Genomic DNA, 57,671 nt, shown 5'->3' with positions numbered 1-57,671 from the left:
AATACGTCGGACTCACGCGGGCCCAGGCCGTCGACAAGGTGCTCGCAACAGCACGAACCGAAGCTGTCACGCCGTTGCCTGAGTGGGTCTTCGAACCGGTCCCGACACGTGAAGCGCGCAAGGCGTGGACCGCCGAGCAGCGTCGCGACGAGCAGCGCTTGCGTCGGCAGCGTTACGAAACATTGCGGGCATGGTGGGTGCGCGAGATGCTGGTCACGCCGTCGCCGCTGACCGAACGCATGACGCTCTTCTGGCACAACCATTTCACGTCGGGCCAGGACAAGGTTCAGTTTCCACAACTGATGGCGCGGCAGAACCTGCTGCTGCGCCGGGAGGCGCTCGGCAACTTCGGCACGCTGCTGCACGAGGTCGCGAAAGACCCGGCGATGCTGCAGTATCTGGACGGCGCCAGCAATCGCAAGGGCAAGCCCAACGAAAATTTCGCCCGCGAAGTGATGGAGCTATTCACGCTCGGCGAAGGGCATTACACGCAGCGCGACGTTTCGGAAGCGGCGCGCGCCTACACGGGATGGAGCCTCGATCCCGACACGCAGGCGTATCTGTGGCGCGCCAGCCAGCACGACGACGGCGAGAAGACCGTGCTCGGCCAAACCGGTTCTTTCGACGGCGATCAGGTGCTCGACATTCTGCTCGCACGGCCGGAAACCGCCACGTTCGTCACGACCGGGCTGTGGCGTGAATTCGTCTCCGATACGCCGGATCCGGCGCTTATTGCGCCGATCGCGGCGCAGTTCCGCGCGAGTCATTACGAGGTTAAGGTGGCGTTGCGCGGTCTCTTCATGAGCGACGCTTTCTGGGACGAGGGCGATCGCGGCGTGCTCGTGAAGTCGCCGGCGGAATTCGTGGTCGGCACGCTGCGCGCGTTCGACATCGGTTACGACAACACCGCGCCGTTCGCCGCCCAGATCCGCACGCTCGGCGAAAACCTGTTATACCCGCCGAACGTCAAGGGATGGCCCGGCGGTACGACATGGATCAACAGTTCGACGCTGCTCGCGCGCAAGCAATTCGTCGAGCAACTGTTTCGCGCCACTGAAACCGCCGGTCCGCGGCGCATGAGCGATTCGATGAACGCAAACGGCGAGGCGAGCGGCAGCGCCGCGCCGCGCGACATGCGGACGAATCCGCCGATGCAGCGCGCGACGGCGCGAGGCGCTCGGGATGCCAGGGGCGGCGTGCGCTTCGACATCGATAGGTGGCTCGCACAGTACAACACCGCGCCGACGGCGAAACCGGGGCTATCGGCCGAGCTACAACTTCAGCACGCGGTCTTGCCGCTTGCGCCGGTGAACGCGATCGACACCGATTCCACCGCGAGCGCTTATCTGGAAGCGCTGCTGATGGATCCGACGTATCAGCTCAAGTGAGCGCGAACCGCTGAAATGAACGGTCCGGCGGCGAGAGTGTGACGCGCCGTGACAATCGAACGAGGTGCAGTATGAAACGACGCAGCTTTCTCTCGATGGCCGCAACCGCCGGCGCGTCGCTCTGGCTGCCGAGCGCATTCGGCGCGCAAATGGCCGCGCCGGACGCGTCGCCCTATCGCGGCTACGGCAACCTGTTGATTCTTGTCGAGCTGAAGGGCGGCAACGATGGTTTGAACACCGTGATTCCGTTCGCCGATTCCACTTACTATCAGCTGCGCAAGAACATCGGCATCAAACGCGAGCAGGCGATTCAACTCGACGAGCGCACCGCGCTGCACCCGTCGTTGCAACCGCTGATGCCGCTTTGGCAGAGCCGGCAACTGGCGATCGTGCAAGGCGTCAGCTATGCGCAGCCGAATCTCTCGCATTTCCGCTCGATCGAGATCTGGGACACCGCGTCGCGTTCCGACCAATATCTGCGCGAGGGCTGGCTCACGCGTGCATTCGCGCGGACGCCGGTGCCCGCGGGTTTTGCCGCCGACGGCGTGGTCATCGGCAGCGCCGAAATGGGGCCGCTCGCGAATGGCGCGCGCGCCATCGCGCTCGTCAATCCGGCGCAGTTCGTGAAGGCCTCGCGCCTCGCCACGCCGGTATCGCTGCATGAGCGCAATCCCGAACTGGCGCACATTCTCGAGGTCGAGAACGACATCGTGAAAGCCGCCGACCGCCTGCGTCCCACTCAAGGCCTGGCGTCCATGAAGACCGCGTTCCCAGGCGGCGCGTTCGGCAGTTCGATCAAAGCGGCGATGCAGGTGCTCGCCGCCGCGGGCGCCCCGAAGGAAGCCGCCTTTGGCCGCACGCAGCAAGGACAGCCCGGCAACGGGCAGGGCGTCGCGGTGATCCGCCTGACGCTCAACGGTTTCGATACGCATCAGAACCAGCCGGCTCAACAGGCGGCGCTGCTCAAACAACTCGCGGAGGGATTCGCTTCGATGAAGTCGGCGCTCGTCGAACTCGGCCGTTGGGACGATACGCTGGTGATGACCTATGCCGAGTTCGGCCGCCGTCCGCGCGAGAACCACAGCAACGGCACGGACCACGGCACCGTGGCGCCGCATTTCGTCACGGGCGGACGAGTGCGGGGCGGTCTATACGGTGTACCGCCGGAACTCGGGCGGCTCGACGGCAATGGCAATTTGCCGGTCGGCGTCGATTTTCGACAGCTTTACGCGACCGTGCTCGGGTCGTGGTGGGGGCTCGACGCGTCGGCGATTCTGCAGCAGCGTTTCGAGCCGCTGCCCTTGCTGCGCGTCTGACGATGACGGGCCGCGCTTCATCGGATTCAACCCGCGGCCGTTGCAAGGTTCAAGCTATCTGGCGCGCCACGCGATCCATAGCTTGCGAATCGGCGTCAGCGCGATACGTTGATGCAGCACGTGATAGCCGTCGCGTTCGATTTCATCCAGCAGCGCCAACGCGAGCGCCGCTTGCGCGAGCAGCGTGCGCTGCGAGCGGCGCTCGCCGGTGGGCACCGCGGCGAGTGCGGCATGCAACGCATCGCCGGCGCGCTTCGTCTGGAAGCGCATCAACCCGGTGAACGCGTCGGAATACTTTCGGTTGATCAGATCGGCGGCGGTGACGTTAAAGCGCTGCATTTCGTCGATCGGAATGTAGATGCGGCCGTGGCGTGCGTCATTGCCCGTTTCGACCACCAACTGCGCGAGCAGTAGCGCCTCGCCGAGCGGAGCCGACCACGTCGACGCATGCGCGGCGTCTTTCGCCGTGGCCCGCGCCACCAGCGACGCGAAGGTGCCGCCGACGCCTTGTACATAGCGTCGCAGGTTCGGGTAGTCGAGGTAGCGCGCCTGGTCGAGGTCCATTTCGAAACCGGCAAGCAGCGCCTGCAACGCGCGGGACTCGTTCTCCACGTCCGGCAGATAGGCCGCGAGCGCCTTGGACACCGGATGCGACGGCGCGCCCGAAGCCAGCGCGGCGATTTCGTTTTGCCACCATGCGAGCTTGGTGCGGCCGATGGCGGGATCGCTTACCTCTTTCACCGTTTCCTCGAACTCGCGGCGCAGCGCGAACAGCGCGGTCAAAAGCGGCTGGCTTGTGGCGGGCCCCTGCCGAAGCGCATAGTAAGTGCTCGATCCGGGCGGTGCCGCTTTTTGCTGGCAATATTCGTCGAAATTCACTGGATTGGAATGTGGGGAAGAGCGGGCGAAGGGGGAGGCGACTGGAGCACGGCGTGCGCGCGCCAAGCCAAAAATTGTAGCATCGGCGCCCTTCATGCGGACGGCCGGCCAGATGCAGACAAGCGCGAATCAATCGGTTAGAATCTCGCGCTTACGCTTTTGGGCGCGTGTTTTTATGCGCACAGAGCATGCAGGACATCGGGCAGGGCGCACAGCGGCTTGTCCGGCTGCGAGGGTGGCGAAATTGGTAGACGCACCAGGTTTAGGTCCTGACGCCCGCAAGGGTGTAGGGGTTCGAGTCCCCTCCCTCGCACCAGGTATGTGAAGCGGATGTAGCGGAGAACCCCGTCGAGTCTTTGGACCGGCGGGGTTTTTTGTTTTTATGTGCGCTTTGCGCGACGCTCAGACGCCCGGCGGCTGTGCTTGCGTGCCCGGCAACTCAGCCTGCGCCGCGCCTTCGAGAAAACGGCGCGTCGATTCGAACGCCTGCAGCATCGGCTCCGGCCACGGCGTTTGCAGCATGACCGCCTGATGGTTTTCGAACGCCGACGACAGTAGTTTCGCCAGTTCGGGCGAGCGCAAATGACGCAGCAGCACGCTCACGGCAATCGCCGTGGCCTGGCTCGCGCCCGCGGTCTGGAGTTCCGAAGCGGTGAGGGCGGCGACCTGTTTGTTGATGTCCACTGAAAACTTCCTTGGATGAAGATGGGAGATTGAAGGGCTCGGGGGCCGGTTCCGGAATTTTGACATGCCTGGCCGGTTGCCGCGAACGTGGCAGGTTCCCGTGCTTGCGGCGTTCGAGATGGTGGCGAGGGTTTTCCGGCTGCTCGATCCGGCGAGCGATAGATGGCTGGCTATCAAGTAAGCGCAGCTGCCGTACCGATCCGATGTCATGTCGAACGCGACGCTCACGCAAGCTTCGGTATCGATACTGTCAACAGCCTGCGCACCCGGCATAATGATCCGGGCGACGCGCTGCTTACGGCGGTCGCCGTCAAACTGTTTCTGTTCGAATTGTCGCCTCTGGCGGGGAGTCGAGCGGATCGTATCGTTTATCGGCATTGGCCTGACGTGGCTGCCGATCGGCTGTCTCTCGCCGATGCCGCCCAATGCCGTGGTTCTGGAAACCGAGCAATGAAGCGTGTTTTGATCCTGACGGGCTGGTGTCTTGCGATCGCGTGCGTGTACGCGCCCGCGCAAGCGAACGCGGCCGAGCATTTTGCGCGGCATTTCGCGCTCGATCTCGAAGAGGGCGCCGCGTATTACAGCGTGACCCTGCCGGCCGCCGTCTACGCGGCCAGCCAGCGCAATGATCTCGGCGACCTGCGCGTGCTCGACGGAGCGGGCGAATCCGTGCCGTATGCGCTCGACGCGCCGCGCGAGCCTGCCCGCAAACCGCCCGCGTTGCGTCCGGCGCGCTGGTTTCCGTTGCGGACAGCCGCTCGAGGCAGCACCGGCGCGCCGCTCGGCGTCACGATCGCGTCCGACGGCTCACTGCGCGCGACCGCGGCGCCGCCCGGCCGCGCGCAACACGACACGGACCTGATCGATGCCGGACACGCGCCTCGCACAGGGCGGGTCGACGCGTTGGTCGTGCGTGTGCGGGACGACAATTACCAGGGGCGCGTCACCGTCGAATCGAGCGAGGACTTGCGCAACTGGCAACCGGCCGGCGATGCGCAACTTCTCAAGGTCAGCTACAACGGCGGCACGCTGAGCCAGGACCGTATCGAACTGGACGGCGAGCATGCGCGCTATCTGCGTTTGCACTGGCTCGACGGCTCGCCTTACGTCGAATCGATCGACATCGAAGTGCAGGCGGCCGGCGCCGCCGAGGCGCGGCGCGCGGACGCGCAGCGCATGTGGCGCGAAGGCATCGTCGCCCACGCGGGCCCGAAAGCCGGCGAGTATTTCTTCGACACGGGCGGCCCTTATCCCATCGACCGTTTGCGCCTGAATCTGCCGCAGCCTAATACGGTGGCGCCGGTCGTCGTCTATTCGCGCGCGGGTTTGGGGTCGGCCTGGCGCCAGGTTTCCAGCGCGACGCTGTATCGCCTGCATAACGAGGCGGTCGAGCAAAGCAATCCGCCGTTGGAGCTGGCGTCCGACACGGATCGTCAATGGCGCGTGGTGGTCGATACGCGCGGCGGCGGCTTGGGTAGCGGCGCGTTGACGGTCGCCGCGGGCTGGCGTCCCGCGACGCTGACCTTCGCCGCGCGCGGGGGCGCGCCGTACACGCTGGCGGTGGGCAGCGCGGCGGAGGTGTCGTCGGCGGTGAGCACGGAAGCGCTGGGAATGGGCGCCTCCTCGGTTACCGCGACAGCGCGGGTGGGCAGCGCGTTGTCCGCTGAGCAACGCGATGCGCAATCCGCGGGCAGGCATCCAGAAGCGTCGCGCCGCTATTTGTTGTGGGCGGCGTTGTTGCTGGCTGTCGGGTCGCTCGGTGCGATTGCATGGCGGCTTGCGCGCGGAGCGCGGGCTCAGGCTCAGGTGGGCGCGGCAGCCGGTAGGGGCAGTGAAGCGGCGCCCGGCGGGTCCGGCGCGGCGAGCGTTGCGCCTGGCGAGCCGAGCGCGAGCGACGCCACCGGTCACCTTGACGGCAAGGCATGAGCGCACGCCCACGAATCAGGACGAAGAGTCGCGCGGACCGCGAAGTCGCCCGACTTCGGCGCGCGCAGTGCCAGGCGGTACGCGCGGCGTTGTGCACACCGCGCCACACCTAGAGGCGCGGTGTGCGCAACGGAAGATGAGCGCCTCGCACAGCAAATGGATCGCACAGTACGGATAGCGCATAACCATTACAGCATTGCGCTACCAGGAATCAGTGCGTGCGACCGGCACCGCGCGCTCACCCGTCGTTCGCCGTCATCGTATGGATGACCTTATCCAGCGCGTAACCGAATGCGATCTTTTCCTGCTCGTCGAGACAGTCGAACAGGTCGTCGTTCCATTTACGCGCGATCGGCATCACCTTCCGATACAGCGCACGCCCCTCCGCGGTCAACGACACCAGCACGACGCGGCCGTCGTCCGCGCTCGGCTCGCGCTTCACGAGCCCCTGCCTGATCAGCGCCTCGGCTGCGCGGCTCGCCTGACTTTTGTCGAGATTGGCGTGCCGCGCCAGTTCCATGATCGAAAACGGTCCAAACGAGCCCACCGACGCAATCACGCGCGCTTCCGGCAAAGTCACGCCGAGCTTCTGCTGGTAGCGCTCGCTGATGCCGCGCTCGGCGAGCTTGTTCAGCACATGCAGACGGTACGTGAGGAACTGTTCGAGCCCGGCTTTGGCGGTGTCCTTCATGGTCTTCCCGTAATGTGTGGCGCGAGTGCTTCGGCTGACGAGAGTCGTTCGATCAGAGTGCCTTGATCGTTGCGGCGACCGTGCCCGACGGCCACTGCGGACCGTACTCAGCGCGCGCCGTACTTCAGGCGCGTCAACTGTTCGGCTTCGTCGGCGAGCAAACGCGCCGCGTCGTTGATCGCGGCCTCGAGCGTGATGGGGCCGGGCGCCGGCGAGAAGCAGCCGCTGAAGTACTCGGCAAGCCGGGGCAGTGCCGCCGAGTCGACCGCGCCGGAGAGCAGCGTGGCCGGCACGCCCGCCGCCCTTGCATGACGGCAGGCGATGAAGGGCGCCTTGCCGTGCAGCGTCTGGACGTCGGAGCGGCCCTCGCCGGTGATCAGCCAGTTCGCGCCTTCAAGCGCTGCGTCCAGGCCGATTTGCCGCGCGACGGTTTCCGCGCCGGGCTCGAACCGCGCGCCGAGCATATGCAGCGCGAAGCCGAGGCCGCCGGCCGCGCCCGCGCCTGGCTGATCGCGCGCCGATCGCCCGAGCGCCCCTTCCAGCAGATCGGCAAAATGGGCGAGGGCGGCGTCGATCGGCGCAATCTGCTCCGGCTTCACGCCCTTTTGCGGACCGAACACAGCCGTCGCGCCGTGCGCACCGGTCAGCGGATTGTCCACGTCCGACATGGCCACGAACTCGGTGTCCGCGAGTCGTGCGTCCAGTTGCGAGACATCCAGGCGCGCGACGCGCGCCAACTGTTCGGGTGAGGCGTCGAGTTCCTTGTCCTGGGCGTCGAACAGTTTCAGGCCGAGGCCGGCTAGCAAGCCCGCGCCGCCGTCGTTCGTGCTGCTGCCGCCGAGCGCGACGAAAAAGCGCCGCACGCCCGCGTCCAGCAGCGTGCGAATCGCTTCGCCCATGCCGCGCGTGCTGCGCGCCTCGACCGGCACGCCCATGCCCACGGGATCGGTAATGCCGACGACCTCGGCCGTTTCGACGATCGCGCTGCCGTCAGTCAGCAGGCCGACAAGCGCTTCGCGCACCGGACCGGCCGCGCCACGCACGCTCAGCTTGCGGCGTTCGCCGCCGCTCGTGAGCATGGCGTCGAGCGTGCCTTCGCCGCCATCGGCCATCGGACAGATGCGCACGTCGGCGTCGAGACGCGCGCGCAGGATGCCTGACGCGATCGCTTGCGCGACCTGCTCCGCGCCAAGCGAGCCTTTGAAGGAATCGGGAGCGATGACGACGACAGGCGAGGACGGCGAATTCGGCATGGTGTCTCTGAATGGTTGGAATCGTTGCGAAGGCGGGGAACAGGCGGAAACCGGAGGTGAACCCCGAGTGCGTCCGTAAGCTTATCAGCATGGGCGCGCCGACTGAATATGTCGAAAGGCATAGGCGGAATCGCCGCGGCAAGCGGTTGTCATGGCGTCTGTCGGGCTTGTTTTCGCATGGCCGCGTGGTGCCGGCGGCAAGTTGGAGCCGAAATAAAAACTGGCTCGAAACAGCGTGGAAAGCGGCCCGAACACCGAGAAAAGGGCGCGCAATCATCGAATCCCGGTTGATCGCACAAATAGTTTGCTAAAATATTCGGCTCTTTGGACCCAACCGTGCTGCCGGCGGCCTGCAAGCCCGCGGCGCAGGCGCGCAATCGACGCGAAGCGACGTCGAAAAGCGGCACGGAGAAGATAACTGATTCGCTCGAATAATTTTAGGACGATTGAAGCCATGGCTAACGTTGTTGAAAACCTCGGCAAGCTCGAACGCCGCGTAACGATTTCCCTGCCGAAGGATGCCGTGCAGAAGGAAGTGGACTCGCGTATCCGTCAACTCGCGAAGAACGTGCGCATGCCGGGTTTTCGCCCGGGCAAGGTGCCGCTCAAGATGGTGACGCAACAGTACTCGGGCCAGGTGGAAGCCGAAGTGCTGAGCGACAAGGTCGGCAAGGAATTCTTCGACATCAGCCGCGCCGAGAACCTGCGTGTGGCCGGCCAGCCGAGCTTTGCGCCGAAGTCCGACGTCGCCGAAGGCGACTACGCGTTCGACGCGACCTTCGAGGTGTACCCGGAAGTGAAGCTGGGCGACGTCGCCACGGCTGAAATCGAGCGCACCACCACCACCATCAGCGAAGCGGAAATCGACCGCACGCTGGAAATCCTGCGCAAGCAGCGCGTGCATTTCCACGCTCGCGGCGAAGCCGGCGAGCATGGCGACGGCGGCGCGGATACGGCGGCCAAGGAAGGCGATCGCGTGACGGTCGACTTCGTCGGCAAGATCGACGGTGAAGTGTTCCAGGGCGGCAGCGCGGAAGACTTCGCGTTCGTGCTGGGCGAGGGCCGCATGCTGCCGGAATTCGAAAAGGCGGCGCTGGGCTTGACCGTCGGCGCATCGAACGAATTCGACCTGAAGTTCCCAGACGACTACCACGGCAAGGAAGTGGCGGGCAAAACGGCGCAATTCACGATCACGATGAAGAAGATCGAATGGCCGCATCTGCCGGAAATCGACGCGGACTTCGCGAAGTCGCTCGGTATTGAAGACGGCGATCTGACCAAGATGCGCGCGGAGATCAAGGACAATCTGGAGCGTGAAGCCAAGCGCCGCATGCAAGCGATCGTCAAGAACCAGGTGATGGACGCGCTGCTGAAGATTTCGGAACTCGAGGTGCCGAACGCGCTGATCGAACAGGATCAGGAACGCCTCGTCGCGATGGCGCGTCAGGATCTGGAGCAACGCGGCGTGCCGAACGCCAAAGATGCGCCGATCCCGGCTGCCATGTTCAAGGAGCAGGCGGAGCGCCGCGTCAAGCTGGGCCTCGTGCTGGCCGAACTGGTCAAGGCCAACGATCTGCAAGCCAAGCCGGAGCAGATTCGTGCCGAAGTGGACGAGTTCGCGAAAAGCTATGAAGACCCGAAGGAAGTCGTCCGCTGGTATTATTCCAACCAGCAACGTCTTGCCGAAATGGAAGCGTACGTCGTTGAAGCCAACGTCGTCGATTTCGTTCTCAGCAAGGCCAAGGTGACGGACAAGGAAGTGAGCTTCGAAGAACTGGCAAGCGCAACGGCGCAAGCGTAAGCGTCGCTGCAACGGCGTGCCGGCTGTCGGAGCGACGGCCCGCACGCCGTTTTTTCGTGCTGTGAACGTGCGTTGCGTCCTGCATGATGTCTGTACTGGCGTGCGCTTCGCCTTGCACTGACCGCATGCTTGAATACGGGCTGACTCACCACAACCTGCCTAGCATCCATAGTTAGAATATTTCCAGACAAGGATCCATTGCATGACCTTTCGCGCCCAAATGCTGGACACGTTGACCTCCCAGTCGTCCCGGGATCTCGAAGCGCAGGCGCTCGGACTGGTGCCGATCGTGGTGGAAACGAGCGGCCGGGGCGAGCGCTCGTATGACATCTATTCGCGTCTGCTCAAGGAACGCATCGTGTTTCTGGTCGGTGAAGTGAACGACCAGACGGCGAACCTTGTGGTTGCCCAAATGCTGTTTCTCGAAAGCGAGAATCCGGACAAGGACATCAGCTTCTACATCAACAGTCCGGGCGGCTCGGTTTCGGCCGGCATGGCGATTTACGATACGATGCAGTTCATCAAGCCGGACGTGTCTACGTTGTGCATGGGACTCGCGGCTAGCATGGGCGCGTTCCTGCTGGCGGCGGGTGCGAAGGGCAAGCGCTTCGCGCTGCCGAATTCGCGGGTGATGATTCACCAGCCGCTGGGCGGCGCGCGTGGTCAGGCGTCGGACATCGAAATCCAGGCGCGCGAAATTCTGTATTTGAAGGAGCGGCTGAATCATCTGCTCGCGCACCACACCGGCCAGCCGGTCGAGCGTATCGCGCGCGACACCGACCGTGACAATTTCATGTCCGGCGATGACGCGCAAGCTTACGGTCTGGTCGATCAGGTGGCGCATAAGCGTCCTTGAACCGGTGCGATTTTGCTCCGAAATGGGGCAAAATCGTCATCGGACCGGTTGTGAAATAATCAAGACTCGTCCGAGCGCCTGCGGCAAACGCCGTCATCTGGCTCATTAGCCCTGCCGCGCCCAACTGCGAGGCGGGGGCAAACAGCGTATCATGTAATCGAGTGTCCGGAGGCTCACACATCTATGGCGGACAAGAAAGGTTCTAACAGCGAGAAGCTGTTGTATTGCTCGTTCTGCGGCAAGAGCCAGCATGAAGTCAAAAAACTGATTGCAGGCCCGTCGGTGTTCATCTGCGATGAATGTATCGACCTGTGCAACGAAATCATCCGCGATGAAGCTGCAGGCGCCGGCATCGAAGCGGGCTTGTCCAAGTCCGATCTGCCGAGTCCGCAGGAAATCCGTGAAATCCTCGATCAGTACGTGATCGGTCAGGAGCGCGCGAAGAAGATCCTCGCGGTGGCGGTGTACAACCACTACAAGCGCCTCAAGCATCTCGACAAGAAGGATGAGATCGAGCTGTCCAAGAGCAACATCCTGCTGATCGGCCCGACCGGTTCCGGCAAGACCCTGCTCGCGCAGACGCTCGCGCGCCTTCTGAATGTCCCGTTCGTCATTGCCGATGCCACGACGCTGACGGAAGCCGGCTACGTCGGCGAAGACGTCGAGAACATCATCCAGAAGCTGCTGCAAAACTGCAATTACGAAGTGGACAAGGCTCAGCGTGGCATTGTCTACATCGACGAAATCGACAAGATCAGCCGCAAGTCGGACAACCCGTCCATCACCCGCGACGTTTCGGGCGAAGGCGTGCAGCAGGCTTTGCTCAAACTGGTCGAGGGCACGATGGCGTCGGTGCCGCCGCAGGGCGGACGTAAGCATCCGAATCAGGACTTCATCCAGGTCGACACCACCAACATTCTGTTTATTTGCGGTGGCGCATTTGACGGACTCGAGAAGGTCATCGTCGATCGTACCGAGAAGACCGGCATCGGCTTCGGCGCAAGCGTGAAGAGCAAGCAGGACCGTGACGCGGGCGAAGTGCTGCGCGAAGTGGAGCCGGAAGATCTGATCAAGTTCGGTCTGATTCCGGAGCTGATTGGCCGCCTGCCGGTGGTCGCCACGCTCGGCAAGCTCGATGAAACGGCGCTGATGAAAATTCTGGTCGAACCCAAGAACGCACTGGTGAAGCAGTATCACAAGCTGTTCAATATGGAGCGCGTCGAGCTGGAAATTCGTCCGGCCGCGTTGCAGGCTGTCGCGCGCAAAGCGATCCGTCGCAAAACGGGCGCGCGGGGTCTTCGCTCCATCCTGGAACAGGCGTTGCTTGACGTCATGTACGATCTACCGCAGATGAAAGGTGTTAGCAAGGTTATCATCGACGACAATGTTATTGACGGTGACGGCAAACCGCTGCTGATCTACGAAGACGCGCCAAAAGTGGCGGGTTCGAACTGATCGGCTTCGGGTTCTGCAAAAAGCCGTTCATGGCGACGTGAACGGCTTTTTCGTTTATCGTGTGGTCAGGATGCTAGTTTTCACTATGGAGTCACTGAACCTTCGGAGTCACTGAACTTTTCCCACACGCGGAGGCTTGCAATATTTTCTGCCGGCCTCACCTATCGAACGAACTGATTCCACTCATGGGGAAATGAAATGTCAGGAACCCAACTCCTTCCGCCGGAACGCATTACGCTCCCGCTGCTCCCGCTGCGTGACGTAGTCGTCTTCCCGCACATGGTGATTCCGCTCTTCGTAGGCCGCCCGAAGTCGATCAAGGCTCTCGAAGCAGCGATGGAAGGCGGCAAGCACATCATGCTCGTCGCCCAAAAAACGGCTGCGAAAGATGAGCCGACCGAAAAGGACATGTACGAAGTAGGGTGTGTTGCCAACATCCTCCAAATGCTCAAGCTGCCCGACGGCACCGTCAAGGTGCTGGTCGAGGGCTTGCAGCGCGCGAAGACGCTTTCCATCGAAGAACAGGAAACGCAGTTTTCGTGCGAAGTCATGCCGCTCGAACCCGACCACGCCGACAGCGCTGAAACCGAAGCGCTGCGCCGCGCGATCGTGTCGCAGTTCGACCAGTATGTGAAGCTGAACAAGAAAATCCCGCCCGAGATCCTGACGTCGCTGTCGGGTATCGACGAGGCGGGGCGTCTGGCCGACACCATCGCGGCGCATTTGCCCCTCAAGCTCGACCAGAAGCAGCACATCCTCGAAATGTTCCCGGTGATCGAGCGCCTCGAGCATCTGCTCGCGCAACTCGAAGCCGAGATCGACATCCTGCAGGTGGAAAAGCGCATCCGTGGGCGTGTGAAGCGCCAGATGGAAAAAAGCCAGCGCGAGTACTACCTGAATGAACAGGTCAAGGCGATCCAGAAGGAACTCGGCGAAGGCGAGGAAGGTGCGGATCTCGAGGAACTCGAGAAGCGCATCACGGCTGCTCGCATGCCGAAGGAAGCCAAGAAGAAGGCCGACGCCGAACTGAAGAAGCTCAAGCTGATGTCGCCGATGTCGGCTGAGGCGACCGTCGTGCGCAACTACATCGATACGCTGATCGGCTTGCCGTGGCGCAAGAAGAGCAAGGTCAACAATGACCTCTCGAATGCGGAGCGCGTGCTCGACGAAGACCACTTCGGTCTCGAGAAAGTGAAGGAACGCATTCTCGAGTATCTCGCGGTCCAGCAACGTGTCGACAAGGTGAAAGCGCCGATCCTGTGCCTCGTTGGGCCTCCGGGTGTCGGTAAGACGTCGCTGGGTCAGTCGATCGCTCGCGCCACGAATCGCAAGTTCGTGCGTATGGCGCTCGGCGGCGTGCGCGACGAAGCCGAGATTCGCGGTCACCGTCGCACGTACATCGGTTCGATGCCCGGCAAGATTTTGCAAAGCCTGACCAAGGTCGGCGTGCGCAATCCGCTCTTCCTGCTCGACGAAGTCGACAAGATGGGCCAGGATTTCCGCGGCGATCCGTCGTCGGCCTTGCTGGAAGTGCTCGATCCGGAACAGAACCACACGTTCGCCGATCACTACGTCGAAGTCGACTTCGATCTGTCGGACGTGATGTTCGTGGCGACATCGAACTCGCTGAACATTCCGCCGCCGTTGCTTGACCGGATGGAAGTGATCCGTCTGTCGGGTTACACGGAAGACGAGAAGGTCAGCATCGCGCAACGTTATCTTTTGCCCAAGCAGAAGAAGAACAACGGCCTCAAGGAAGGCGAGGTCGATGTAACGGAAACCGCGATCCGCGACATCATTCGTTACTACACGCGTGAAGCGGGCGTGCGTTCGCTCGAGCGTGAAATTTCGAAGATCTGCCGCAAGGTCGTGAAGATGCTTCTGCTGAAGAAGGCGGAAGGCGCGGTGAAGGTCGACGGCAGCAACCTCGACACTTTCCTCGGCGTGCGCAAGTACGACTTCGGTCTGGCCGCCAAGGAAAACCAGGTTGGCCAAGTCACGGGTCTCGCGTGGACGGAAGTGGGCGGCGATCTGCTGACCATCGAAGCCGCGGTGATGCCGGGCAAGGGCAATGTGATCCGCACGGGTTCGCTCGGCGACGTGATGAAGGAATCCGTCGAAGCCGCGCGCTCGGTGGTGCGCTCGCGCTCGCGTCGTCTGGGTGTCAAGGACGAGGCGTTCGAGAAGCGGGACATTCACATCCACGTGCCGGAAGGCGCGACGCCGAAGGACGGTCCGTCCGCCGGTATCGCGATGACAACCGCGCTGGTGTCGGTGTTGACCGGTATTCCGGTGCGCGCCAACGTCGCGATGACGGGCGAAATCACGTTGCGCGGCGAAGTCCTGCCAATCGGCGGCTTGAAGGAAAAACTGCTGGCGGCGCATCGCGGCGGCATCAAGCTGGTGCTGATTCCGGAAGAAAACGTCAAGGACTTGACTGAGATTCCGGACAACGTGAAGAACGCGATCGAGATCGTGCCGGTCCGCTGGATCGACAAGGTGCTCGAGTTGGCGCTCGAACGTGTGCCGGAGGCATTGCCGGAAGAAGAGGCGAAGCCCGCTACGCCGGTTGCGGCGGAGCCCGGCAAAGACGCCGGCGCGACGGAAGTCGTGAAGCACTAAGGCAAAAGCCAGCAGCGAAAGGCTGGTTGGTGGAGCAGAAACCCGCGGACTTGTCCGCGGGTTTTTTATTGCCCAAACAGGCTGCGGCTCGGCTCATGAACGCACGCTTTCCCATCTTTTGGGCAAACGATATGTTGCGCCTGCCGACGGTTGCGTATGCATCGGTCGAACGCAAAATCCGCTTATTCGGTGAGCTTCGAGAACCGCCCGGATCAGGCTCAACCCCGCTTGACACAAGGCTTTCGGCCAATTCTAATGAGTCCGCCCGGCGTTGCCCGCCGGCCCGCGTGATGTCAGGCGCTGTAGAGCGCCGTCACGATTGCCATGAACATTCTCGGGGGTTGGAATGAATAAAACGGAATTGATCGATCACATTGCACAGCAGGCCGATATTTCGAAGGCTGCGGCAGGCCGTGCGCTCGATGCGGTGATCGGTGGGGTCAAAGGTACGTTGAAGAAGGGCGGTTCAGTGACGTTGGTCGGTTTCGGCACCTTCGCGGTCGGTAAGCGTACGGCGCGCACAGGGCGCAATCCGCGCACCGGTGACGCCATCAAGATAAAGGCAGCCAAGGTTCCCAAATTTAGGCCTGGCAAAGCCCTGAAGGATGCGCTAAACTAGCGGGCTCGCTGCTTGAGGTTTTGTAAAATCAGGCAGCCTACGGAAGTAATGAATAGCGAAGCGGGTGCTTAGCTCAGTTGGTAGAGCGGCGCCCTTACAAGGCGTAGGTCGGGAGTTCGAGCCTCTCAGCACCCACCATACCGTTTCGCGATTCGCGCCGACCAAGTCGCGATCTATCCGCTGCAGTACTCTAAAACCCGCGTGGCTATTGGCTCCGCGGGTTTTTTGTCGTCGCTGGATCTCGCGATGGTCCGTTGAATGCCGGCGCGGACCACGCCGATAGCGGAGTCGATTCCCGTCACGATGAATGATCCCGATGATGATCGTTGCATCGACCATATCGAATACTTACGGCCGCGGGCTCGACGATATGCGATCAGATCCGGCATCAGCGGGTGTGACCGGGCGTCTCCAGTCCGCAGCATCGCGCGACGTATGCTACTGCAATACGCGTGGCAAACGCCATGCATCACGCCAATCTGGAAATGACGTGGCCGCACAATGAACAAAGACTCGTGTTCCTCGCTCGATTCGCTTCTGGCTGACGTGCGTGCCTGCCGGGCATGTGCGCCGCACCTGCCGCTCGGTCCTCGCCCGATCGTGCGAGCCGGGGCCGACGCGCGCATTCTGATCGTCGGACAGGCGCCGGGCGCGCGCGTGCACGCATCGGGCATTCCGTGGGATGACGCGAGCGGCGACCGCCTTCGAAACTGGCTCGGAATCGACGCCGCCACATTTCACGACGAGTCGCGCTTCGCGATCATTCCGATGGGATTCTGTTATCCGGGACGGGGCAACGGCGGTGACAAGCCGCCGCGTCGCGAGTGTGCGCAACTCTGGCTGGACAGTCTGCTGGGAAAACTGCCGGACATTCAATTGACCTTGCTCATCGGCCAGTATGCGCAACGGCATTTTCTCGGCGCCCGCCGCAAGGCTTCGCTGACTGAAACGGTCAGGGCATGGCGCGAATACGCGCCGGCCTTCGTTCCGCTACCGCACCCGTCGCCACGCAACCAGCCGTGGTTTCAACGGCATGCGTGGTTCGAAAGCGAAGTGCTTCCGATGTTGCACGAGAGGATCGCGCAACTCATACGAACATGATCTGAGACGAGCCGGGTAATCTGTATGGACACACCTATTCGAACGGAGCAAGGAATGCCGCATTCGAACCGCGAAGGGTTGAGGATTTTCATCAAGAGGGCGTATGAGGAGGCGACGCAGGATGATGGCTATCGCGTCCTCGTGGATCGGCTCTGGCCTCGCGGCCGCAGCAAGGAGAGATTGGCGCTCGACCAATGGGCGCGCGACATCGCGCCAAGCGCCGCCTTGTGCGAATGGTTCGGACACAAGCCGGAGCGATGGGAAGTCTTCCAGCAACGCTATCGGCACGAACTCGATGCTGAAGAACTTCGAGAACGCATGCGGTCGCTCCTGGCTGATGCGAAGGGACAACCCATTACGCTCGTGTACGGCGCGAAGGACGAGGAGCATAACCAGGCCATCGTGCTGCGAGACGTCCTCGCGCATTTCGCGGCGGAATCAAACCGCTAAACCTTTCGGATCCACCACGTACGCGCGGGCGGCACGCTTGCACGCAAGCTGTAGAAAAATTCTATATCTTCGTCCGCCTCGCGCTTCCACACGACAGCGGCGACGACGAGTAGAGCAGCAGCGTTGCCGGAACCGCCCTTCGCTGACATAAATCAAGGCTGTCCAGATTCCAGACCGGACAATCAGGCAACGATTGCCGCACATGCCGTATGTGCGGATATGTTCCCGTCAACAGGAATCGATATGCCACAACCTCCAGAGAGGGGAATGCTCCCGTGAACGCGCCGCTGCCCCATGCCGGCTCCGCCCTCGACATCGAGATCTCCGAAACGCTGATTCGCCGGTTTGACAATCTGGGTCCGCGTTACACGTCCTACCCGACGGCTGACCGGTTCACGAGCGATTTCGACGAACGGTCCTACCGAACGTACCTGGGCGAACGAGCCGAGGCCGCCAGCAATCCGCCGCTGTCGATCTACGTGCACCTGCCGTTTTGCGAGTCGCTGTGTTACTTCTGCGCCTGCAACAAGATCATCACCCGCGACCACGGCAGGGCGGCGGAATATCTGCGCTATCTCGGCCGGGAGATGGATCTGGTCGTGCCGCATCTGGGCCGCGACCGCCGCACGCAGCAATTGCATCTAGGTGGAGGTACACCGACGTTTTTCAGTCTCGCGGAACTCGCGCAGCTAATGGATATGCTGCGAGGCCATTTCGATTTCGCACCGGAGGCCGAACTCGGTGTGGAAATCGACCCCCGCACCGTGGATGGCGCCACGCTGTCCGCATTGGCCGCTCTGGGATTCAACCGCACGAGCTTCGGCGTGCAGGATTTCGATCCTGCGGTCCAGCAGGCGGTGAATCGCATCCAGCCGCTCGGCATGGTGGAGAAGGCGCTGGCCGCAAGCCGCGATGCGGGCTTCCAGTCGGTGAATGTCGATCTCATCTATGGCCTGCCGCGACAGTCGCTTGCGAGTTTCAATAGCACGCTCGACCACATCATTCGTTTGTCGCCGGACCGTATCGCGCTGTACAACTATGCGCACCTGCCACAACGGTTCAAGGCGCAACGGCTGATAGTCGATAGCGAGTTGCCCTCGGCGGAAGAGCGTTTGGGCATATTCGCCCTGTCCACGCGACGGCTCCTCGAGGCCGGATATGTTTACATCGGCCTCGATCATTTTGCAAAGCCGGAAGACGAACTGAGTCGCGCGCTACAAAACAAAAGCTTGCATCGCAATTTCCAGGGCTATACCACCAGGGCGGAATGCGATCTGATTGGTTTTGGCGTATCCGCTATCGGGAAGGTCGGCAGTTCCTACAGCCAGTCGACGCGCTCCCTGCAAACGTACTATCAGCATCTGGAAGAAGGGCGATTGCCCGTTGAAAAAGGACGAGCGCTGAGCGCCGACGATCTTCTGCGCCGGGAAGTCATCATGACGCTGATGTGCAGCATGCCGCTAGACTTCGACCGGATCAATCGGGTTCACGGAATCGATTTTGCCCAGTATTTTTCGCATGAACTGGCGAGGCTGCAACCCTACGAGGAAGCCGGACTGTTGAAAACGGATGCGCATGGAATCTCGGTTACGGCAAAAGGACGTCTGTTCGTGCGCGCCATTGGAATGGTGTTTGACCGGTATCTCGGCCAGCCGACCGCGTCATCCTATTCGAAGCTGATCTAGAGAACCAGCATCGAGCGACATTGTCAGGATCGATCTCCGTAGGGAGCCAAACCATCCGGATCAATGGAGTCCATACCGCGCCACCGCTTGCAGGATCGCTTGCCCATGTTCGGTCAAGTGAACGCGCCTCGTGTTCGGCGCGATCTGTTCGAACGTGGCGAGCCGGCGTTCGAGTAGTACTTCGAGGTCGGCGTGACTCAGGTCATGGTGATCGGTTGCGCTCCCGACCAGGATGAGCGCGGCAACTTCATGCGGACTGAGCATGGGCTTCTCCTCGAAGACAAGGAATCTCATTGAAGCCGAACGTGGCAGTGTTCGACTGCGCGCATCGGCACGCCGTCGACGAGCGCCACTGGAACCCGGCCGAAACCGGGATCATCGGCTTCAATAAACGTATATTCATAGTAGTTGTTTCGATCCGATGATCGATGTGCATTTTGTCGCATGCCAATGGCCGGAGGACGCATGTCAACCGGGCTTTCCATCCACACGTGGCGAAGTCAGATAAGGCACGTATTTGAGCAGGTAAACGACCAGCGCCGCGGCCCAGCACACGCCTGCTGCGTCGACCCACGCGGCCGTTGCACTATTGGCTAACCACGGCCCAAAGACACGCAGAAGGGCGGCCGCGATCATCAGCCAGTAGCTCGCGATCTCCGCGCGGCCCGCGACGAGCATGCGCCCTGTATGACCGAGCGCCGTGCGCGTGATCATCGCGATGATCGCGCATCCCATGGCCCCGACCGTTAGCGCGTGAATCGCAAGAGAGTGCGGCACGATGCCCATTGCCGCCAGGGCGAGCATCACGAGGCCGACGGGAATCCATGCATAGGCTGCGTGAAGAATCCAGAGAATCGGCCGTGAAAGGACTCGCCACGAATGCCAGCCCGCGATTCTCGCCGCGTGGACCGCGGCGGCGATTCCGGCGCTGGCGACGATCAACGCGGAGGGCGCGGCGAAGGCATCCGCGAGCAACGCCACGATGACGGTGGGCGTGGCGAGCATTTCAACGAACTTCCAGCGTTTCGCCGTGAATCCAGGCATCGCGTTCATCGTGAACATCGGAATCACGCGTCCGGCGATGACCGTCACGAACATGATCGCGAGTCCGGTTGCCGCATACGCGGCGCGCAACGCGAGGTCCGCGCGGCCGTGCCCCAGCCACCAGTGGAAAAGTCCATTCAGCAAGCCGAGCGCGGCCAGCGCCACGGGCAGAAACAGATTGCGGCGATTGCGGGCGGCGAGCAGCACGCGCAGCAGCACGATGGCGGCAACAGGCAAGAAGGCGGTGTCGATTAGCGCGGCGAGCGGCTGCGGGCCGAACCACATCAGCACGCGGCCGCCGGCCCACAGCAGCCAAAGCCATCCGAGCGACGGCCCCCGCAGCGTATCGAGCGAGGTCCACGCGCGTACCGCCGTGAGCAGAAAGCCGACGACGATCGCGGCGACGAAGCCGAAGATCATTTCGTGGACATGCCACATCATCCCGTTCATCACGGTCGAGCGGCCCGCGACGGGATAGCCGTGCAGCGCGAGCAGCCACAGCACGACGGCGATGACGCCAAAGCCGGCTCCGCCCAGATAGAACGGCCGAAAGCCGAGCCGCAGAACCGGCAGAGTGTCGGCATCGCGCGACGCATTCAATGAAGCGGGTTCACCGATCTTCATCATGCTTCTCCAAAGATAGACCTTGCGCAGATCTTAAAGCGCGTTCCGTTCGGATTTCGTGTTCCCACGCTGAGATTGTTGACATGACTCAGGTGGACACGTCGAAGCGTCGTAGACGCTGATTTCCGCATGGCCCGGAGGCCGTCGGGAAGTCAGGAGATCGCCGCGAATTCCCGACTCACGCGCGCGTGTCTGCATGTCCCACACGCGCCGCGATCAGGCTGCCCGGGCGACCGCATAGGCTGCCGCTTGCACGCGCGAACTGAGCTTTAACTTTCGCAGGATGTGCTGCACATGGATCTTCACCGTCGCTTCGGCAATGTTCAGCGCTCGCGCGATTTCCTTATTGGTCTTGCCGCGCGTGATATAGCCAAGAATTTCGTCCTCGCGCGCGGACAGGCTATGAATCGGATCCTGCTCGGCCGATGCTTCATCCACCTTTGCTGCGCTTTGCAGCGACTGAAACGCGGTCACCAGCTTGCCGGTCATCTCGGGGCTGATCGCCGATTCGCCCGCCATCGTTCTGACGATCGCGGCGGCCATGCCGTCGCTGTCCACCGTCTTGAGCAGATAGCCGCGCGCGCCGCCGCGCAGCGCGGCAGCCAGATCGCGTTCGTCCTCGCTGACAGTCAGCATCAGCACCTGAGCCCGCGGCGCCGCTTCCCGCAATCCCGCGATTGCGTCCACGCCATTCACGCCCGGCAGATGATTGTCGAGAAGAATGACATCGGGTTGCGTCTCGGCGGCGCGTCGATAGGCTTCACCGGCATCGCCGGCCTCGGCCACCACGACGAATCGCGAATCGATCGTCAGCAGCGCAATCACGCCACGCCGGAAAAGAGAATGGTCGTCGACCACGAGAACGCGAATCTGTTTATGTTCGGTCATGCTGCCAGTCTCCTGCGTTCGGGTAGCGTCAGCACGACGCAGGTGCCCGAGCCCGGCACCGACGCAATGTCGACGTCGGCGCCGATGCGCTCGGCCCGTTCGTGCATGATGCGCAAGCCCACATGTGTTTCGTCCTGGGCGGTGGCCTCCGTCGCGAAGCCGCAGCCGTCGTCCCGGACTTCCACGCGCCACTGCGGCGTCTGCTGGACGTCCAGCCATACCTCGCGCGCGTGCGCATGCTTGCGCACGTTGGACAGCGCTTCCTGCACGACATGCAGCACCTGCACTTGCACGTCGGCGGGCAACGGAACACCCGTACCTTCGATTGACAGATGCGTAACCAGCCCCGTCTGGTGCTCGAACTTTTTCAGGGTGGTTTGCAGCGCGGGAACGATGTCCTCGGCGTTGGTGCGGGTACGAAAGTGCATCAGCAATTCCCGCACGTCGGAGAGGCTTTCGTGAATGCCGGCCTCGAGCTCACCGATCGTGCGTTCCGTGCGCGGTGCGTCGGCGTCCTTGAGCGCGCCGCGCAGCAGGGCGGTCTGGATTTTCATGAACGCGAGGCTTTGCGCGATGGAGTCGTGCATTTCCCGCGCGAGCAGGCTTCGCTCCGCGGCAACGGCGGCTTCACGTTCGAGCGCGCCGGCCCTGAGCCCTTCGATCGCGACAGCGAGATGGCTCGCCATCGTCTCCAGCAACGCGCGGTCTTCGCCACTGAGCGCGGTGGGGGCGCGGTAGAACAGATCCATCTCGCCGATCATGCGGTCCTGCAGTTGCACCGGAACGCTGATGACGGTCGTGAAGCCCGCTTGTCCGCAGTCGCGCAGCAGTCCCGTACCGTCCAGCCGGATAGGGATCACGCGCGTGTCCGCGTGGGCCACGGCCTGGCCGCAATGGCAATCGCCCGTCGGAATACACTGTTCGCGGTCGATCACGTGGCGGGGCAGGCCGTCCGACGCCACCAGCAGATAGCGCAAGTTCGCTTCGTCGGACCAGCGAATCGCCGATGCATCCGCCTTCGCGGCGCGTCTCACCTGCCTCGCGAAACCATCGGCCAGTTCATCGAGCGTCGAGGCGTGCGCCGCGAACGCGCTCGCTTCGTACAGCGCGGTCAATCGCGCATGCTGTGCGGCGAGCCGCACCGTCTTCTCCTCGACCTTGACTTCGAGATTCTGGTAGAGCTCCTGCAAGGTTTCCGTCATCTGGTTGAAGCCTTCCGAGACGGCGCCGAACTCGTCGCTCGACTCCACCGCGATCCGCGCCGACAGATCGCCCTCGCGCACGCGCGTGAGGCCGGATCTGAGCCGCTCAAGCGGATTGAAGACGAACAGATACGCCGAGTAGAGCAGCGTTACCGCACTGGCGATGGTCAGGCCGATCATGAGAACCTGCAGCAGGTTCAGGATGGTGGTCAGATAGGCGAGGCGCACTTCGATCGCGGAGACGAGCACGTCGATGTGTCCGACAAAGGCCTCGGCCTGCTTCGCGGCCTCGCTCGGGTCCGGCGCGGGCGAGGCGGTCCATGCCGCCCGTACTATTTGCCAGGTGCGCTGCACGTCGGCGAAGGCGGCCGTCGAGCCCGCATCGCGCGGCACGAGCAAGGGCCGCGATGGATCGCCGTCGCGCAACAGGGCGACGCTTTGCTCGAACTGGTCGACCTGCGTCTTCGCCAACAGCGTGTCGCCACGCGCAAGCGTCTGCGCGAGCCGCCACGTTTGCATGCGCATGCGGCCCGCTTCGTTGACGGCGGCCGCGCCGCCCTCCAGTTGCCAGCTTGCCCAGAGCGTGTAGCCGATGGAAGCGAACGCCACCAGCAGCAGCGTGCCGCCGATGATGCCGAGCTTGGCGGCGAGTGTCCGGAATCTGCTCATGTGGGTTCCTGGATCGCTCCAGACGGTTGAAACGGGCTCGCCCAGCGCCCGAAAGCTTAGGCGATATAGTCACCGGCGGTGCACCTGAAAGAACTGATCCAGATCAATTCGAAGCGTGTTCCACGGTTCCGGTATGGCGAGACGCCGCGCCGCCTTCGTCGATGCTTTTGCGAAACCCCGCGCCGGGCGATGCGCGGAGAACCGGAAAGGAAATCACGACTACCAGCGCCCCAGCAAACCGAGCGGATCGTGCGTGAGCGCAATCGACGCGATCAGCAGGTACAGGCTGATCGCGCCTCCGTAGAAGGCGCCGCGCACGACCATCGTGTGTCCGCGCTTGACGGCGAGCGAACCGGCCACGATGTATAGCAGGAGCAGCAGAAGCTTCGCGCCTAGCCACACGTCGCGCGCGGGGTTCAGGCGCAGCATGAGCCACAGCGTGACGCCCGCGGCCAGCAACAGCGAGTCGATGACATAGCTGAGGATTCGCCAGTGACTGCGCATCGGCCAGCCCCGGCCCGTCAGCACGGCCGCGCCGCGCACCGCGAAAAACGCGCCGCTGCAACCCACCAGCGAGACATGGCTGAATTTAAGCAGCGGATAGATGTCGATCAACGGCATGCCGCTCCTCCGGCGAAATGCAGAGCCGGCACAACCGCGACAGCCGCGACAGCCGGACGGATACTGAAAAGACTACTGGACGAGGGGCGTGGCCGCGGCATCGAGGTCCACGCCCGCGATAGCGGCCCGGCCCGCGAGCACGCTGACGTACTGGCGCAGCGCCGTGGCGAAGGTCTGCTGGCGCAGCGCCTGCGCGACCGCCTCGCGCACCGCCTCGAAGGCGGGCACGGCGCCGGCGTCCCGCTCCATGACCTCGACCACGTGCAGGCCGAAGCGGCTGTGCACGAGTTGCGGCAATACGCCGATGTCCGGTCGGCCGAACAGTGCTTTGGCGAACTCGGGCGCGCATTCGTCGGCGCGCAGCCATCCGAGGTCTCCGCCCGCGCCGCCGCTCGGACAGTTCGACAGATCCCGCGCCACGCGGGCGAAGCGGTCGTCGGCTGCCGCATCGTCGCAGCGCAGATCCAGCAGGCACGCTTCGGCGCGCTTGCGCAGCGCGCCGATATCGACGCCGGGCGTGACGGCGAACAACACATGACGCGCACGCACCCGCTCGCCGACGGCGTAGCGGTTTCGATGCGCGGCATGGTAGCGGCGGCAGGCGTCCTCGGTCGGTTCAGGCAATTGCAATGCGCGCTCCAGCAAGGCGTCGATCGCCTCGGAGGCGGCGACGCTGATGGCGCCGTCGGTGGGCAGCGGGTCGTCCGCGGCGAGCAGACCTGCCTCGATGGCGGACTGGCGCAGCAGTTCGATGCACGCACGCTGGCGTAAATCCTCGGCGGACAGCATGTCGCCACCGCCATGCAGCGCAATCCCATTGACGGTTGCGACGGCGGACAGATTCTCTTGCATGTTTCGATCCTCCTGCGAGTCAGATTCGGCGACGCGGCTGTTGATGACCGGCCGGCACGTTCAGGCGCCGCGAGCGCACCAGTTGATAAGGGCGCACCAGGTACGCGACCGATGCGAAGCCGCTCCACACATGGACCAGCCGGCTGAACGGGAACAGCAGGAAGATCGTCATGCCGAGCACGATATGCACCTTGAACGGCCACTCGACCGCGAGCAGGCCGCTTGCGTCGGGGCGGAACGTCACGATGCGCTGCGCCCAGTCGGCGAGCGCCAGCATGGTATGCGCATCGCCCCGGTCGGCGAACGAGTAGGGCAGCGTGAGCAGGCCGAGGCAGAGTTGCACCCAGAGAATCACGAGAATCGCCAGATCGGTCCGCCGGCTCGTGAGACGGATGCGCGGATCGAAGATGCGCCGGTGCAGCAGCACGCTCAGACCGGCGAAGCAGATGAGGCCGGCCGTCCCGCCCGAAATGATCGCCAGCAGTTGCTTGTGCTGCGCGCTGATGAACGGCTCGTAGAGGAAATGCGGCGTCAGCAGGCCCACCGTGTGCCCGAACAGCAGGAACAGGATGCCGATGTGAAACAGGTTGCTTCCCCAGCGCAATTGGCCCGCGCGCAGAAGCTGCGACGAATCGCTCTTCCACGTGTACTGATCGCGGTCGAAGCGCGCGAGACTGCCCAGCAGGAACACGGCGAGGCAAATGTACGGATAGACGCTGAAGAAGAAGGTGTGCGCGGCGATATTCATGTGGACGCTCCATGCGCGGATTGACCGGGTTGACCGGGTTGACCATGTTCCGGCTGGCGTGGCGTTCTGACGATACGCACGGGTTGCGATTCGCCGGGACTGCGTTGCCCCTCGGATGAACAGCCGCCAAAGGCGGCGGGCTCGCTCCACGTCTCATCGAGCAAGGGCTCGGCGGCCACCTCGACGAGCTTCGTCGGTTCGCCGGCCAGATCGAGCAGCGCGGCCAGCACGCAGGCGTAGGCGCTCTCGCGCCTCGTCAACGCGCTGAAGATGCTGCGCAGGATGTGCGCGATCTCCCGCAGAAAATCGGCGGCCGCTAGCGGCGGTTGCGTCGACGCGTATTCCAGCACCACGGTCAGGTGGTCCGGCAGTTCGCCGGAGGCGAGATAGAGTCCCGCTTCCTCATAGGTCTTGAGCAGATCGATCATCGCCGGGCCGCGGTCGCGCGAATCGCCGTGAACGTGCTCGAACAGGTGCAGCGCGGTGCCGCGTCCCCGGTCGAAGAGGTCGACGTAGGCGGCCTCGGCGTCGAAGCCCGTGGCGTGCAGAAGCTGATCGATCAACGCATCGAGTTCGGCGAGCCGCGCGGCACTCAGCGTGCGCTGTCCGTGCAAGGCCGCGCGCAGGTCGGGTAGATGTTCACGCAGCGCCGCGTCGGGATAGTCGAGCAGATGCGCGAGCACGCGTAGCGTCGTGGCATGCGCGGCGGAATGAAGGGCTTGAGTGGACATCGTTCAGACCTCGGCCTTGATGGGAATGGTGCGCTTCTTCTCGCTGCCGAACAGGCTCGTTTCCGTCACGCCATCGGAGCAGCCGTTGCCGAAGCTGAACCCGCAACCGCCGCGCACGTTGAAGGCGTTCTCCGCATACTCGCGGTGCGTGGTCGGAATCACGAAACGGTCTTCGTAATTGGCGATCGCCATCGTGCGGTACATGTCTTCCACTTCCTGGGTGCTGAGACCTACCTGTTGCAGCGCGGCGTGGTTTTCCCAGCCGTCCACCTGTTTGCCGCGCTGATAGGCGCGCATGGCGAGCATCCGTTCGAGCGCGCGCACCACGGGTTTCGTGTCGCCCGCGGTAAACAGGTTCGCGAGATATTTGACCGGAATGCGCAACTGGTTCACGTCGGGGATTTCGCCGTTGGCGCTCACGTGGCCCGCGTTCGCGGCAGCGGTGATCGGCGAGAGCGGCGGCACATACCAGACCATCGGCAGCGTGCGGTATTCGGGGTGCAACGGCAACGCCACCTTCCAGTCGACCGCCATCTTGTAGACCGGGCTCGCGCGCGCGGCGTCGAGCCAGTTCTCCGGTATGCCGTCCTTGCGGGCCTGTTCGATCACTTCAGGATCGTGCGGGTCGAGAAAGATGCCGAGCTGCGCCTCGTACAAGTCCTTGTCGTGCTCGACGCTCGCGGCCTGTTCGATGCGGTCCGCGTCGTACAGCAGCACGCCGAGATAGCGGATGCGTCCGACGCAGGTTTCGGAGCACACCGTCGGCTGTCCGGCCTCGATACGCGGATAGCAGAAGATGCATTTCTCGGCCTTGCCGCTCTTCCAGTTGTAGTAGATCTTCTTGTACGGACAGCCGCTCACGCACATGCGCCAGCCGCGGCACTTGTCCTGGTCGATCAGCACGATGCCGTCTTCCTCGCGCTTGTAGATCGAGCCGGACGGGCACGATGCGACGCAAGCCGGGTTCAGGCAGTGCTCGCACAGGCGCGGCAGATACATCATGAAGGTGTTTTCGAACTGGCCGTAGATGTCCTTCTGGATGTCGTCGAAATTGCGGTCCTTGCTGCGCTTGCTGAACTCGCCGCCGAGAATTTCTTCCCAGTTCGGCCCCCAGACGATCTTCTCCATGCGCTGACCGGTAATCAGGCTGCGCGGCCTGGCGGTCGGCGCCGCTTTCATTTCCGGCGCGCTCTGCAAATGGTCGTAGTCGAACGTGAAGGGCTCGTAGTAGTCGTCGATCTGCGGCAGGTTCGGATTGGCGAAGATGCGCATCAGCAGTTTCCACTTCGCGCCCTGGCGCGGCGCGATCGAACCATCGGCGTGGCGCACCCAGCCGCCGTTCCATTTGTCCTGGTTCTCCCATTCTTTCGGGTAGCCGATGCCCGGCTTCGTTTCGACATTGTTGAACCAGGCGTATTCCACGCCCGGCCGGCTCGTCCACACGTTCTTGCAGGTCACGCTGCAGGTATGACAGCCGATGCATTTGTCCAGGTTCAGCACCATGCCGATCTGTGCGCGTATTTTCATGATTTGGCTCCTTGGGACCGGCGATCGATCAGGGGTTCTCGCCCTGGGACTGATAGGCGCGTGCGAGTTTGTCGCCGCGTGGGGTATCCAGCCAGTCGACGTCTTTCATCTTGCGGACCACGACGAATTCGTCGCGGTTGGTGCCGATCGTCCCGTAGTAGTTGAACCCGTAGCTCAGTTGCGCATAGCCGCCGATCATGTGGGTGGGCTTGAGCACGATCCGGGTGACCGAGTTGTGAATGCCGCCGCGTACCCCGGTGATCTCCGAACCCGGCGTATTGATGATCTTTTCCTGTGCGTGATACATCAGCACCATGCCGGAATTGACCCGTTGGCTGACCACCGCGCGCGCCGCAATCGCGCCGTTGATGTTGAACAGCTCGACCCAGTCGTTGTCCTCGACACCGGCGCGCTTCGCGTCGTCTTCGCTGAGCCAGATCACGGGGCCGCCGCGATTCAGCGTGAGCATCAGCAGGTTGTCGCTGTAGGTGCTGTGAATGCCCCACTTCTGGTGCGGCGTGATGAAGTTCAGGACGATCTCCGGGTGACCGTTGGGCTTGACGTGATGCATGCCGCCCGTCGCCTTCAGATCCACCGGCGGACGGTAGCTCGAGAAGGCCTCGCCGAACGCGATCATCCACGGATGATCCTGGTAGAACTGCTGGCGTCCGGTCAGCGTGCGCCATGGAATCAGTTCGTGAACGTTGGTGTAGCCGGCGTTATAGCTGACCGTTTCGCTTTCGATGCCGCTCCAGGTCGGCGAACTGATAATCTTGCGGGGCTGCGCCTGCACGTCGCGATAGCGGATCTTCTCGTCCTCGCGATAGAGCGCGAGATGCTTGTGCTCGCGGCCGGTGGCTTTCGACAGCGCTTCCCAGGCTTTTACCGCCACATGACCATTCGTTTCAGGCGCAAGCTGCAGGATCACTTCGCAGGCGTCGATATCGGTGACGATGCGCGGCATGCCTTTGGTCGGGCCGTCGTCCTGGGTGAGGCCATTCAACTGGCCGAGTTGCGTCACCTCGGTTTCGGTTTTCCACGCAATGCCCTTGCCGCCGTTGCCGATCTTGTTCATCAACGGACCGAGCGCGGTGAAGCGCTTGAAGACGTTCGGGTAGTCGCGCTCCACCACGGCGATCTGCGGCGCCGTCTTGCCGGGGATGAGATCGCATTCGCCTTTCTTCCACTCCTTCACCTCGAAGGGTTGCGCGAGTTCCGCCGGCGAATCGTGCATCAACGGCGTCAGTACGACATCGCGCTCGACGCCGAGATGGCCCACGCAGACCTCGCTGAAAGTCTTCGCGAAACCCTTGTAGATTTCCCAGTCGGAACGGGCCTGCCAAACCGGATCGACCGCCGCCGAGAGCGGGTGAATGAACGGGTGCATGTCGCTCGTATTGAGGTCGTTTTTCTCGTACCAACTCGCGGTCGGCAGGACGATGTCCGAGTACAGGCAGGTCGTGCTCATGCGGAAGTCCAGCGTCACCAGAAGATCGAGCTTGCCCTCCGGCGCCTCGTCGTGCCATTCGACTTCGACGGGGCGCGCGTCGTCGCGGCCCAGGTCCTTGCCCTGCACGCCGTTTTCCGTCCCGAGCAGATGCTTGCAAAAATACTCATGGCCCTTGCCCGACGAGCCGAGCAGATTCGAGCGCCACACGAACATGTTGCGCGGCCAGTTTTGCGGCGCATCGGGATCTTCGCAGCTCATCTGCAAGCTGCCGTCGCGCAGCCCCTGCACGACATAGTCTTTCGCTTCCATGCCGTGCTCGGCCGCCTGCTTCGCCACCTGCAAGGGGTTGGTTTTCAACTGTGGTGCGCTGGGCAGCCAGCCCATGCGCTCCGCACGCACGTTGTAGTCGATCATGCTGCCGCCATAGAGACGCTTGTCCGCGAGCGGCGAAGCGATTTCCTCCATGTTCAGCTTTTCGTAGCGCCACTGGTCGGTGTGCGCGTAGAAAAAGCTCGTGCCGTTCATCTGCCTCGGCGGACGGATCCAGTCCAGCGCGAAGGCAAGCGCGGTCCAGCCGGTTTGCGGGCGCAGCTTTTCCTGGCCGACATAGTGCGCCCAGCCTCCGCCGCTCTGGCCGATGCAGCCGCACATCATCAACAGGTTGATCACGCCGCGATAGTTCATGTCGGCGTGATACCAGTGATTCATGGCCGCGCCGATGATCACCATCGAGCGGCCGTGCGTCTTGTCCGCGTTGGCGGCGAATTCGCGCGCCACGGTGACGATCTGATCGCGCGGCACGCCGGTGATCGACTCCGCCCAGGCCGGGGTGTACGCGGCATTGTCGTCGTAACTGGCCGCGCCGCTGCCGAGGCCGCGGTCGATGCCGTACTGCGCCGCTTGCAGATCGAATACGGTGGCGACCAGCGCTTCGCGCGCGTCGCCTTCCTTGCCGAGACGCAGGCGCACCGCCGGCGCCTTGACGTGATTGATCTGTCCGTCCAGTTCATTGGCGGTGAAATGCGGTGACGCAACGCCGCCGAAGTAGGGCAGGGCGATATCGACGATCTCATACGGTTGCGAGCCGTCTTCCAGCACCGAGAGCTTGAGCGTGGCCGCCTCGCCGTGACGCGCTTCCTTGTCCTCCAGATTCCACTTGCCGGCGTCCTCGCCGCCTTCGGCGCCCCAGCGAAAACCGATCGAACCGTTGGGCAGCACGGCACGCCCGTTCGTGTCGAACGCGATGGTTTTCCATTCGGGATTGTTCGATTGCCCGAGCTTGCCGTTGAAGTCGCTCGCGCGCAGATAGCGGTCCGGCACCAGGGTCTCGCGCCCGTCCGGCAACGTATGCGTCTTGAGCATCACGAGCATCGGCAGGTCGGTGTAGCGCCGCGCGTAGCCGTCGAAGTATTCGCTGCGCGTCTTGAAGTAGAACTCGTTGAGCGCGACGTGACCCATCGCCATCGCGAGCGCCGCATCGGTTCCCTGCCGCGGATGCAGCCAGAGATCGGAGAGCTTCGCCACTTCGCTGTAGTCGGGCGTCACCGCGACGGTTTTCGTGCCCTTGTAGCGGACCTCGGTGAAGAAGTGCGCATCGGGCGTGCGCGTTTGCGGAACATTGCTGCCCCACGCGATGATGTAGGACGAGTTGTACCAGTCCGCCGATTCCGGCACGTCGGTCTGCTCGCCCCAGATTTGCGGACTGGCCGGCGGCAGATCGCAATACCAGTCGTAGAAGCTCATGCAGACGCCGCCGATCAGGCTCAGGTAGCGGCTGCCTGCCGCATAGCTGACCATGCTCATCGCGGGAATCGGCGAAAAGCCGATGATGCGGTCCGGGCCGTGCTTCCTGATCGTATAGACATTGGCGGCGGCGACGATCCGGTTCACCTCGTCCCAACTGCTGCGCACGAAGCCGCCCATGCCGCGCACCTTTTGATAATCGCGCGCCGCGCCTCGGCGTTCTCGACGATCGAGGCCCACGCCGCGACCGGATCGCCCTGCGCCTTCAAGGCGGCGCGCCAACGTTCGAGCAGGCGTCCGCGCACCATCGGGTATTTCACGCGGTTCGCGCTGTACAGATACCACGAGTACGACGCGCCGCGCGCGCAGCCGCGCGGTTCATGATTGGGCATGTCCCAGCGGGTGCGCGGGTAATCGGTCTGCTGCGTTTCCCACGTGACGATGCCGCCCTTCACATAGATCTTCCATGAACAGGAGCCCGTGCAGTTCACGCCGTGCGTGCTGCGCACGATCTTGTCGTGGGCCCAGCGATTACGGTAAGTGTCTTCCCACGTGCGGTCTTCGCCCGTGGTGACGCCGTGACCGTCCGCGAACCGCTCTTTGGGGAGCGCGAAGTGGGTCAGTCGGTCGAGAAAATGGCTCATGGAACAGGCTCCGGTTTCAGCAGGGCATCGGCGCGTTGCGGCGGGCGTAGTGCCACCACGTCACGGCGATGCACACGAGATAGAAGGCGATGAACACGTACAGCGCCGCTTGAGGGCCGCCGGTGAGGGCAATGGCGCTGCCATAGCTCTTGGGGATGAAGAAGCCGCCGTAGGCCGCCATCGCCGCGGAAAATCCCAGCGTGGCCGCGGCCTCGGTGTTGCCTTCCCGCGTCGCGCGCTGCACCGCTTCGCGGTTCGCCGGGTCGACCTCGCGCAGCCTGGAGGTGAGAAAGATCACCGGGATCATGCGGAACGTCGAGCCGTTGCCGATGCCCGTGGTCAGGAACAGCACGAGAAAGCTGCCGAAGAAACCCGCGAAGCTGCCCGCCGAGGCGCCGCTCGGCAGGAAGATCAGCACGCCGCCCACCGCGCACGCCATCACGACGAAGTTCCACAGCGTGACGCGCGCACCGCCCAGCTTGTCGGCGAGCCAGCCGCCGAAGGGGCGCACCGCGGCGCCGACGAGCGGTCCCAGCCACGCGTAGGCGAGCGGATTCACACCGGGGAACTGGCTCTTGATCAGCAGCGGAAAGCCCGCCGCATAGCCGATAAACGAGCCGAAGGTCCCGAGGTAAAGCACGCACATCAGCCAGTTGTGCTTGCGCCGGAAGATCACCGCCTGTTCGGCGAACGACGCCTTCGCTTCCGCGAGATCGTTCATGCCGAACCATGCGGCGAGCGACGCCAGGGCGATCCACGGCACCCACACGAAGGCGGCGTTCTGCGTCCACACGAGCGTGGTCTGTCCGGCCTTGACGACGCTTTGCGGGTCGCCGGCAAAGATGCCGAAGATGCCGGCGGTGACCACCAGCGGACTCAGGAACTGCACGACCGACACCCCCAGGTTGCCGAGTCCCGCGTTGACGCCGAGCGCCGAGCCCTTGCGCTCCTTCGGAAAGAAGAAGCTGATGTTCGCCATGCTCGAACTGAAGTTGCCGCCGCCCAGGCCGCACAGCAACGCGAGCCCGAGCATGGTCGGATAGGTGGTGGTGTTGTCCTGCACCGCGAAACCGATACCGATGGCGGGGATCAACAGCGAGGCCGTCGAGATCGCCGTCCAGCGACGGCCGCCGACGAGCGGCACCATGAACGAATAGAAGATGCGCAGCGTCGCGCCGCTCAGCGCGGGCGCCGCCGCGAGCCAGAACAACTGGTTGGTCGAGTAGCGGAAGCCGAGCGTCGGCAGACTTACCGCGACGACGCTCCACACCTGCCAGATGGCGAACGCGAGGAACAACGCGGGGACCGAGATCCACAGGTTGAGCCTCGCGATCGCTTCGCCTTCACGTTCCCAGAACGCCTTGTCTTCGGGGACCAGATCGCGAGCGTGCGGCCTGGCCGCGATGCTATCGGCCGGGAGTTCATTGCAATTCTCCTGTTGGACGGTCGGCCCGCCCGGGGGTGTCCGGGCGCGGCCGTGTTGCGTGCTGTCGCAGGTCCCATCACGAAGCACGCGAGCCAGATCGCCACCGACAGGCAGAACATCAGCACGGCGGCATCCTGCAGTGGCCAGCTCTGGTCGAAAATCGGGTTAGGCAAGGGATTCATGATGTGACGCCGCTCGAATGGTTGAGCACGATTGTGGGCGGCGGGGGTGCGGATGAATATCCGTCGAGTGGGGGTCACGCGCGAGGCATTGGAACTATGCCGTCGCGGTTGGCCGTAGTTCGAAAGAACTAGCGGGCTTCGCAATCGTCATCGGATTGAGATGGATCAACCGGGAACGCCGCGATCCGGTGTTCGCGTGAGCGGGCGAATGCGGGGTTAACGCTATTTGTGCAGCGCTGGCGCGAGCCGATAATGGCCTGTTTCCACCTGCCGAAGCATCGAGATGCGCGACCGAATCGACGAGGAGATCACTTTTCGCAAGCTGGAAGTCCTGCTCGCTTTCATGGAGACGGGCAACCTGTCGAAGGCGGCCGAGGCGTTGAACGTCAGTACCGTCAGTGTTCATCGCGCGCTGCATTCGCTCGAACAGGGTGTGCGATGCGCGCTCTTTCGGCACGAAGGCCGTAATCTGAAATCGACCGAAGCGGCGCAGATGCTGGCCGACGTCGCGCAAGAAGTGCTCACCACGATGTCCGACGGCATTCGCGCGACGCGCGAGGCGGCGGGCTATTCGTCGGACCGTCTGAAGATCGGCTCGCTTTACTCGCTGACCATCCGGGCCGTGCCCGGCATCGTCATCGACATCAAGGTGCGGCGTCCGACACTCCAGGTCGAACTCGCGCTCGGCTCGAACGCGGAACTGCTCGACAAGCTCAAGCGGGGTGCGATCGATGCGGCGTTGATGGCCTTGCCCGACGCCGATCCGGAAATCGAGTCCATTCCGCTTTTCGAGGACGACATCTTTTTCGCGGCGCCGGCCGGTTCACCGTATGCGAATCAGGAGGCCGTCGATCTGTGCGACTGCCGCGACGAGACCTTCGTTTCGCTGGGCGAGGGCTTCGTCACGTATCGCGGTTTTCTGGAGGCGTTTCGCGTCGCGGGCTTCACGCCGAACGTGACCATGCGAGTCGGCGATATCTTTTCGTTGATGAACCTGGTGAGCGGCGGAGTCGGCTATACGCTGTTGCCGGGCCGCGTGCGCGGCGTGTTCGGCGACCAGGTGCAGTTCATTCCGCTCAAGCCGCAATTTTTAATGCGTCAGACCATCGGCGTGAGCTTTCTGCGCGCGCGCGAACGCGATCCGAACCTGCTCGCGCTGATGGCCGTTTGCCGGCTTCGCACGAGAAGCGTCATCTGAGGTTAGAAAACTGAGGCGGCAACCGAGGCGTCGCCCGACGCTTCACGTCATTCGCGCGCCCGTTCCCGTTCGATCAGCGCTTCAACGTCACGCAGCGCCGTCTCGCTGCAACTCACCGCAATGCCTTCGCCGAAGATCGCGCAACTGAGCCGCGTCAGCACGTTGGCGGGCGGCATCTCGACCGCGAGCCGCGCGCCTCGCTCCCACGCGAGCCTGATCGTGTCGTGCCAGCGCACCGGCCGCGCCATGTTGCCGGCAAGATCGGCCGCGAGGCGCGGGCCGTCGAACAGCGGCCGCGCGACGCTGCTGCTCAGATACACGACGCGAGGCGCTTGCACGGCTACCCTGGCGAACGCATCGGCGAGTTCGGCCGCGGGTTCGTCGAGCAACGCGCAATGGGACGGCACCGCCACGTCGAGACGCTCGCAGCGTTGCGCGCCGTGTTCGCCCGCCAGCGTTGCGAGTTCGTGCATGGCGGCGTGACTGCCCGCCACCACCATCTGCGTGTGCGCGTTGATGTTCGCCAGAAACACCGGCATGGCCGCGCTGTTGACTCGCGCGATCAAAGGTTCGAGCGCGCGCTGTGTCATGCCGACGATCGCGGTCATGCCGTAGCCGCCCGGATAGGCGCGCTCCATCAACTGTCCGCGCAAGGCGACGAGCCTCACGGCGTCGGCGTAATGAAGCGCGCCGGCGCTCACGGCGGCGGGATAGGCGCCGATCGAAAGGCCCGTCACGAGGTCGGGCTCGTGACCGCGGGCGGCGAGCACGCGCGCCTGCGCGACGCCCGCGATCAGCAGGCAAAGCTGCACCGCGGTGGTGGAGCGCAGCGCATCGGCGGTGTCGAGCGCGCGGACGTCGTAGCCCAGCGTGTCGCTGGCCTCCTCGATCGCGCGAGTGGCCGCGACGTGATCCGGCAGCGCGTGCAGCATGCCGCTTCGCTGCGAGCCTTGGCCGGGGAAGGTGAACAGCACGCTCATGAGGCTTCTCCGTGGCGCATCATGCACGCCGCACTCTGCACGCCGCGCTCGCTCGCGCGTTTCACGCGGCCATCAGCGCTCGGGTCGCGAAGAACAGCAGCGAAGGTCCGAGCAGGCAGCCGATGCCCGTGTGAAACGTCGCGATCAGCGCGCCATACGGCACGAGCCGCCGATCGGTCGCGGCGAGTCCCGCGCTCACGCCGCTGACGGTGCCGGCGAGGCCGCCGAAGATCATCGCGGAGCGGGGCGTCTTCAGTCCCATGAAACCCGCCGCGATCGGCGTGCCGACCATCACGATGATCGCCTTGATGAGGCCCGTCGCGATGCTGAGCGCGATCACGTCGGAGCTCGCGCCGATGGCCGCGCCGGTGACGGGGCCGACGATATAGGTGACCGCGCCCGCGCCGATGGTCGTCATGCTGACCGCGTCGGTGTAGCCGAACGCGTGGGCGATGCTCGCGCCGACGATGAACGGCAGCACGGTGCCGAGCAGCAGCGACACCACGCCGATGAGCCCGGCCTTGCGCGCCTCGGTGGCCTGCACCTCGAAGGCGGTCGCGACGATGGCGAAGTCGCGCAGCATCGCGCCGCCCATCAGGCCGACGCCGGTGAAGAGCGGCAGGTCGGCGAGGCCTTTTTGTCCGCCGGTGAAGACGCCGCCGAAATAGGCCAGCACGAGGCCGATCACGATCGCGATGGCCGAGCCGTGCACGCGCCCGAAGGTCAGCTTGCGCGAGATCAGCGACGACACCCACATGATGAGGCCGACCAGCGCGAACGAAGTCACGAGGCCGTTCTGGATCAGAACTTTATCGAGCATATGCAACATGATGGTCTCCTGCCTCAGATTTCTTCGAGTTTCGGCGCGCTGACGAGCGACGTGCTGTCGCTCCCGGTGCGGGAAAGAACGGCAATGCAGCACGCGCAGACGGCCACCGCGCCCAATGCCGACAGCAGCGCGACCGGACCGCCCTTGAGCGCGGCCACCACGTTCTGATTGGCGGCCATCGCCACCACCACGGGGATGTACATCGCGCCCCAGAAGCCCACGCCCGCCTCGGTTTCCTTCGGCAACAGCCCGCGTCCGTGCAGATAAAGGCGCAGGAAAATCAGCAGCAGCATCGCAATGCCGACGCCGCCGACATTCGTCTTGACGCCGATCGCGAGCCCCAGCAGGTCGCCGAGAAAGAGTCCCGCCAGATGGCAGAACGCAAGCAGCGCGGTTCCATAGATGATCATTTCGTGTCTCCTGTCATACGTTTAATGGCTTCTTACGAGCCGGTGCGTGAAGCGGGATGGGCGGGGATGGGGTCGGCGCGGTTCAGCGCCACTGCTCGCGCAGCTTGCGGCGCACGGTCACCGAGCTCGCGCGATGCGCGCTGCCGAGCCGGCTGCCGAGGCCGCGCGACGGGTCGGCGCGAATCTCGTCGAAAGCTTCCTGCAACGCCTTTTCGACAGCGGATTGATCCGCGCCGTTGGGCGCATCGGCGTTCCTCACGCTCAGGAGCTTCCACAGCAGCCCGAGCGACGCGTAGTTGTCGATGTCGTAGGCCATCGGCGGCACGCGTGCCGTGAACGCCTCCAGATCGGCTACCGAGCGTAGCGTAACCCGCGCGGCGGATTCCTTGCCCATCGCGTGAACCATGACCTGCGAATCGGCGAGCGCGATCAGGCGGTTGGCCTGATAGCCGTGCGCGAGAAACGCGCCCGACATCGCCCGTCCGACGATCAGCCCGATCACCGGATGACCGGCGAGGCGCGCGCTCGCATACGCATCGGCGGCGCCGGCGAGCGCCTGGTGAATGCCGTAGGCTTCCTCGCGCCGTCCGTAGGCCTGGCTCGCGACGTCGATCACGGCGACGATCGCGCGCTTCTCGTGGTCCTCGCGCCCGGCATCGGCGTCGATCACCTCGCGCACCGCTCGCGCGATCTCCCAACCCTCGATCAGTCCGACTTCGCCGCTGCGTGCGCGCGGGAACGCGTTATCCGGGTCGGGCACCACCGCGATGAAGCGCGCGGGATGCTCGCCGAGCCGCGCATCGACGACACGCACCGAAGGCGGATAGCCCGCCTGCAACGGCGCGCTGTAAGTGAGCGCGTCGAGCCATACCGCGCCGCGCTTCGAAAGCTCCTGTGTGCTCATGACCTGAACCCCTTGCTGTAGATGGCGGCCGCCTGTTGCTGAGTGGCTTGCGCTTCGGGATCGACCTCGGCAAGCCGTTGCAGAAAGCCGGCCACGCATTCGCTGCGGCACGCTTCGGGACGTCCCGCGCGAAACCGTTCGATGACGGCGGCGCGGATCGCGCCGGCGTCGTCGGCGGCGTACACGTCGACCAGCCCCGTGCGATGGCGTTGCTCGCCGCCCGTGAAGCTCCAGATCATCGGACGGTCGCGCGAATCGAATTCGGCGATGCCGGCCTCCTGCTCGATGACCGTGGGTCCGTTGAGTCCGAGGCGCGCTTCGCGGGTGGCGATCAGGTAGCTGCACAGGCCCGCCGCGATCGACATGCCGCCATAGCAGCCGATCGGCCCCGCCGTGATGCCGATCACCGGCTGATAGCGCCGCAAGTCGACGATGGCGGCGTGAATCTCCGCGATCGCCGCGAGCCCGAGATTCGCTTCCTGCAAGCGCACGCCGCCCGTTTCGAAGAGAATCACGGCGCGCATCGGAATGCCGTTGCGGTTGTCCTCGGCGGCGAGTTCGAGGCTGCCCGCGATCTTCGCCGCGGACACTTCGCCCATGCTGCCGCCCTGAAAGCCGGCGTCGATGGCGAGCACGACCGCGGGCTGTCCGTCGAGCTCGCCTCGCGCGACCACGGTGCCGTCGTCGGCCTGCGTCACGATGCCTTGCCGCGCGAGCCACGGCGAACGCACGCGCTCGAACGGATCGAGCAGTTCGCTGAAGGTGCCGGCGTCGAGCAGGTGTTTCGCGCGGCTGCGCGCGTCGAGTTCGATGAAGCTCTGGCGTTCCAGCAATGCCTGTGTGTCCATGATCGTCATGCTCCGCCGGTTGTCGCCAGTTGTTCCAGCACTTGGCCGATGCGCATGCGCACGACGGCCGGCGTCGCGCCGGAATCGTTGATCTCGATCTTCGCGGCCGGCAGCGTGCCGTCGCCGAAGATGCGTTCGAGCACGGCTTGCCAGGTGCGGCCCATGCCATCGACGGAAGTCGTGATGTTCACCACGGTGCGCGGCGAGCCGTTCGCCTCGAGCAGCACTTCGAGGTCGCCCGACGCGACCACGCCCGCCAGCGCGCGGCCTGGCGCGGGTTGCCCCGCCGGGAATTCGAGGACGATGGTTTCCATATGCGTTCCTAAGCCTGCGTCGTAGGAGCGGCTTCGCGGTGAAGCCGGTTGAGAAAGAGGGCGGCGGCGAGCAGATCGGCTGCGCCGCCGGGCGACACGTGCAGTTCGACGAGCCGCCGGTCCAGCAGCTTCAGGTGACGGCGGCCGGCAAGCGACGCGGCGCCGCCGAGCGCCAGCACGCGCCGCGCGCCGTCCTGTAACTCGGCGAGCGCGCCGGGCCCGCCGCGTGCGAGCACGCAGGTATCGTCGAGACTCGCCATGATCGCGAGCAGCGCGTTCAGGCGTGCGGCCGTCTCGCTGTCGCCGCGCCGGCGCGAGCGTGAGAGTTCCGGCAGCGCCACCTCCACGACATGCGGAAAGCCGGCTTGCGCCTGGCCGCGCGCGCCGCCCACGTTGTAGTCGAGGCATGCCCGCTCGCCCTTGTTGCCGGTCAGCGCGGGCGCGTGGCGATCGGGCAGACGCGCGAGCGCTCCGGCGCGCGCGGCGATGGCGTGTGGCGTATGGTCGGCGGGGTCGGCGGGGTCGGCGGGGCCGGCCGCCGCGGCGGTCACGAGCAGCCCGAGCGCCCAGATCGCACCGCGATGGGTGTTCACGCCCTGCGTCGCGTCGAGCATGCGCGCTTCGCCGTCGCGCCCGATCGCGCCGATGCGCTCGCGCAGCGACTGCATACGTTGCAGCGACTGCATCGGCTGCATCTCCAGGCCCGCGCGCGCCAGTTCGGTGAAGGTCGGCTGCAATGCAAGCGCCGACACGCACATCAGTTCCCAGTCGAGATCGTGATGCGCGCCGCGGCTGCGGATGTCGACGAGTCCCGGCTTCGGCGCGAGCGTGGCTTCCTCGATCAGCGCCGCGACCACGTGTTCGCCCAAACGCCCGGCGAGATCCGGTGTCGCGCGTGGCGCTCGCGCTACTGGCATGGCGAGGGTCTCGCGCATCACCAGCTCCTGAACCGCGCGGGCGGCTCATACAAACCGTCCGACCAGTCGACCAGATCGGCCATGCTCTTCGCGGCCAGCAGCGAACGGGTGGCTTCGCCGCGCTGAATGCCGAGGTCCTCCGGCAACGCGACGAAGCCGTCGCGGCGCAGCGTCGCGAGTTTGTCGGCGCTGCTCGTGAGGCCGATGGGCGTCACGCCCGCGACCGCCGCGATCATCTCCTTGCGATGTTCGAGCGAGCGCGCCTTGTACAGATAGGCGATGCCTTCCTCGGTGAGCACGTGCGTGACGTCGTCGCCGTAGATCATGACCGGCGCGAGCGGCATGCCGGACTCGCGGCCGACGTCGACCGCATCGATCGATTCGACGATGGTGGGCTGCCCGCCCGCCTGGAACGTCTCGACCATCTGCACGACGAGCTTGCGGCCGCGCTCCAGCGGACTGTCCGTTTGCAGCAGATCGAGCCACGCGGGGGTGGCGTGGCGCCGGCCATGCGGATCGTGGCCCATGTTGGGCGCGCCGCCGAAGCCGGTGAGGCGGCCATGCGTGACCGTCGACGAGTTGCCGGCGCCGTCCATCTGCAAGGTCGAGCCGATGAACATGTCGACCGCGTATTGCCCGGCAAGCTGGCACATCGCGCGATTGGAGCGCATCGAACCGTCGCGGCCGGTGAAGAAGATGTCCGGCCGCTGCGCGACGTAGGCTTCCATGCCCAGTTCGCCGCCGAAGCAATGCACGCTCTCGACCCAGCCGGTTTCGATCGCGGGGATCAGTGTCGGATGCGGGTTCAGGGTCCAGTGCTTGCAGATCTTGCCCTTCAGGCCGAGCTTCTCGCCGTAGGTCGGCAGGAGCAGTTCGATCGCGGCCGTGTTGAAGCCGATGCCGTGATTGAGCGACTGCACCTGGTGCCGCTCGTAGATGCCGCGAATCGCCATCATCCCCATCAGCACCTGAACCGGCGTGATGAGGCGCGGATCGCGCGTGAACAGCGGCTCGATAAAGAACGGCTTGTCCGACTGCACCACGAAGTCGATCCACGAGCCGGGGATGTCGACGCGCGGCAGGTCCTTCGGGTCGTCGACGATCTCGTTGACCTGCGCGATCACGATGCCGTCGCGAAACGCGGCGGCTTCGACGAGGGCGGGCGTGTCCTCGGTGCTCGGACCCGTGTAGAGATTGCCTTGCCGATCCGCCTTGTAGCCGGCGACCAGCACGACGTTCGGCGTCAGATCGACGTACAGCCGCCCATACAGTTCGATGTAGGTATGGATCGCGCCGATTTCGAGGATGCCGTCCTGCAGGAACTGCGAGATGCGCAGGCTTTGCGCGCCGGCGAAGGCGAAATCGAGTTTCCTCGCGATGCCGCGCTCGAACAGGTCCAGATGCTCGGCGCGGCTCACGCTCGGAATGATCAGATGCAGGTCGTGGACGATTTCGGGGTCCACTTTCGCCAGCGAGCGCGACAGGAAATCGGCCTGCTTCTGGTTGTTGCCCTCGACGACCACGCGGTCGCCGGGGGCGATCAGGGCTTGCAGGACGTCGACGATACGCTCGGTGGGGAGAACCGCGCCGTCCGCGATCGCTGCGACGCGCGCGAGCCGGCGATGCTTTTCCGCGCGGCGGGTGGCCCAACGGGATGAGGACTGACTTTGACCGGACATGTGCGCTCTCGCTCAGGACATGAGGCGAGTCTAGGGAGCGGGGTATCCCGGTTCAATCACGTTCGGGACGCGTCTGTTATCCCAAGGGTAACGATCTGGCGAGCCGGGCGCTGAAACCGCGCTGGGACGGGGCCGGCGGGGTCCCGATCGTTGTCCTGGGGTTTTCCCAGACGGCCGCGCGTATGGGATAACAACGAGGACAACAACGAACCCGCATTGCCAGATCGCACCCCGTCGCGCGGGGTGGCGCCGGGTAAGCCCCATCGCTCCTGAACCCTGACGCAAACGATTGGCGGGCGCATCGGCATTCAAGGACCGTCGTGATGCAGCCGACATAGCAACAAGCACCAGGGCAGCAGGTGATGGCCGCGCAGGGCGGCGAATATGACGAAACCGGCGAACGGTGGAGGTATGAAGCATGAATTCCAGACAGATGACCGTGCGGGCGAAGCTCACGACGGCGTTCAGCGTGTTAGCGGCGATGGTGCTGGGGGTATCGGTGCTCGCACTCGTTGCATTGAACGATGCGAACGAGCGCTTCTCGGATTACGTGAGCGGCATTAGCGCCCGCGCGGAGGTGGCCGCGAAGGTGCGCACCGCGGTCGACCGGCGTGCGATCGCCGCGCGCAATCTGGTGCTCGTGACCAAGCCGGCGGATCTGGAAATCGAAAAGGCCGCCGTGACCCAGGCGCACGCGGACGTGCAGGCGCGGCTCAAGCACCTGAAGGAGATGATCGCGAACGCCGGCGATGCGAACGAGGCGGCGCGCGCCCTGGTGGCCGACATCGACCGGGTCGAGGCCCAGTACGGGCCGGTCGCGCTCGCGATCGTCGACGCCGCGTTGAACAAGCGGCACGAGGAGGCGATCGCCATGATGAACGAGCAATGCCGTCCGCTGCTCGCGGCGCTCGTCAAGGCGACCAATACGTATAGCGAATTCACCCGCAACCGGGCCCAGGCCCTGATGCAGGAGTCGGCCCAACACTACGCGACGCAGCGCATGCTGCTGATCGGCATCTGCCTCGCGGCAATCGGCGCGGCGCTCGTCGCGGCATTCCTGATTACCCGCAGCGTGACGCGCGCACTGGGCGCGGAGCCGGCTGCGCTGGGCGAGGTGACCCGGCGCGTGGCCGGCGGCGATCTCGGCTCCGTGCCGGGCGCGCAGGCCGCGCCGCGCGGCAGCGTGCTCGCCTCGATGGGCGAGATGCAGGCGAGCCTCGTGAAGCTGATCGCCCAGGTGCGGACCTCGGCGGACAATATCGCCACCGGGTCGAGCCAGATCGCCTCGGGCAACCAGGACCTGTCGTCGCGCACCGAACAGCAGGCGTCGTCGCTGCAGGAAACCGCGTCGAGCATGGAAGAGCTCACGTCCACGGTGAAGCAGAACGCGGAGAACGCGCAGCAGGCGAGCACGCTCGCCGCCAATGCCTCGGAAGTCGCGCTGAAAGGCAGCGCCGTGGTCGGACAGGTCGTGGAGACGATGACCGACATCAGCGAGAGTTCGACCAAGGTCGCGGATATCACCGGGATCATCGAAGGCATCGCGTTCCAGACCAACATCCTCGCGCTCAACGCGGCGGTGGAAGCCGCGCGCGCCGGCGAGCAGGGCCGCGGCTTCGCGGTGGTGGCGAGCGAGGTCAGAAGCCTCGCGCAGCGTTCGTCGAGCGCGGCCAAGGAGATCAAGGACCTGATCAACGCCTCGGTGCAGAAGATTCACAACGGCTCGACGCTCGCGGGCGAGGCGGGCAAGACGATGGCCGAAGTCACGCAGGCGGTGGCGCGCGTGACCGACATCATGGGCGAGATCGCCGCGGCCTCGGGCGAGCAAAGCCGCGGCATCGAGCAGGTCAACGTGGCGATCACGCAGATGGACACGGTCACGCAGCAGAACGCCGCGCTCGTCGAGGAAGCGGCGGCCGCGTCGACCTCGCTGGAGGACCAGGGCCGCCAGTTGACCGAGGCGGTGGCGTTCTTCCGTCTCGACGGCGCGCGCGCGTGAGGCCCGGCGCGTAAGTCGCGAGGGGGGCGGCGAACCGCGCCGTGGTTCGCTCGCGCCCGTCATGGACAGCGGCGCGAGACCCCCGCCGCGATTCGCTCGCTCAGGCCAGCCACGTTTTGATCGTGGCGGCCATCGTGCCGGTCGAGATGCCATAGCGGTCGTGCAGCGTGGGCAGCGCGCCGGCGGCGAGGAACGCGTCCGGCAGCGCGATCTGCCGGAACGCGGGCGTGACGCCCGCGCCGAGCAGCGTGCCCGCCACGGCTTCGCCGAGCCCGCCGATCACCGTGTGGTTTTCGGCCACGACCACCATGCGGCCCGTGCGTTTCGCCTCGCGCAGGATCGTCGCCGTATCGAGCGGCTTGATGGTCGGCACGTGCAGCACGCCCACGCCGACGTTGTCCGCTTCGAGCGCCTTCGCGACTTCCAGCGAGCGCATCGTCATGATCCCGGACGAGATCAGCAGCACGTCGTTGCCGTCGCGCAGCAGCTTCGCCTTGCCGAGCTCGAAGCGATAGTCGTATTCGTCGAGCACGGCGGGCACGTTGCCGCGCAACAGGCGCGCATAGACGGGGCCGTCGTGCGCGGCGATCGCCGGCACCATCTGCTCGATGTCGAGCGCGTCGCACGGATCGATCACGGTCATGTTCGGCATCGCGCGCATCAGCGCGAGGTCCTCGGCGGCCTGGTGGCTCGGGCCGTAGCCTGTCGTGAGCCCCGGCAGCGCGCAGACGATCTTCACGTCGAGGTTGTCCTCGGCGATCGCCTGATGGATGAAGTCATACGCGCGGCGCGTCGCGAACACCGCATACGTCGTGACGAACGGTTGCGCGCCTTCATGCGCGAAGCCGGCCGCCGCGCCCATCAGCAACTGCTCGGCCATGCCCATCTGGTAGTAGCGCGCCGGAAATTCCTTCGCGAAGATGTGCAGGTCGGTGTACTTGCCGAGGTCGGCCGTCATGCCGATCACGTTCGTTTTGGTGCGCGCCAGTTCGGCGAGCGCGTGGCCGAACGGGGCGGAGCGCGTGAGCTGGCCTTCGCCCGCGATCGACGCGATCATCGCGGAGGTTTTCAGGCGCGGCTTGTTCTGGATCGTGCTCATGCTTGTCTCCCGGCTTCGAGTGCGTCGAGCGCGAGTTGCCACTCGTGCGCATCGACGCGGATGAAATGGTTCTTCTCGCGTTCCTCGAGGAACGGCACGCCGCAGCCCATCTTCGTATCGCAGACGATGATGCGCGGTTGCGGCTTGTCGTGACGGCGCGCGTTATCGAACGCGCGCTTCACCGCGTCGATGTCGTTGCCGTTCACGCGCTGCGTGTACCAGCCGAACGCTTCGAGCTTGTCGACCAGCGGCTCGAACGCCATGACCTGCGTCGAGGGACCGTCGGCCTGCTGGTTGTTCACGTCGACGATGGCGATGAGGTTGTCGAGCTTCCAGTGCGCGGCGGACATCAGCCCTTCCCAGATCGCGCCTTCGTCGAGTTCGCCGTCGGAGAAGAGCGTGTAGACGAACGCATCCGAGCCCCGATGCTTCAGACCGAGGCAGCGGCCCACCGCGATCGTCAGGCCCTGGCCGAGCGAGCCGCCGGACATTTCCATGCCGGGCGTGTAGCTCGCCATGCCCGACATGGGCAGACGGCTGTCGTCGCTGCCGTAGGTTTCGAGTTCGTCGGCGGGCAGAATGCCGGCTTCGAAGAGCGCGGCGTAGAGCGCAATCGCGTAATGCCCGTTCGACAGCAGGAAGCGGTCGCGTTCGTCCCATGCGGGATCGTCGGCGCGGTAGCGCATCGCGCCGAAATAGGCGACGGCCAGCACGTCCGCGATGTCGAGCGCCTGGCCGATATAGCCCTGGCCCTGTACTTCACCCATCAGCAGCGCGTTTCTGCGGATGCGGTACGCGCGCTCGGCGAGCGTGGCGTCCTCGGTAATGGTTGCGTTGTCCATGTACGACTCCTTTGGTATCGAGAGATGTCCGGTCTTTCAGCGGTTGACGGCCCTGGCCGGCACGAGGAACACGAGCAGGGCGCCCAGCGTCACCGCGATCGAGATGAAGATGAGGCCGGCGGTGGACTTGCCCGTCAGATCGTTGAGCCAGCCGACGATCGCGGGTGAGAAGAACCCGGCCAGATTGGCGAAGCAGTTCACGGCCGCGATGCCCGCCGCGGCGGAGATGCCGCCGAGCAGCGCGGTCGGCAGGGACCAGAACTGCGACGACGACGCGAGGATGCCGGCCGCGGCGATGCTCAGGCAGACGATCGACGCCGCGACACTGCCGAGCAGCGGCAGCGTGGCGAAACCCGCGGCGGCGATCAGCATCGGAATCGCCAGATGCAGGCGGCGCTCGTGAAAGCGGTCCGCGCTCATGCCGACCAGCGGCAGCGCGACGATCGCGCACAGATACGGAATCGCGGTGAAGATGCCGACCCACAGCGGGTCCGCGACGCCGGACTTGCGAATGATGGTGGGCAGCCAGAATGTCAGTCCGTACTGGCCGAGCACGACGCAGAAGTAGATTGCCGCCATCAGCCACAAGCGGCGGTCGCCGATGAAGGCCTTGATCGACAGATGCGCGGTCTTGTGCGCGTTGTCGCCGGCGACGTTGCGCGCGAGCAGCGCCTTCTCGGTATCGGTGAGCCATTTCGCGTGGGCGATGCCGTCGTCGAGATACAGCAGGATCGCCACGCCGAGTACCAGCGACGGCAGTGCTTCGAGCAGGAACAGCCACTTCCAGCCCGCCATCGAATAGACGCCTTGCAGCGAGTGCATGATGAGGCCCGACAGCGGGCCGCCGATGATGCCCGCGAGCGGAATCGCCATGAAGAACAGCGACAGTGCTTTCGCGCGTCGCGCGGAGGGAAACCAGTACGTCATATAGAGGATGACGCCGGGCGCGAAGCCCGCTTCCGCGACGCCGAGAAGAAAGCGCAGCACGTAGAAGACGGTTGGCGATTTGACGAACACGAAGCTCGCTGAAATTACCGCCCACGTGAGCATGATGCGGGCGAGCCAGCGGCGCGCGCCGACCTTGTGAAGAATCAGATTGCTCGGCACCTCGAAGAGGAAGTACCCGAGAAAGAAGATGCCGGCGCCCATGCCGTACACCGTTTCGCTGAAGCGCAGGTCGCTCAGCATTTGCAGCTTCGCGAAGCCGACGTTGACGCGATCGAGGTAGGCGCCGAGATAGCACAGCATCAGAAACGGAATGAGCCGGCGGCTGACCTTGGCGTAGGTTTTGGCTTCGAACGTCGGCGAGTCGCTACGGGAAATCGCATCGCCCGTGACGGGCGGCGCGCTGTATCTGGATTTCATGGTTGTCTCCTGTCGCGCCCCGGGTTGTCCCAGGTGCACGCGAACCCAAGCCGCGCAAAAACGCGGCGCTATTTAGTGATTTAGTGAATCAGCATGCCGCCGTTCACATCGAGTGTGACACCCGTCAGATAACTCGACAGGTCGCTCACCAGAAACAGGCATGCGTTCGCGACATCGGCGGCGTCGCCGAGACGTCCGAGCGGAATGCCCTTGATGATCTCGACGCGCATCTCCGGCGTGAGCTTGTCGCCCGTGATGTCGGTCTGAATCAGACCCGGCGTGATGGAATTGACGCGAATGCGGTTCGGGCCGAACTCGCGCGCCATCGCCTTGGCGAGTCCGAGGACGCCGGCCTTCGCGGCGCTGTAGTGCGGGCCGCCGAAGATGCCGCCGCCGCGCTGCGCCGACACCGACGACATGCAGACGATGCTGCCGCCGTTCTGCTCCTTCATCGCGGGAATCACGGCTTGCGACATATAGAGCGTGCCGCGCAGATTGACGTCGACGATCGCGTCGAAGTCCTTGCCGCCGATCTCCAGCGTGCGAACCGGCTGCGTGATGCCGGCATTGTTGACGAGCCCGTCGATCCGGCCATAGCGCTCCAGCGTGGCGCGCGCGGCCGCGACGCAGGCGGCCTTGTCGGTCACGTCGCACGCGAGCCCGAGGTGTTGCGCGCCGAGGTCGGCGGCCGCCGCTTGCGCGTCCTCCTCGCGCAGATCGAGGATCACCACCTGCGCCCCCTGGGCGGCAAGCGCTTTCGCGGTTGCCTTGCCGATACCGCGGGGCGATGCCGCGCCCGTCACCATGATGATTTTGTTCTCCAGCAACATCGCTTGTCTCCTGAGTGTTGATTTGATGCCTGAAGTGTCGGCTCGCGGGCCGGCGGCATCAACGCGGAAACGCTCAACAATGGCTGAGAAAAATTCAGGTATTCAGGTGTGTCGACTGTGGCGGGCGCGAAGCGCTCCGACTATCGCCGAGCCGCGGAAGAGGCGGCGGCCTCGCGCTCCATCCACGCAAGAAACCGTTCGACGCGCGGCAGTTCCGCGTTCTGCTTCGGGTAAACCAGGTGGTGCGCGCCGACCTCGACCGCGCAGCTATCGTCGAACACTGGGACGAGCAGGCCGTCCCTGATTTTCACCGACGCGAGCATGAGGCTTTCGAGCGCGATGCCGAGGCCGAGCGCCGCCGTTTCGATCGACATGTACGAGCGGTCGAAAGAAAAATCGAACGTCTTTTGAGGCGCGGACACGCCTGTTCTGCCGAACCATTGCTTCCACTGGACGAGCGGCGTTTCCGAATAGATCAGACGATGCGCCAGCAGATCCGCCGGCGCGTTCACGGGATGCCGTTCGAGATACTTCGGCGCGGCCAGCGGGGCAATGAACTCGCCCCGGATGGTTTTCACTTCCAGATTGCTCCAGTTGCCATAGCCGTGACGGATGTCGATGTCGTAGTAGCCGTTCGAGAAAGACACGTTCTCGTACGAGCAGGCCAGATTGAGCTGGATGTCGCCGTTCGCCTCCTGAAAGGACGACAGGCGCGGAAGCAGCCACATGAGGCCGAAGCTCGGGCTCGAATGCACGCGCAGGATGTCCACTTCCTTGCGGCTGGACGCACGTTCGGTCGCGCGGCTGAGATCGGCCAGCGATCCCGTCACATCGGAGAGATAGCGCTCGCCGGTCGGCGTGAGCACGAGGCCGCGCCCGGACCGCTGAAACAGCGGCTGGCCGATGATCGACTCCAGATTGCTGAGTTGATGGCTCACCGCCGAAGCGGTCAGGCCCAGTTCCTCGGCCGCGCGATTCACGCTTTTGGTTCGGGCCACGCTTTCGAACGCGATGATCGCCTTGAGCGGTGGGATACGCATGGGGAATTTTTCAGTTGCGGGTGAAGGGCAGACGAACGAAAGCGGCTTGACATGCATTATCCGTTTTTCGCTCCCGAAGCGCGATCGATGCGGGGCGAGTTTGCCCGAGGCGCGAACCGCCAGTGCCGCTCGCGTGGTCCGATTGGATGACGATGGGCCGGCTTTGGAATCCCGCAAACGTTTTGCGGGTTTTTATTATGTTTGGCTGGTCGGCCGAGGAGCGGTGAAAATCCCGCCAAAATTTAAAGTTTATCCCTGTAATCAGATTTTTTGGACTTTATCGCGTCATTCGAAAAACACCAGAATTTGCGAAGTCCAAGGGCGGAGCGAAGCGATCCGGCGCAGTGCGGGAAAACAAAATTAATTTATGAAGCGGAAAGCTTTTAGAAGGAACGCGGATCAGAAAGTATTGGGGCGATCGGCCCGCGCCATGTCTCATTAGAGCCTACGGAAAATCGCGCTTTATTGCCCAGATACCAGGCAATTATTGCCTGAAAACGATTCTGCTCGATAGCGGGAGGTAAGAATAGCCGAGCCACGGCCCACCGCGCTTCGCTCTTGCTCGGCGACGGAACGTCCCGTCAACGGCCCCACCCAAGCGGCGGGAGTTTCGCTTTTATGCACGTTTTTTCGCCGATCCGCGAACCTTGCAATTGGATTGCGCACCGCACGCTTTGCACGACCGCCCGCCAAAAATTTCAAACGCTTTCAGCTCCGTTAACTTTTGTCAAATCCATGGCTCGCTTAAACATTGCCGCTCGCAACGGTAAAACGTTTGCGAGGTTCTGTTTGCTGGAAATAGCCAGCAGGTTATTAAAGTTTGCCTGGTTTTGACGATCTCAACGCCATGCTTTCAACCACAGAATAGTGGTGCGCTTGAAAAAAAGAGCTATTAGAATGCGCTGCCTGGACAAAAGGCGCTCATTAACGGGTAGATGGGCGATGGCGGCCGTGTTCGACGCGGATCGGTAAAAGCAATAAAACCGAAGAAGAAATGACATGACCTTGGGGATTCAAACGATATTCGAAGCACGGCCGGCGCTTTGCGATGCACCTCGGAACATGTCGGGGCCGTCGCGGCAGGAGCGGAAAACGGCCCGTCCACGCTTCGTCATGCGCGCCTTGAGCCGCGCGGTTGTCGCGGTGCTCGCTTTGGGCGGCGCGAATGCGATCGCTCAGCCGGCACAAGCGCAGCCGCAGCCGCAACCCGCGCCGTTGTCCGCGCAACCGCAACCGCAACCGCAACCGCAAGCCAAAGCGCAAGCGACCGAACCGCATCGCGCGCCATCCGTCAACCTCGCATTCTTCGACGGCGCCAACGTGCCGGTCGATCTGTTGCAGGCCTTCGACGCCGTTGTCGTCGATCCCGCGCAGGGTTTCGATCCGTCCGCGCATCCGTTGCGCCATACCGCATGGCTCGCGCGCACGCATGCGGATGCCGCCGCAGGCACGCCGGCCGCCTTCGTCGCGAGCCAGATCGAGCCGCTGTGGCAGCGCGGTTTTCGCGGCTTCCTGCTCGACACGCCGAACGCCATTGCCGCCATCGACGCGATACACGCGGCGCATCCCGACGCGCGCCTCGTGATCGGCGGCGCCGACGCGCTGCAACTCGCGATGCCGCATGCCAACGCGCTGTACGCGGTGGCCGGTCCGTCGCTCGTCAGCGGCATGAGCGCGAACGGCGCGTTGCAGACCGTCGTGTCCGCGGACGAGCGCGCGGCGCGCATCGCCGGCGCGCAAGCGTTCATGCAACAGACCGGCGTGCCGGTGGTGTCGATCGAATACTGCCCCGCGGACGACCGCGCCTGCGCCCGCCACACGGCCGCGCAGGTGGTGGCGACCGGCGTCACGCCCTACGTGACCGACGTGGCGCGCGGCGTGGTCGGCATCGGCGCGATCGAGGTGCTGCCGCGCAAGGTGCTCGTCGTGCAGGACACGGGCGACGATCTGCTGCTCGACGAAACCCCTGGCGTGCGCGATCTGGCGACCCCGCTGAACTATCTCGGCTACGACGTCGAGTACGCGAACGTCAACGACACGCTCCCCGGCGACATCACGCCCGACCGCTATGCCGGCGTCGTCGCGTGGTTGCAGGGCAGCGGCACGCAGGACAGCGCGGTATGGCGCGCATGGGTGGATGCGCGGATCGCGTCGCACGTGCCCGTCGCGTTTCTCGGCCAGTTCGGTTTCGACGCGGCCGAGGACGAAGGACGCGCGCTCGATCTGCAAGCGGTGCCGGGTCCGTTCAGCGACAAGGTGGAGGTGGTCTCGCGCGATCCGATGGTCGGCTTCGAGATCGATCCGAAGCTCGGCCCACGCGATCTGACGGGCGTGCGGGTCGGCGCCGAGAGCCGGCCGCTGCTGCGCGTGACGAGCGGCCAGGCGACCCTCGACCCGATCGCGATCACGCCGTGGGGCGGCTTCGCGATGAGCCCGTACACGGTCGTCTCGCTCAACGGCATCGACCAGGAACGCTGGGCGATTCAACCGATCTCGTTCCTCACCGCCGCGTTGCGCCTGCAGCGCATGCCGTCGCCGAGCGTGACGACGGAGAACGGGCGGCGTCTTTTCATGTCGCACGTCGACGGCGACGGGTTCGCGTCGCGCGCCGAATTTCCCGGCGCGGACTACTCGGGCGAAGCGCTGTACCAGCAGATTTTCACGCGCTACAAGGTGCCGATGACGCTCTCGGTGATCGAGGGTGAAGTGGGGCCGACCGGCCTCTATCCGAAGATCTCGCCGCGTCTGGAAGAGATCGCGCGCAAGATGTTCGCGCTGCCGTATGTCGCGATCGGCACGCACACGTACTCGCATCCGTTCGACTGGGGCAGCGTGGACGCGAAGACCGGCGAGCGCGTGGACCGCGGCGGCGGCGACACCGCGTTTTCGCTGGTCATTCCGAACTACACGTTCGACATCGACCGCGAAGTGACGGGCTCGATCGATTACATCAACACGCGTCTCGCGCCGCCGGGCAAGAAGACGGCCATCCTGCAATGGCCGGGCAACTGCAAGCCGCCCGCGCTCGTCGTGCGCAAGGTGTACGCGGCCGGCGTCGCGAACGTGAACGGCGGCGACACCGTCATCACGAAGAGCGCGAGCAGTTGGACCAACATCGCGCCGATCGGCGTCGACAAGGGGCCGGGGGCGTACCAGGTGTATGCGCCGAATCAGGACGAGAACGTCTACACGAACGACTGGCTCGGCCCGTTCTACGGCTTCACGCGCGTGCTCGAAACCTTCGACATGACGGACAAGCCGTTGCGCTTCAAGCCGATCGATCTGTATTACCACATGTACAGCGGCACGAAAGTCGCGTCGCTGCGCGCGCTCGATCAGATCTTCACGGCGGTGCTCAAGCAAGCCGTGCTGCCGGTGCAGATGACCGACTACACGCAGAAGGTGCTCGACTGGCGTTCGTTCGCGGTCGCGCGCGCGGTGCGTGGCGAGACCGATGCGGATGCAGATGCAGATGCAAACGCAGATGCCGGAAAGCCTGCGGGCGGCGACTGGATCGTGCGCGGCAACGGCGAGGTGCGCGAGCTGCACTGGCCGCTGTCGAGCGCGCCGGATCTGCGCGCGTCGGCCGGCGTCACCGGCTATTCGGCGGGTCCGGACGGCACCTATATCCACATCGCGGACGGCGCGGCGCGGGTGTCGTTCAACACGACCGATGCGAAGGCGGGCCCGTTGCCCTACATCGCCGAAGCCAACGGTTTCGTGCGCAACTTCAGGCGCAACGCCAACGGCATGTCGTTCGAATTCGGCGGCTACTACCAGCCGTTCGTCAGGCTCGCCAACGCGCGCGGTTGCAGCGTGAGCGTCGCGGGACGCGCGGTCGCCACCCCGCGCGACGGCGCGGGCGTGCGCTTCGATACGCCGGCCTCCGCCGGTTTGCAGGTGAACTATCAGCCCGTCGAGATTGCCTGTGAGCGCTAAACGTCCCCGTATCGCACCGACCTGGCTCGTCTGTTTGCTGGCGGGCGTCGTGCTGCTGACGATCTACGGCGTGTCGCCGCGCGGCGGCTTGCGCCAGCGCGTGGCGTCGGTCGGCGCGCCCAGCGAATTGAGCGTCGCGTATCTGGAAGCCTGGTCGAAAGTGCGGCCCGACAACGAAGAGTTCCTGTCCCTGCTCGGCGCGCAGTATTCGTATCTAGGCCGCACCGCCGACACCGAGCGGATCGCCGCGCGCATGGATGCGCTCGGCACCGACGACATGCGCCGCGGCGCGACCATGCTGCGTCTTTCGGCGGCCGAGCAGCGCACCTTTGCGATTGCCGAGGAAGATCCGCGGCGCGCCCGCGAGCTAAACGATCTGCGCGCGCATCTGCAAGAGGCGGCAAGGCTGCAATGGGCGCCGAAGGATCTCGAATGGCTCGCGCAGCGCGCGGCCGGCGTCGGCTTGCCCGATCTCGCGATGCAGCTTTACGCGCGGCTGTCGGCGCACGATCCCGATGGCCGCGCGAAGTGGGACACGCAGATCACGCGTTACGCGCTGCAAGTGGGCGACTATCGCGCGGCCGCGGACGCCTGGTTCCGTCAGCAAGCGGCGGCGCGCACGCGCGACGAGCAGCGCCGTTGTTTCGTGGCCGGCGTGCGCGCATTGCAGTCGGGCAATCTGCTGGACGAAGCGCTCGCGGCGGCGGACGCGCATGGCGCTAGGCTCGCCGACGACCCGGCCACGCTGGTGGTGTTGCTGAATCTGGCGCGCGCGGCGAATCGTCCGCAAGCCGTCGATCGCTACGCGAAGATGCTGGCGCGTTATGCGTCGCTCGGGCCGCGCGATGGGGCGAGGGATTCCGCGCCGCGGCAGCAGCTTGCGCAGTACGCGTATCGGGATGGTCCTGTGGCGCAGGGGGATGGTTTCGCGCTCGCGAGTCTGCGCGCGGCGATGCGCGGCGATGTGCGGGGGCGGGGCGCGGTGGGTGTGGTTCGCGTCGCGGCTATGGGGGAGGTGGCGGGTGTAGGCAGCGCAGCTAGCGGAGCCAGCTTAACTAACGCAGCCAGCCCGGCCGACAAAGCAAGCGGAGCTAACACAGCAAGCATAGCTAGCGCAGCAATCGCAGGCAACAAAGCAAGCGCAGCTAGCACATCCAGCGCGGCGAACCCCCAAACCCTCGCCATCGCCGACACCGTATTCCAGGCGTTCGTCGAATCCGGCGACCTGCCGAATGCGCAGAAAATCGCCGCGCAACAGGTGCAGCGCGATCCGCGTTCCGCGCTGTGGGTCAAGCGTCTCGCGCAGGTGGCCGAATGGAACCGCGAGCCCACGCTGGCGCTGAAGTCGTGGCTCGAATACGCGCAGGTGTCGAACGATCCGGTCGGCTGGCGCAACGTGCTGCGCATCGCGCCGATGCTCAACGACGACGAAGCGTATCTGGTCGCGCTGGTTCATCAGGCGCGCGCCACGCCCGGCGATATGAAACTGGTCGATAGCGTCACCGCGACCTATGAACGCCTCGGCCGTCCCGACGACGGTCTCGCCTTCCTGCGCTCGCTGCCGCGCGGCGTGAATGGCACGAACGGCGTGAATGACACGAACGGCGACGCGATCGATCAGCGCATAGGCGGCCTCGCCGAACGCGCGGGCCACGACGACCAGGCGCTCGCCATCTACCGCGCGGTGCAGGCGCGTCATCCGAACGACGCGACCGCCGCATTGCGCACCGCGAGCGTGCTGTATCGCCAGGGCGACTATCGCGCATCGCTGGCCGCGTTGAGCGCCGCGCGCGCCGGCGCGAAAGACAGCGACCCGATCTTCTGGCGCAACTACGCCGAACTCGCGCGCCTGCTGCAACGCGACGGCGACGCCAACGAAGCGTACCGTCACCTGCTCGCGAGCGGCGCGGTCACGCGCGAGGACCTCGGCGAAATGACGGACTTCTACGATCCGTATCCGATCGACGCGGGCCGCATCGCCGAATTGCGTTTTCACCGCGAGCACAGCGCGCGTGCGTTGCGCGACGCGATCTATTACTACCTCGACGCCCAGGCGCTGGACCGCATCGCCACACTGCTCGCGAACCTCACGCCCGACGAGCGCAAAATCGCCGAAGCGTCGCCCGCCTTGCTCGGCGTGCGCGCCGAATACTATCGCCTGATCGGCCAGCCGCAAAACGCGCTCGCCGATCTGAAGCGCGCGGTCGATTTGCCGGGCGCGGGCACCGACGTGAACGCCGCCTATCTGTGGACGCTCGTCGACTACGGCAGCGACGCCGACCTGCGCGCGGCGCTCAAGCGCTGGCGCGGCAGCGCCGCGCAAAGCTCGGCGTTGTGGGGACCGTTCGCCGCGGCCGAAATGCGCCTGAACCGGCCGGTCGCCGCTCTTGAATATCTGCGCCGCCAGGCGGGCATGATGTCGCGCGATCCGCTGTGGCTGCTCACCTATGCCGACGCCCAGGAACAGTCGGGTCACGCGGGGCTCGCGTGGACGATCCGCAAGAAGGTGTGGCTGCAATTGCAGAGCGAACAGGCGAGGCTTGTGGAAGAGCGCGGTGAGTCGGGTGTGTCGGGCGCAGTGAACGCAACGAGCGTGTCGAAGGTGTCGAACGCGTCAAGCGCGCCGGGCGTGTCGAGCACACCGAGCACATCAAGCACATCGAGCACATCGAGCGTGTCGAACGCATCGAACGCATCGAACGCATCGAACGCATCGAACGCATCGAACGCGTCGAGCACACCGAGCACACCGAGCACATCAACGCGCGGCCGCCTCGCACGGGACGCCGAAGCGGCGGCCGATCTGCGCGGCCGGCGCGTCACGCTGTCGACGGAATTCGCCACCGGCGACGTCTCCGCCGCGTTGCTCGACGACCTCATGTCGGCGCACGCGACGCCCGCCGACCTCGCGCAAACGCGCCGCACGCTGATCGGCAACGTGAAGGGTCTGCCGGGCGGCGCGCCGATGCAAGGCGCCGATCTGCCGCAAAACGCACGCTTGCGCGGCGCGGTCGCGAAGGACGTGGCGATCGCATGGGCGCTGTCGCACGAAAGCAATCCGCTGGCGAAGCGCTGGCTCGCGCAGCAGTATGCCGAGCGCCTGTCGCGTCCCGCCGACGCGCGCCTGACCATCGCGCTGGCCGAGAACGATGTCGGTGAAATGGAGCGCCTGCTCGACCAGGAACGCTCGCGCTTGCCGATCTACGACCGCATCGACGCGACGATCGCCGTCGATCATCCCGACCGCGCGCAGCAGCTTGCCTTCGACGCGCTCGGCGGCGCGCCCGAGGACACGGAACTGCATACGCGGGTCACGGAGACCGCGCTCGACTGGCCGCAATCGCTCGACGCGAGCGTCACCAACTACGTCGAGCATCCGCTCGATTACGTCGAGGCGACGCTCGCGGGCAGCCGCAAGATCGCCGAGCGTTATCTCGTCGGCGTGACGGCGGTCCAGCATTTCCAGCATTCGACCGACATCACCCAGCTCGTCAACGTGCCTTCGGTGGACCGCTGGCTCAACATCTACGGCGAGCGGCGCACGCGCGATACGTCGTTCACGATCACGGGCGGCCGGCGCGTCGCCTCCGCCTCGTTCTATACGCTCGACCTGGCGGGCGAGGTGGGCCGCAACTCGGCGCTCACGCTCGGCCTGCGCGCGGGCCGCAACCAGGTCGCCGACGAAACCCAGGCGCTGCTGGTCGGCGGCATGAAGGACAACCTGATCGGCGACCTCACGTATCGGATGACGCAGCGCCTCACGTTCAGGGGCAGCGTGGAGGCGGATCGTTTCTACAGCCAGGCGCGCACGTATCTGGGCAGCGGCGTGCTGTCGACGGGCGAGGTGAGTTACCGGATCCGCACGCAGTACCCGGATTACACGCTGCGCGCGCTCATCACGCACGGCGGCTACGGCGCGAGCGGCCAGGCCGACGCGCTGATCACGCGGCTGTTGCCCGTCGCCTTGCAACCGGCGACGCCGCGCGACTTCATGCCGGATACCTACACGCAATACGGCTTCTTCCTCGGCGCGGGCAACGATCTGCTCGAACAGTACACGCACCGCTGGCGGCCTTTCTTCGACGTCGGCCTGCTGCACGACTCGATACAGGGCTGGGGGCCGCAGTTCAACGTGGGTATCGCGGGCACCGTGTTCGGCGGCGATCACCTGGCCGTGTTCCTGCAACACCAGCGCGTGTCGAAGATCGGCACGCCGGTCACGGTGCTGGGCGCGCGCTATAGCTGGTACTACTGATTCCGTTCGATTTTCCGTTCTATTGGCGACGCAGGCGGACCACGCCTGCGATGAATAACGACGTTACTGAGGAGTAGTTCGATGAACAACATGAAAAGATGGCGCGGCCTCGTCAAGTGGTCCGCGGTGGTGGCGGCGTCCGCGCTCGTGCTCGGCGCGTGCGGTTCGATTCGTCAAACGGGTTCGCCGGCGCTCGGCGTGAAAGACTCGGTGGCGATCGTCTCGATGGCGAACTTCACCGAAACGCCGGCCGCGGGCAGCAGCGCCGCCGCGATCGCGGCGAACACGCTGCGCGCGAACGGCTTGACGGACGTGCGGATCGCGCCCGTCGATGCGTCGGCGAACGCGATGTTCGACACCGCGCAGCGCGAGCTCGGCGAGAAGAAACTCGCCTGGGCGCGCGAGCAGCACGTCAAATACGTGTTGACCGGCGCGGTGGAAGAGTGGCGCTACAAGGTCGGCGTGGACGGCGAGCCGGTGGCGGGCGTCACCTTCGAACTGATCGACGTCGCCTCGGGCCAGGTCGTGTGGAGCGCCACGGGCTCGAAGAGCGGCTGGACGCGTTCGAGTCTCGCGAGCGTCGCTTCGTCGCTGATCGGCAGCCTGTTGTCGCCGCTGCGCTCGCGCGGTTGATGCGCGGGTTGCTTCAGGTTTTGCTTCACATCTTGCGTCACGTCCCGCGTCGCGCAAGCACGCTGTCATCCGTATCTCGACACGTCATGAGGAGTCGGCTGTGAATACCGTCACCGCGCAATCCGCCGCCAGTGCGGCGAAGCCGCGCCATTCGAATCCGCTCGGCAATCTGAGCGCGTTGCGGCGTTTCGTTGCGCCCGCGGTGGCGCGGCCGTTTTCCATCGTCGAGACGATCGCGTTCGTCGCGGTCATCGGCGTGTTGAGCTGGGCGCTCGACCGCAACGATCCGTTCCTGCTGCACGCGGGTTTTCCGTGGCTGTGGTTCGCGCCGCTGATCGTCGCGCTGCGCTACGGCACGCTGCTCGGTCTGCTGGCGTGCGCGATGCTGATCGGCGCATGGCAGGTGCTGATGCGCGGCAGCGCCGACGCATGGCCGACGCTGTTCTTCACCGGCGGCCTGTTGCAGACCATCGTCGCGGGGCATTTCGGCGATACGTGGGGCAACCGCGCGCA

At 64.6% G+C, this 57,671-nt stretch carries 42 protein-coding genes, 2 tRNA genes and 3 pseudogenes (2 of these 47 running past the window's edge); 19 read left to right on the top strand and 28 right to left on the bottom strand.

All coding sequences use genetic code 11. The features are described 5' to 3' along the window. Both ACTJLC_RS00710 and ACTJLC_RS00705 read left to right on the top strand, forming a co-directional pair. Positions 1–1,388, top strand: partial view of a DUF1800 domain-containing protein gene (locus ACTJLC_RS00710; protein WP_440843171.1) — the 3' portion only. 253 nt of this gene lie to the left of the window's left edge; 1,388 of the gene's 1,641 nt are visible here — the last part of the coding sequence; the start codon falls outside the window, past its left edge; its stop codon occupies positions 1,386–1,388. A gap of 71 nt (positions 1,389–1,459) precedes the next feature. Then, positions 1,460–2,704: a DUF1501 domain-containing protein gene (locus tag ACTJLC_RS00705; RefSeq protein WP_114162363.1), complete on the top strand. Its 1,245-nt coding sequence runs from the start codon at positions 1,460–1,462 to the stop codon at positions 2,702–2,704. A 54-nt stretch (positions 2,705–2,758) separates the two neighbouring features. Here the strand turns inward: ACTJLC_RS00705 and ACTJLC_RS00700 are convergent, their stop codons facing one another. Further along, positions 2,759–3,583: a squalene/phytoene synthase family protein gene (locus ACTJLC_RS00700; protein WP_114162364.1), complete on the bottom strand. Its 825-nt coding sequence runs from the start codon at positions 3,581–3,583 to the stop codon at positions 2,759–2,761. A gap of 229 nt (positions 3,584–3,812) precedes the next feature. On the opposite strand from ACTJLC_RS00700, the gene ACTJLC_RS00695 reads away from it, so the two are divergent. Beyond that, positions 3,813–3,899 (top strand) — tRNA-Leu (locus ACTJLC_RS00695). 86 nt (positions 3,900–3,985) lie between these two features. Here ACTJLC_RS00695 and ACTJLC_RS00690 read toward each other — a convergent pair. Then, positions 3,986–4,267: a hypothetical protein gene (locus tag ACTJLC_RS00690; RefSeq protein WP_083083635.1), complete on the bottom strand. Its 282-nt coding sequence runs from the start codon at positions 4,265–4,267 to the stop codon at positions 3,986–3,988. A gap of 450 nt (positions 4,268–4,717) precedes the next feature. Here ACTJLC_RS00690 and ACTJLC_RS00685 point away from each other — a divergent pair, with 450 nt between their 5' ends. Then, entirely contained in the window at positions 4,718–6,193 is a 1,476-nt protein-coding gene (locus ACTJLC_RS00685) for a DUF3999 domain-containing protein (protein ID WP_114162365.1), read from the top strand. Between the two features lie 238 nt (positions 6,194–6,431). Here the strand turns inward: ACTJLC_RS00685 and ACTJLC_RS00680 are convergent, their stop codons facing one another. Beyond that, positions 6,432–6,884 (bottom strand): MarR family winged helix-turn-helix transcriptional regulator, encoded by a 453-nt coding sequence (locus ACTJLC_RS00680; RefSeq protein WP_083083637.1) that lies wholly within the window; start codon positions 6,882–6,884, stop codon positions 6,432–6,434. Positions 6,885–6,991: 107 nt separating this feature from the next. Continuing rightward, on the bottom strand, positions 6,992–8,137 hold the full coding sequence (locus ACTJLC_RS00675; RefSeq protein WP_114162366.1) for a glycerate kinase: 1,146 nt from the start codon (positions 8,135–8,137) through the stop codon (positions 6,992–6,994). Positions 8,138–8,591: 454 nt separating this feature from the next. Here ACTJLC_RS00675 and tig point away from each other — a divergent pair, with 454 nt between their 5' ends. From tig to hemN, 9 genes are all read left to right on the top strand, one after another. Then, positions 8,592–9,938, top strand: coding sequence for a trigger factor (gene tig / locus ACTJLC_RS00670; RefSeq protein ID WP_083083639.1), 1,347 nt, complete (start codon positions 8,592–8,594; stop codon positions 9,936–9,938). Between the two features lie 202 nt (positions 9,939–10,140). Further along, positions 10,141–10,794, top strand: coding sequence for an ATP-dependent Clp endopeptidase proteolytic subunit ClpP (gene clpP, locus ACTJLC_RS00665; protein ID WP_007182010.1), 654 nt, complete (start codon positions 10,141–10,143; stop codon positions 10,792–10,794). 183 nt (positions 10,795–10,977) lie between these two features. Beyond that, positions 10,978–12,249: an ATP-dependent Clp protease ATP-binding subunit ClpX gene (clpX, locus tag ACTJLC_RS00660; protein ID WP_020065906.1), complete on the top strand. Its 1,272-nt coding sequence runs from the start codon at positions 10,978–10,980 to the stop codon at positions 12,247–12,249. Between the two features lie 198 nt (positions 12,250–12,447). Then, positions 12,448–14,871 (top strand): endopeptidase La, encoded by a 2,424-nt coding sequence (gene lon / locus ACTJLC_RS00655; protein WP_073426734.1) that lies wholly within the window; start codon positions 12,448–12,450, stop codon positions 14,869–14,871. A 346-nt stretch (positions 14,872–15,217) separates the two neighbouring features. Next, entirely contained in the window at positions 15,218–15,490 is a 273-nt protein-coding gene (locus ACTJLC_RS00650; protein ID WP_027796408.1) for an HU family DNA-binding protein, read from the top strand. Between the two features lie 62 nt (positions 15,491–15,552). Then, positions 15,553–15,628, top strand: a tRNA-Val gene (locus tag ACTJLC_RS00645). Positions 15,629–15,991: 363 nt separating this feature from the next. After that, the gene (locus ACTJLC_RS00640; protein ID WP_114162367.1) at positions 15,992–16,591 is read left to right on the top strand and encodes a uracil-DNA glycosylase family protein; all 600 of its coding nucleotides are present in this window, start codon (positions 15,992–15,994) and stop codon (positions 16,589–16,591) included. Positions 16,592–16,645: 54 nt separating this feature from the next. Further along, on the top strand, positions 16,646–17,041 hold the full coding sequence (locus tag ACTJLC_RS00635; protein WP_114162368.1) for a DUF488 domain-containing protein: 396 nt from the start codon (positions 16,646–16,648) through the stop codon (positions 17,039–17,041). Positions 17,042–17,316: 275 nt separating this feature from the next. Further along, complete coding sequence (hemN, locus tag ACTJLC_RS00630) at positions 17,317–18,726, top strand: oxygen-independent coproporphyrinogen III oxidase (protein WP_244219991.1); 1,410 nt, start codon at positions 17,317–17,319, stop codon at positions 18,724–18,726. A 60-nt stretch (positions 18,727–18,786) separates the two neighbouring features. Here the strand turns inward: hemN and ACTJLC_RS00625 are convergent, their stop codons facing one another. The 11 genes and pseudogenes from ACTJLC_RS00625 to ACTJLC_RS00575 form a co-directional block, all read right to left on the bottom strand. Continuing rightward, entirely contained in the window at positions 18,787–18,990 is a 204-nt protein-coding gene (locus tag ACTJLC_RS00625) for a hypothetical protein (protein ID WP_114162370.1), read from the bottom strand. 204 nt (positions 18,991–19,194) lie between these two features. Further along, on the bottom strand, positions 19,195–20,394 hold the full coding sequence (locus tag ACTJLC_RS00620) for an NnrS family protein (protein ID WP_440843211.1): 1,200 nt from the start codon (positions 20,392–20,394) through the stop codon (positions 19,195–19,197). Between the two features lie 216 nt (positions 20,395–20,610). Continuing rightward, positions 20,611–21,282: a response regulator gene (locus tag ACTJLC_RS00615; protein ID WP_440843170.1), complete on the bottom strand. Its 672-nt coding sequence runs from the start codon at positions 21,280–21,282 to the stop codon at positions 20,611–20,613. Further along, positions 21,279–23,153: a type IV pili methyl-accepting chemotaxis transducer N-terminal domain-containing protein gene (locus ACTJLC_RS00610; RefSeq protein ID WP_440843169.1), complete on the bottom strand. Its 1,875-nt coding sequence runs from the start codon at positions 23,151–23,153 to the stop codon at positions 21,279–21,281. The genes ACTJLC_RS00615 and ACTJLC_RS00610 overlap by 4 nt, the downstream gene beginning before the upstream one ends. A gap of 219 nt (positions 23,154–23,372) precedes the next feature. Further along, on the bottom strand, positions 23,373–23,774 hold the full coding sequence (locus ACTJLC_RS00605) for a SirB2 family protein (RefSeq protein ID WP_440843168.1): 402 nt from the start codon (positions 23,772–23,774) through the stop codon (positions 23,373–23,375). A 72-nt stretch (positions 23,775–23,846) separates the two neighbouring features. Further along, positions 23,847–24,626 (bottom strand): peptidylprolyl isomerase, encoded by a 780-nt coding sequence (locus tag ACTJLC_RS00600; protein WP_440843167.1) that lies wholly within the window; start codon positions 24,624–24,626, stop codon positions 23,847–23,849. Positions 24,627–24,645: 19 nt separating this feature from the next. Beyond that, complete coding sequence (gene narI / locus ACTJLC_RS00595) at positions 24,646–25,374, bottom strand: respiratory nitrate reductase subunit gamma (protein ID WP_114162376.1); 729 nt, start codon at positions 25,372–25,374, stop codon at positions 24,646–24,648. Beyond that, positions 25,371–26,105 carry a nitrate reductase molybdenum cofactor assembly chaperone gene (narJ, locus tag ACTJLC_RS00590; protein WP_114162377.1) on the bottom strand — a complete coding sequence of 245 codons (735 nt, stop codon included), beginning with the start codon at positions 26,103–26,105 and terminating at the stop codon, positions 25,371–25,373. Before narJ ends, narI begins: the two co-directional genes overlap by 4 nt. Before the next feature lie 3 nt (positions 26,106–26,108). Beyond that, positions 26,109–27,632, bottom strand: coding sequence for a nitrate reductase subunit beta (gene narH, locus ACTJLC_RS00585; RefSeq protein WP_114162378.1), 1,524 nt, complete (start codon positions 27,630–27,632; stop codon positions 26,109–26,111). 28 nt (positions 27,633–27,660) lie between these two features. Continuing rightward, positions 27,661–31,469: pseudogene (locus ACTJLC_RS00580) on the bottom strand (nitrate reductase subunit alpha). A gap of 16 nt (positions 31,470–31,485) precedes the next feature. After that, positions 31,486–32,894: pseudogene (locus ACTJLC_RS00575) on the bottom strand (NarK family nitrate/nitrite MFS transporter). A 466-nt stretch (positions 32,895–33,360) separates the two neighbouring features. On the opposite strand from ACTJLC_RS00575, the gene ACTJLC_RS00570 reads away from it, so the two are divergent. Next, positions 33,361–34,275 (top strand): LysR family transcriptional regulator, encoded by a 915-nt coding sequence (locus ACTJLC_RS00570; protein WP_073426720.1) that lies wholly within the window; start codon positions 33,361–33,363, stop codon positions 34,273–34,275. 47 nt (positions 34,276–34,322) lie between these two features. Here the strand turns inward: ACTJLC_RS00570 and mdcH are convergent, their stop codons facing one another. The 8 genes from mdcH to mdcA form a co-directional block, all read right to left on the bottom strand. Continuing rightward, positions 34,323–35,255, bottom strand: coding sequence for a malonate decarboxylase subunit epsilon (gene mdcH, locus ACTJLC_RS00565; RefSeq protein ID WP_440843166.1), 933 nt, complete (start codon positions 35,253–35,255; stop codon positions 34,323–34,325). Positions 35,256–35,316: 61 nt separating this feature from the next. Beyond that, a complete protein-coding gene (madM, locus tag ACTJLC_RS00560; RefSeq protein WP_073426718.1) occupies positions 35,317–36,084 on the bottom strand; it encodes a malonate transporter subunit MadM in 768 nt (255 codons plus the stop codon). 14 nt (positions 36,085–36,098) lie between these two features. Continuing rightward, positions 36,099–36,494 (bottom strand): malonate transporter subunit MadL, encoded by a 396-nt coding sequence (gene madL, locus ACTJLC_RS00555; RefSeq protein ID WP_073426717.1) that lies wholly within the window; start codon positions 36,492–36,494, stop codon positions 36,099–36,101. An 82-nt stretch (positions 36,495–36,576) separates the two neighbouring features. Beyond that, positions 36,577–37,398, bottom strand: coding sequence for a biotin-independent malonate decarboxylase subunit gamma (gene mdcE / locus ACTJLC_RS00550; protein WP_073426716.1), 822 nt, complete (start codon positions 37,396–37,398; stop codon positions 36,577–36,579). Continuing rightward, positions 37,395–38,246 carry a biotin-independent malonate decarboxylase subunit beta gene (locus ACTJLC_RS00545; RefSeq protein ID WP_440843165.1) on the bottom strand — a complete coding sequence of 284 codons (852 nt, stop codon included), beginning with the start codon at positions 38,244–38,246 and terminating at the stop codon, positions 37,395–37,397. Before ACTJLC_RS00545 ends, mdcE begins: the two co-directional genes overlap by 4 nt. A gap of 5 nt (positions 38,247–38,251) precedes the next feature. Further along, positions 38,252–38,560, bottom strand: a complete 309-nt coding sequence (locus ACTJLC_RS00540) for a malonate decarboxylase subunit delta (protein ID WP_440843164.1) — start codon at positions 38,558–38,560, stop codon at positions 38,252–38,254. Positions 38,561–38,568: 8 nt separating this feature from the next. Next, positions 38,569–39,495: a triphosphoribosyl-dephospho-CoA synthase gene (locus ACTJLC_RS00535; RefSeq protein ID WP_440843163.1), complete on the bottom strand. Its 927-nt coding sequence runs from the start codon at positions 39,493–39,495 to the stop codon at positions 38,569–38,571. Continuing rightward, positions 39,495–41,156 carry a malonate decarboxylase subunit alpha gene (gene mdcA, locus ACTJLC_RS00530; RefSeq protein WP_440843162.1) on the bottom strand — a complete coding sequence of 554 codons (1,662 nt, stop codon included), beginning with the start codon at positions 41,154–41,156 and terminating at the stop codon, positions 39,495–39,497. Before mdcA ends, ACTJLC_RS00535 begins: the two co-directional genes overlap by 1 nt. 418 nt (positions 41,157–41,574) lie before the next feature. Here mdcA and ACTJLC_RS00525 point away from each other — a divergent pair. After that, positions 41,575–43,152, top strand: a pseudogene (locus ACTJLC_RS00525) (methyl-accepting chemotaxis protein); the annotation flags it as partial. Positions 43,153–43,255: 103 nt separating this feature from the next. Here ACTJLC_RS00525 and ACTJLC_RS00520 read toward each other — a convergent pair. From ACTJLC_RS00520 to ACTJLC_RS00500, 5 genes are all read right to left on the bottom strand, one after another. Further along, positions 43,256–44,254, bottom strand: coding sequence for a transketolase family protein (locus tag ACTJLC_RS00520; RefSeq protein ID WP_114162384.1), 999 nt, complete (start codon positions 44,252–44,254; stop codon positions 43,256–43,258). Beyond that, the gene (locus ACTJLC_RS00515) at positions 44,251–45,096 is read right to left on the bottom strand and encodes a transketolase (protein WP_310119571.1); all 846 of its coding nucleotides are present in this window, start codon (positions 45,094–45,096) and stop codon (positions 44,251–44,253) included. The genes ACTJLC_RS00520 and ACTJLC_RS00515 overlap by 4 nt, the downstream gene beginning before the upstream one ends. A gap of 36 nt (positions 45,097–45,132) precedes the next feature. After that, positions 45,133–46,461, bottom strand: coding sequence for an MFS transporter (locus ACTJLC_RS00510; protein WP_440843161.1), 1,329 nt, complete (start codon positions 46,459–46,461; stop codon positions 45,133–45,135). An 80-nt stretch (positions 46,462–46,541) separates the two neighbouring features. Then, positions 46,542–47,291, bottom strand: a complete 750-nt coding sequence (locus tag ACTJLC_RS00505; protein ID WP_114162386.1) for an SDR family NAD(P)-dependent oxidoreductase — start codon at positions 47,289–47,291, stop codon at positions 46,542–46,544. A 140-nt stretch (positions 47,292–47,431) separates the two neighbouring features. After that, entirely contained in the window at positions 47,432–48,331 is a 900-nt protein-coding gene (locus tag ACTJLC_RS00500; protein ID WP_083083661.1) for a LysR substrate-binding domain-containing protein, read from the bottom strand. Between the two features lie 999 nt (positions 48,332–49,330). On the opposite strand from ACTJLC_RS00500, the gene ACTJLC_RS00495 reads away from it, so the two are divergent. From ACTJLC_RS00495 to ACTJLC_RS00480, 4 genes are all read left to right on the top strand, one after another. Beyond that, a complete protein-coding gene (locus tag ACTJLC_RS00495) occupies positions 49,331–52,270 on the top strand; it encodes a polysaccharide deacetylase family protein (RefSeq protein ID WP_440843160.1) in 2,940 nt (979 codons plus the stop codon). After that, positions 52,260–56,525 (top strand): tetratricopeptide repeat protein, encoded by a 4,266-nt coding sequence (locus tag ACTJLC_RS00490; protein WP_440843159.1) that lies wholly within the window; start codon positions 52,260–52,262, stop codon positions 56,523–56,525. The genes ACTJLC_RS00495 and ACTJLC_RS00490 overlap by 11 nt, the downstream gene beginning before the upstream one ends. An 81-nt stretch (positions 56,526–56,606) precedes the next feature. After that, complete coding sequence (locus ACTJLC_RS00485) at positions 56,607–57,158, top strand: penicillin-binding protein activator LpoB (protein ID WP_083083663.1); 552 nt, start codon at positions 56,607–56,609, stop codon at positions 57,156–57,158. A 100-nt stretch (positions 57,159–57,258) separates the two neighbouring features. Further along, positions 57,259–57,671 carry the 5' end (the start) of a PelD GGDEF domain-containing protein gene (locus ACTJLC_RS00480; protein WP_440843158.1) on the top strand. The gene runs 994 nt beyond the window's last position, so only the first 413 of its 1,407 coding nucleotides appear in the window; its start codon is at positions 57,259–57,261; its stop codon lies beyond the right edge, outside the window.

Origin of the sequence: Paraburkholderia sp. 22099 (genome assembly GCF_052045835.1) — a bacterium.
Classification (GTDB): domain Bacteria; phylum Pseudomonadota; class Gammaproteobacteria; order Burkholderiales; family Burkholderiaceae; genus Paraburkholderia; species Paraburkholderia terricola.
This window is presented reverse-complemented; position numbering and strand designations above follow the sequence as displayed.

Excerpts from the sequence above, each read along its gene's own strand:
- madM (WP_073426718.1), bottom strand. The coding sequence starts at position 36,084 with ATGTTGCATATGCTCGATAAAGTTCTGATCCAGAACGGCCTCGTGACT.
- mdcE (WP_073426716.1), bottom strand. The coding sequence starts at position 37,398 with ATGAGCACACAGGAGCTTTCGAAGCGCGGCGCGGTATGGCTCGACGCG.
- ACTJLC_RS00605 (WP_440843168.1), bottom strand. The coding sequence starts at position 23,774 with ATGCCGTTGATCGACATCTATCCGCTGCTTAAATTCAGCCATGTCTCG.
- ACTJLC_RS00520 (WP_114162384.1), bottom strand. The coding sequence starts at position 44,254 with ATGAGCACGATCCAGAACAAGCCGCGCCTGAAAACCTCCGCGATGATC.
- ACTJLC_RS00680 (WP_083083637.1), bottom strand. The coding sequence starts at position 6,884 with ATGAAGGACACCGCCAAAGCCGGGCTCGAACAGTTCCTCACGTACCGT.
- ACTJLC_RS00535 (WP_440843163.1), bottom strand. The coding sequence starts at position 39,495 with ATGCGCGAGACCCTCGCCATGCCAGTAGCGCGAGCGCCACGCGCGACA.
- ACTJLC_RS00485 (WP_083083663.1), top strand. The coding sequence starts at position 56,607 with ATGAACAACATGAAAAGATGGCGCGGCCTCGTCAAGTGGTCCGCGGTG.
- ACTJLC_RS00705 (WP_114162363.1), top strand. The coding sequence starts at position 1,460 with ATGAAACGACGCAGCTTTCTCTCGATGGCCGCAACCGCCGGCGCGTCG.
- narI (WP_114162376.1), bottom strand. The coding sequence starts at position 25,374 with ATGAATATCGCCGCGCACACCTTCTTCTTCAGCGTCTATCCGTACATT.
- ACTJLC_RS00685 (WP_114162365.1), top strand. The coding sequence starts at position 4,718 with ATGAAGCGTGTTTTGATCCTGACGGGCTGGTGTCTTGCGATCGCGTGC.
- ACTJLC_RS00640 (WP_114162367.1), top strand. The coding sequence starts at position 15,992 with ATGAACAAAGACTCGTGTTCCTCGCTCGATTCGCTTCTGGCTGACGTG.
- ACTJLC_RS00540 (WP_440843164.1), bottom strand. The coding sequence starts at position 38,560 with ATGGAAACCATCGTCCTCGAATTCCCGGCGGGGCAACCCGCGCCAGGC.
- clpP (WP_007182010.1), top strand. The coding sequence starts at position 10,141 with ATGACCTTTCGCGCCCAAATGCTGGACACGTTGACCTCCCAGTCGTCC.
- ACTJLC_RS00675 (WP_114162366.1), bottom strand. The coding sequence starts at position 8,137 with ATGCCGAATTCGCCGTCCTCGCCTGTCGTCGTCATCGCTCCCGATTCC.
- ACTJLC_RS00615 (WP_440843170.1), bottom strand. The coding sequence starts at position 21,282 with ATGACCGAACATAAACAGATTCGCGTTCTCGTGGTCGACGACCATTCT.
- ACTJLC_RS00510 (WP_440843161.1), bottom strand. The coding sequence starts at position 46,461 with ATGAAATCCAGATACAGCGCGCCGCCCGTCACGGGCGATGCGATTTCC.
- ACTJLC_RS00635 (WP_114162368.1), top strand. The coding sequence starts at position 16,646 with ATGCCGCATTCGAACCGCGAAGGGTTGAGGATTTTCATCAAGAGGGCG.
- ACTJLC_RS00545 (WP_440843165.1), bottom strand. The coding sequence starts at position 38,246 with ATGGACACACAGGCATTGCTGGAACGCCAGAGCTTCATCGAACTCGAC.
- ACTJLC_RS00515 (WP_310119571.1), bottom strand. The coding sequence starts at position 45,096 with ATGGACAACGCAACCATTACCGAGGACGCCACGCTCGCCGAGCGCGCG.
- tig (WP_083083639.1), top strand. The coding sequence starts at position 8,592 with ATGGCTAACGTTGTTGAAAACCTCGGCAAGCTCGAACGCCGCGTAACG.
- ACTJLC_RS00500 (WP_083083661.1), bottom strand. The coding sequence starts at position 48,331 with ATGCGTATCCCACCGCTCAAGGCGATCATCGCGTTCGAAAGCGTGGCC.
- ACTJLC_RS00650 (WP_027796408.1), top strand. The coding sequence starts at position 15,218 with ATGAATAAAACGGAATTGATCGATCACATTGCACAGCAGGCCGATATT.
- narH (WP_114162378.1), bottom strand. The coding sequence starts at position 27,632 with ATGAAAATACGCGCACAGATCGGCATGGTGCTGAACCTGGACAAATGC.
- ACTJLC_RS00625 (WP_114162370.1), bottom strand. The coding sequence starts at position 18,990 with ATGCTCAGTCCGCATGAAGTTGCCGCGCTCATCCTGGTCGGGAGCGCA.
- lon (WP_073426734.1), top strand. The coding sequence starts at position 12,448 with ATGTCAGGAACCCAACTCCTTCCGCCGGAACGCATTACGCTCCCGCTG.
- ACTJLC_RS00620 (WP_440843211.1), bottom strand. The coding sequence starts at position 20,394 with ATGAAGATCGGTGAACCCGCTTCATTGAATGCGTCGCGCGATGCCGAC.
- mdcA (WP_440843162.1), bottom strand. The coding sequence starts at position 41,156 with ATGTCCGGTCAAAGTCAGTCCTCATCCCGTTGGGCCACCCGCCGCGCG.
- ACTJLC_RS00505 (WP_114162386.1), bottom strand. The coding sequence starts at position 47,291 with ATGTTGCTGGAGAACAAAATCATCATGGTGACGGGCGCGGCATCGCCC.
- clpX (WP_020065906.1), top strand. The coding sequence starts at position 10,978 with ATGGCGGACAAGAAAGGTTCTAACAGCGAGAAGCTGTTGTATTGCTCG.
- narJ (WP_114162377.1), bottom strand. The coding sequence starts at position 26,105 with ATGTCCACTCAAGCCCTTCATTCCGCCGCGCATGCCACGACGCTACGC.
- ACTJLC_RS00570 (WP_073426720.1), top strand. The coding sequence starts at position 33,361 with ATGCGCGACCGAATCGACGAGGAGATCACTTTTCGCAAGCTGGAAGTC.
- ACTJLC_RS00600 (WP_440843167.1), bottom strand. The coding sequence starts at position 24,626 with ATGCAAGAGAATCTGTCCGCCGTCGCAACCGTCAATGGGATTGCGCTG.
- ACTJLC_RS00495 (WP_440843160.1), top strand. The coding sequence starts at position 49,331 with ATGACCTTGGGGATTCAAACGATATTCGAAGCACGGCCGGCGCTTTGC.
- mdcH (WP_440843166.1), bottom strand. The coding sequence starts at position 35,255 with ATGAGCGTGCTGTTCACCTTCCCCGGCCAAGGCTCGCAGCGAAGCGGC.
- madL (WP_073426717.1), bottom strand. The coding sequence starts at position 36,494 with ATGATCATCTATGGAACCGCGCTGCTTGCGTTCTGCCATCTGGCGGGA.
- ACTJLC_RS00610 (WP_440843169.1), bottom strand. The coding sequence starts at position 23,153 with ATGAGCAGATTCCGGACACTCGCCGCCAAGCTCGGCATCATCGGCGGC.